The 44,119-nt window shown below is 69.8% G+C and carries 36 protein-coding genes; 29 read left to right on the forward strand and 7 right to left on the reverse strand.

Annotated features, from left to right (window positions below):
* Window positions 1–115: 115 nt before the first annotated feature.
* Window positions 116–880, reverse strand: a complete 765-nt coding sequence (locus AB0C78_RS43050) for an SDR family NAD(P)-dependent oxidoreductase (protein ID WP_360759880.1) — start codon at window positions 878–880, stop codon at window positions 116–118.
* A 534-nt stretch (window positions 881–1,414) separates the two neighbouring features.
* Here AB0C78_RS43050 and AB0C78_RS43055 point away from each other — a divergent pair.
* A complete protein-coding gene (locus tag AB0C78_RS43055) occupies window positions 1,415–2,176 on the forward strand; it encodes an SDR family oxidoreductase (RefSeq protein ID WP_360759883.1) in 762 nt (253 codons plus the stop codon).
* Between the two features lie 298 nt (window positions 2,177–2,474).
* On the opposite strand, the gene AB0C78_RS43060 is transcribed toward AB0C78_RS43055, so the two are convergent.
* A complete protein-coding gene (locus tag AB0C78_RS43060; RefSeq protein WP_360759886.1) occupies window positions 2,475–3,110 on the reverse strand; it encodes a TetR/AcrR family transcriptional regulator in 636 nt (211 codons plus the stop codon).
* A 253-nt stretch (window positions 3,111–3,363) separates the two neighbouring features.
* On the opposite strand from AB0C78_RS43060, the gene AB0C78_RS43065 reads away from it, so the two are divergent.
* A complete protein-coding gene (locus AB0C78_RS43065) occupies window positions 3,364–4,743 on the forward strand; it encodes a carboxypeptidase regulatory-like domain-containing protein (RefSeq protein ID WP_360759889.1) in 1,380 nt (459 codons plus the stop codon).
* A 287-nt stretch (window positions 4,744–5,030) separates the two neighbouring features.
* Here AB0C78_RS43065 and AB0C78_RS43070 read toward each other — a convergent pair whose 3' ends face one another.
* Both AB0C78_RS43070 and AB0C78_RS43075 read right to left on the reverse strand, forming a co-directional pair.
* Window positions 5,031–5,795 carry a crotonase/enoyl-CoA hydratase family protein gene (locus AB0C78_RS43070; protein ID WP_360759892.1) on the reverse strand — a complete coding sequence of 255 codons (765 nt, stop codon included), beginning with the start codon at window positions 5,793–5,795 and terminating at the stop codon, window positions 5,031–5,033.
* A 203-nt stretch (window positions 5,796–5,998) separates the two neighbouring features.
* Entirely contained in the window at window positions 5,999–6,358 is a 360-nt protein-coding gene (locus AB0C78_RS43075; protein WP_360759895.1) for a helix-turn-helix domain-containing protein, read from the reverse strand.
* Window positions 6,359–6,446: 88 nt separating this feature from the next.
* On the opposite strand from AB0C78_RS43075, the gene AB0C78_RS43080 reads away from it, so the two are divergent.
* The 5 genes from AB0C78_RS43080 (at window position 6,447) to AB0C78_RS43100 (ending at window position 12,572) form a co-directional block, all read left to right on the forward strand.
* Window positions 6,447–7,541: an acyl-CoA dehydrogenase family protein gene (locus AB0C78_RS43080; RefSeq protein ID WP_360759898.1), complete on the forward strand. Its 1,095-nt coding sequence runs from the start codon at window positions 6,447–6,449 to the stop codon at window positions 7,539–7,541.
* A 373-nt stretch (window positions 7,542–7,914) separates the two neighbouring features.
* Window positions 7,915–9,114: an ABC transporter substrate-binding protein gene (locus tag AB0C78_RS43085; protein WP_360759902.1), complete on the forward strand. Its 1,200-nt coding sequence runs from the start codon at window positions 7,915–7,917 to the stop codon at window positions 9,112–9,114.
* Window positions 9,111–11,099 (forward strand): ABC transporter permease, encoded by a 1,989-nt coding sequence (locus tag AB0C78_RS43090; protein WP_360759905.1) that lies wholly within the window; start codon window positions 9,111–9,113, stop codon window positions 11,097–11,099. Before AB0C78_RS43085 ends, AB0C78_RS43090 begins: the two co-directional genes overlap by 4 nt.
* Window positions 11,077–11,844, forward strand: coding sequence for an ATP-binding cassette domain-containing protein (locus AB0C78_RS43095; RefSeq protein ID WP_360759908.1), 768 nt, complete (start codon window positions 11,077–11,079; stop codon window positions 11,842–11,844). Before AB0C78_RS43090 ends, AB0C78_RS43095 begins: the two co-directional genes overlap by 23 nt.
* Window positions 11,841–12,572 carry an ABC transporter ATP-binding protein gene (locus AB0C78_RS43100; protein ID WP_360759911.1) on the forward strand — a complete coding sequence of 244 codons (732 nt, stop codon included), beginning with the start codon at window positions 11,841–11,843 and terminating at the stop codon, window positions 12,570–12,572. Before AB0C78_RS43095 ends, AB0C78_RS43100 begins: the two co-directional genes overlap by 4 nt.
* On the opposite strand, the gene AB0C78_RS43105 is transcribed toward AB0C78_RS43100, so the two are convergent.
* Entirely contained in the window at window positions 12,569–13,384 is an 816-nt protein-coding gene (locus AB0C78_RS43105) for an FCD domain-containing protein (protein ID WP_360759914.1), read from the reverse strand. The genes AB0C78_RS43100 and AB0C78_RS43105 overlap by 4 nt on opposite strands.
* Window positions 13,385–13,489: 105 nt before the next feature.
* Window positions 13,490–14,446, reverse strand: coding sequence for an LLM class flavin-dependent oxidoreductase (locus tag AB0C78_RS43110; protein ID WP_360759917.1), 957 nt, complete (start codon window positions 14,444–14,446; stop codon window positions 13,490–13,492).
* A gap of 138 nt (window positions 14,447–14,584) precedes the next feature.
* On the opposite strand from AB0C78_RS43110, the gene AB0C78_RS43115 reads away from it, so the two are divergent.
* From AB0C78_RS43115 to AB0C78_RS43155, 9 genes are all read left to right on the forward strand, one after another.
* A complete protein-coding gene (locus tag AB0C78_RS43115; protein WP_360759920.1) occupies window positions 14,585–15,799 on the forward strand; it encodes an acyl-CoA dehydrogenase family protein in 1,215 nt (404 codons plus the stop codon).
* Window positions 15,796–16,920, forward strand: a complete 1,125-nt coding sequence (locus AB0C78_RS43120) for an acyl-CoA dehydrogenase family protein (protein WP_360759923.1) — start codon at window positions 15,796–15,798, stop codon at window positions 16,918–16,920. Before AB0C78_RS43115 ends, AB0C78_RS43120 begins: the two co-directional genes overlap by 4 nt.
* A complete protein-coding gene (locus AB0C78_RS43125) occupies window positions 16,913–18,058 on the forward strand; it encodes a thiolase family protein (protein WP_360759927.1) in 1,146 nt (381 codons plus the stop codon). The genes AB0C78_RS43120 and AB0C78_RS43125 overlap by 8 nt, the downstream gene beginning before the upstream one ends.
* An 11-nt stretch (window positions 18,059–18,069) precedes the next feature.
* Entirely contained in the window at window positions 18,070–19,581 is a 1,512-nt protein-coding gene (locus AB0C78_RS43130) for a fatty acid--CoA ligase family protein (RefSeq protein WP_360759930.1), read from the forward strand.
* A 5-nt stretch (window positions 19,582–19,586) separates the two neighbouring features.
* On the forward strand, window positions 19,587–20,729 hold the full coding sequence (locus AB0C78_RS43135; RefSeq protein ID WP_360759933.1) for an acyl-CoA dehydrogenase family protein: 1,143 nt from the start codon (window positions 19,587–19,589) through the stop codon (window positions 20,727–20,729).
* Between the two features lie 90 nt (window positions 20,730–20,819).
* Window positions 20,820–22,010, forward strand: coding sequence for an acyl-CoA dehydrogenase family protein (locus tag AB0C78_RS43140; protein WP_360759936.1), 1,191 nt, complete (start codon window positions 20,820–20,822; stop codon window positions 22,008–22,010).
* 12 nt (window positions 22,011–22,022) lie between these two features.
* Window positions 22,023–23,555 (forward strand): AMP-binding protein, encoded by a 1,533-nt coding sequence (locus tag AB0C78_RS43145; RefSeq protein WP_360759939.1) that lies wholly within the window; start codon window positions 22,023–22,025, stop codon window positions 23,553–23,555.
* Entirely contained in the window at window positions 23,552–24,580 is a 1,029-nt protein-coding gene (locus AB0C78_RS43150; RefSeq protein WP_360759942.1) for an LLM class F420-dependent oxidoreductase, read from the forward strand. The genes AB0C78_RS43145 and AB0C78_RS43150 overlap by 4 nt, the downstream gene beginning before the upstream one ends.
* Window positions 24,571–25,101: a DoxX family protein gene (locus AB0C78_RS43155; protein WP_360759945.1), complete on the forward strand. Its 531-nt coding sequence runs from the start codon at window positions 24,571–24,573 to the stop codon at window positions 25,099–25,101. Before AB0C78_RS43150 ends, AB0C78_RS43155 begins: the two co-directional genes overlap by 10 nt.
* A 47-nt stretch (window positions 25,102–25,148) precedes the next feature.
* Here the strand turns inward: AB0C78_RS43155 and AB0C78_RS43160 are convergent, their stop codons facing one another.
* On the reverse strand, window positions 25,149–26,588 hold the full coding sequence (locus tag AB0C78_RS43160; protein ID WP_360759948.1) for an FCD domain-containing protein: 1,440 nt from the start codon (window positions 26,586–26,588) through the stop codon (window positions 25,149–25,151).
* Window positions 26,589–26,819: 231 nt separating this feature from the next.
* Here AB0C78_RS43160 and AB0C78_RS43165 point away from each other — a divergent pair, with 231 nt between their 5' ends.
* The 13 genes from AB0C78_RS43165 (at window position 26,820) to AB0C78_RS43225 (ending at window position 44,012) form a co-directional block, all read left to right on the forward strand.
* A complete protein-coding gene (locus AB0C78_RS43165; RefSeq protein ID WP_360759951.1) occupies window positions 26,820–27,647 on the forward strand; it encodes an enoyl-CoA hydratase-related protein in 828 nt (275 codons plus the stop codon).
* Window positions 27,648–27,720: 73 nt separating this feature from the next.
* Window positions 27,721–29,835 (forward strand): acetate--CoA ligase family protein, encoded by a 2,115-nt coding sequence (locus AB0C78_RS43170; RefSeq protein ID WP_360759954.1) that lies wholly within the window; start codon window positions 27,721–27,723, stop codon window positions 29,833–29,835.
* Complete coding sequence (locus AB0C78_RS43175; RefSeq protein WP_360759957.1) at window positions 29,829–30,773, forward strand: ABC transporter permease; 945 nt, start codon at window positions 29,829–29,831, stop codon at window positions 30,771–30,773. The genes AB0C78_RS43170 and AB0C78_RS43175 overlap by 7 nt, the downstream gene beginning before the upstream one ends.
* Window positions 30,770–32,776 (forward strand): dipeptide/oligopeptide/nickel ABC transporter permease/ATP-binding protein, encoded by a 2,007-nt coding sequence (locus AB0C78_RS43180; protein WP_360759960.1) that lies wholly within the window; start codon window positions 30,770–30,772, stop codon window positions 32,774–32,776. The genes AB0C78_RS43175 and AB0C78_RS43180 overlap by 4 nt, the downstream gene beginning before the upstream one ends.
* The gene (locus AB0C78_RS43185) at window positions 32,773–33,810 is read left to right on the forward strand and encodes an oligopeptide/dipeptide ABC transporter ATP-binding protein (RefSeq protein ID WP_360759963.1); all 1,038 of its coding nucleotides are present in this window, start codon (window positions 32,773–32,775) and stop codon (window positions 33,808–33,810) included. Before AB0C78_RS43180 ends, AB0C78_RS43185 begins: the two co-directional genes overlap by 4 nt.
* Window positions 33,811–33,998: 188 nt before the next feature.
* Window positions 33,999–35,399 (forward strand): ABC transporter substrate-binding protein, encoded by a 1,401-nt coding sequence (locus AB0C78_RS43190; protein WP_360759985.1) that lies wholly within the window; start codon window positions 33,999–34,001, stop codon window positions 35,397–35,399.
* Window positions 35,400–35,437: 38 nt separating this feature from the next.
* Window positions 35,438–37,387 (forward strand): AMP-binding protein, encoded by a 1,950-nt coding sequence (locus tag AB0C78_RS43195; RefSeq protein ID WP_360759966.1) that lies wholly within the window; start codon window positions 35,438–35,440, stop codon window positions 37,385–37,387.
* Complete coding sequence (locus AB0C78_RS43200; RefSeq protein ID WP_360759968.1) at window positions 37,387–38,667, forward strand: MaoC family dehydratase N-terminal domain-containing protein; 1,281 nt, start codon at window positions 37,387–37,389, stop codon at window positions 38,665–38,667. The genes AB0C78_RS43195 and AB0C78_RS43200 overlap by 1 nt, the downstream gene beginning before the upstream one ends.
* The gene (locus AB0C78_RS43205; protein ID WP_360759971.1) at window positions 38,667–39,473 is read left to right on the forward strand and encodes an enoyl-CoA hydratase-related protein; all 807 of its coding nucleotides are present in this window, start codon (window positions 38,667–38,669) and stop codon (window positions 39,471–39,473) included. The genes AB0C78_RS43200 and AB0C78_RS43205 overlap by 1 nt, the downstream gene beginning before the upstream one ends.
* Before the next feature lie 14 nt (window positions 39,474–39,487).
* The gene (locus tag AB0C78_RS43210; RefSeq protein ID WP_360759974.1) at window positions 39,488–40,621 is read left to right on the forward strand and encodes an acyl-CoA dehydrogenase family protein; all 1,134 of its coding nucleotides are present in this window, start codon (window positions 39,488–39,490) and stop codon (window positions 40,619–40,621) included.
* Window positions 40,614–41,774 (forward strand): acyl-CoA dehydrogenase family protein, encoded by a 1,161-nt coding sequence (locus tag AB0C78_RS43215; RefSeq protein ID WP_360759977.1) that lies wholly within the window; start codon window positions 40,614–40,616, stop codon window positions 41,772–41,774. The genes AB0C78_RS43210 and AB0C78_RS43215 overlap by 8 nt, the downstream gene beginning before the upstream one ends.
* A gap of 70 nt (window positions 41,775–41,844) precedes the next feature.
* Window positions 41,845–43,089 carry a MaoC family dehydratase N-terminal domain-containing protein gene (locus AB0C78_RS43220; RefSeq protein ID WP_360759980.1) on the forward strand — a complete coding sequence of 415 codons (1,245 nt, stop codon included), beginning with the start codon at window positions 41,845–41,847 and terminating at the stop codon, window positions 43,087–43,089.
* Window positions 43,086–44,012 (forward strand): LLM class F420-dependent oxidoreductase, encoded by a 927-nt coding sequence (locus AB0C78_RS43225; protein ID WP_360759983.1) that lies wholly within the window; start codon window positions 43,086–43,088, stop codon window positions 44,010–44,012. The genes AB0C78_RS43220 and AB0C78_RS43225 overlap by 4 nt, the downstream gene beginning before the upstream one ends.
* Window positions 44,013–44,119: the final 107 nt, after the last annotated feature.

Consider the following 44,119-nt stretch of genomic DNA (forward strand, 5'->3'; position numbering starts at 1 on the left):
CACTCCCGGGCGTGTTGCTGCGGGCCCCTCCGGGCTTGGGGGGGCCCGCCCGGGCGGGTTGGCGCCGGGCCGTGGACGCACATCGGTGCGTCCAGGGCACGTCCTTCCAGCCGCGTCAGCGCGGGGCCATCCGGATGGCCCCGTCGAGGCGGATGGTCTCGCCGTTGACGTAGGCGTTCTCGATGAGGAACTGCGCGGTCTGGGCGTACTCGTCGGTGGTCCCGAACCGCTGCGGGTTCGGAATGGATGCCGCCAGCGACTGCTTGACGTCGTCGCGCAGCGAGTCGAACAGGGGCGTGTCCATCAGGCCGGGTGCGATGGTGTTGACCCGGATGTGCTTGGAGGCCAGGTCGCGAGCCGCCACGATGGTCATGCCGACGACGCCGGCCTTGGAGGCGGTGTAGGCGATCTGGCCGATCTGGCCCTCGAACGCGGCCACCGACGCGGTCAGCACGATCACGCCGCGTTCGCCGTCCACCGCCTCCCCGGCCGCCATGGCAGCGGCGCCTAGGCGCAGGGCGTTGTAGGAACCGATCAGGTTGACCTGTACGACCTGCTCGAACGCCGGCAGGTCACCCGGCTCGCCGTCGCGTCCCACGACGCGGATGGCGTGGCCGATGCCGGCGCAGTGCACCAGGGCACGGAGCGGGCCGGCCTCTCGGGCCGCTTCTATGGCGGCGCGCAGCTGCTGCTCGGACGTAACGTCCGTGGGCACGAACCGTACGTTGTCCCCGAGTTCGTCCGCGACCTGCGCGCCGCGTGAACGGGGCAGGTCGGCGATGACCACGCGGGCGCCGGCCTTGGCCAGCCGGGTGGCCGTACCGAGGCCGAGGCCGGACGCCCCGCCCGTGACCAGTGTGCTGATGCCCTCGACGCGCATGTAGTGCCTCCTGGATGCGAATACCTCACGTGGGTTACATAGTATACTTCGTAAGCTATGTTCACCTCGGAGGAGGGTGATGCGGCCGGAGATCTACTGGTGGATGGACTCGGCGCTGAGTGTCCCACCTGGACGGCGGGCTGCGACGGAACCCGACGGCCTCGCTGATCGGCGGTAGCCGCTCCAATACGTCCCACCGGCTCGCGGACGAGGAGCGTATGTGGGTGAGGTCGAGCGGTACGCCGCCCGATGCGGAATCGACCGGCCCGAGACCGACTGGCACGCAATCTTCGCCGACTTCCCGGTCACCGTGATCCTGTGAGGGCTTTCGGGCCCACCACACTGGCGGCGCGACGGTCGGCCAGGGCTTCGACGGCATCGCCGCGATGGCCGGGCCGCTGCTGCATCGCGTGCTCGACATCACCGTCGAGTCTTACGACCACTACGCCGCTAGACGAGTCAGGGGGCGCTTACGTCTCCGCCGCGAGCGAACCGGATGGTGTTCGCCGCACATGTCCTGATGAAGGAGTGTTCATGAGTTCTCTCGCCGGCCGTACGGCCCTGGTCACCGGGGGCAGCCGGGGGATCGGCCGCGCCATCGCGCTGGCCCTCGCCGCCGACGGCGCCCGGGTCGCGATCGCCTACCGGCGCGACGAGGAGGCCGCTCGCAAGACCGTCGCCGACATCGAGGCCGCCGGGTCGCGCGGCCACGCCTTCCAGGCGTCCGTCGACTCCCTCGACGCCTGCCGGGCCCTCGCCGCCGCGGTCGAGGAGGAGCTCGGCGAGCTGGACATCCTCGTGCACAGCGCCGGGATCGCCAGCCGCGGCAACAGCGTGGCCGACACCGACCCGGCCGAGCTGGAGCGGGTGCTGCGCGTGCACGCCTTCGGGCCGCACCACCTCAGCCAGGCGCTGATCCCGCTGCTGAGGCGCGCCGACCGCAGCGACATCGTGTTCGTGTCCAGCGTGGCCACCGACCTCTTGGACGCCTTCAGCGGGCCCTATTCGATGGGGAAGGCGGCTCAGGAGGCCCTCGCCCAGGTTCTGGCCAAAGAAGAGCGCGGCAACGGCATGCACGTCAACGTGGTCGCGCCCGGAGTGGTGGACACCGACATGGGGCGGCGGCTGGTGCGCGCCACGATGGGCGTCGCGGACATTCGCCAGCGGGATGCCGTGTCCCCCTATGGGCACGTCTGCACGCCGGAGGAGGTCGCCGACGTCGTCCGGTTCCTGGTGTCGGACGGCGCGTCCTACCTGACCGGGCAGCGCATCGTCATCGACGGCGGCACCTTCTAGGGCATGTCCGATGAAGCACTCGCCGCCGGCGGAACACGAGCCCGGCAGCGTTGGGGCACTGCTGGGGCGGGCTGTGGCCCGCTGCCGGGACGGTCGAAACTGACGGTTGGCCCTGTTCGACGCTGAGGCGGCTCGATCCGTCGGACAGGCCCTAGTCCAGGATGCACGCCGAGTGTCACAGCGGCAGGAGCGGGCGTCCAGCGGGACAGTGCGAAGTCTGTGATCTCGCCGACGCGGCCAGAATCCGCTTCGACGAGTGGGCCCCTTGGGGCCGTAGCGGCGAGCGGGAAGGCCCCGGTCAGGATTCCGGGCCGAGGAGTTCGGTGAGCAGCTGCTGGTGGGTCCGGCTCTGCTGCCCCACATCGTCAGTGACCGGCATCGCCCGGCGCAGGCTCACGTGGCCGTGAAGGGCCGTCCACAGCAGGATGGCCAGTTGCCGGGCGTCCAGGCGCGGATGCGGATGGTCCTCTAGGAGGCGACTGACCGCGGCTTCCCACGTGTCGAGGATCTCGCCGACGGGGTGCCCGGCGAGCCGCTCCATGGGAACGGCGGACTGCTCGAGGTCGAACATCAGGCGATAGTGACGCGGTCGATCGGCGGCGAACTGGCAGTAGGCGTCGGCCATCGCGGCGAGCTTCTCCCGAGGGGAGCCGCCTGCGGAACGCTCCGCCTCCCGCATCACCGCGGCGAGTTCGCCGTAAGCGCCTGCCAGCACTTCCCAGACGATCTCGGTCTTGTCGCGGAAATGGCGGTAGATGCTGGGAGCGGCGATGCCCGTCTCCCGGGCGATCGCTCGCAGCGACAGGCTGTCCTCGCTGCCGCCTTGGGCGAGCAGGCGCCCGGCGGCCCGCAGGATCTCGGTGCGCAGCCGCTCACCCTGCCCCCAGCGGTTCGGGACACGGGTACGGGCAGGGCCCTCCTGTGTCGGCGCCATGGGCTTGCCTCCTCCTCGCGTCCGTCGTGAAACGATACTGCCCAGTGAATCGGGTAACAGTCGTTAGCCAACTTGACTTACAGATGTTAGCCTCTTGGGGGCGCCTTGGTCCGGTGCCCCGAACCACTGGCGGTGCCGCTCCTGGGCGGTCTCGATGACCGGTAGCCGAGTCCGGCTGTCACGGAGTCTGCGCGCCCCGTCCACCCCCCAGCGCATGTCCGCACCGCAACCTTCGTCCAGAGAGGCACCGCGCGTGAGCGATGAGCAAACCGAGCAGGAGGACAAGCCGCAGCTGGCTCGTACGCTGGCTGGGAGCCTGTGGTTCCCGCTGCTGTTCTTCTTCGGTTTCCTGTTCTGCTACATGCTCCCCTTCCACTCGCCGTCGCCGCATGACGTGAAGGTCGCGGTATCGGGGCCGGTGGCGGCCGCGCAGTTGAGCGCCGGACTCGACCAGCAGGCGCCGGGAGCGTTCGACATCATGCCGGTCAACGACGCGGCCGCCGCCAAGGACAAGGTCACCGGCCGCGACGCCGTCGCCGCCTACAGCGTCGAGGGGAAGAAGGCCGTCCTCTACGTCGCCAAGGCGGACGGCACCTACCTCGAACAGGCCGCCACCACTACGTTCACCGGTATCGCCAAGCAGGGCGGCCAGAAGCTCACGATCGTCGAAGTGGCGCCTACGGCCAAGGGGGACCTCACCGGCACCGGTCTGTTCTACATGGCGATGGTCTGGAACATCGTGCCCTACATCTCGGTGATGATGCTCATGCGGGCGGTCACCGTGAGCCGCCGCGTCAAGCTGCTCACCCTCGCCGGAATCGGCGCATTCACCAGCGTTGTCGGCTATCTGGTCGGGCTGTCCATGGACATCGTCCCGAACCAGCCGCTCGCCATCCTCTACGCCTTCATGATCACGCAGGCGGTGGCGTGGGTCACCTACGGCTTGGTCCCGTTCGTCCGCCAGTTCATCCCAGGTGTCGCCATCACCCTCTTCGTGCTGCTGTCCATACCGTCCAGCGGCGGCGCCATCCCATACCAACTCGTGCCCGGCTTCTTTCGCGCGCTGCACCCGGTCATGCCGCTGGGCAACCTGATCGACGCCCTGCACGGCATCTTCTACTTCGGCAAGCAGGACCTTCTTCGTCCCACGCTGGTGCTCTGCGCCTGGCTCGCCGCCGGAGCCGCCCTGATCGGAGCGGGCTTCCTCCTCGAGCGCCGCAAGGCCGCCCATGCCGGAGAAACCCCCAGCGCCATAGCCGAGGTGCAGATCGAGGAGCCCGTCGAGGATCCCACCTTCGAGGCACCCGCACCGCACGCAGCCGATCCGGACCGCCACCAGCGCTTCGGAGGCCAGCCGCCCATGCTCGTCGGCGCCGTGCGTACCTCCGATGGCACTCCCGTCGCCCAGGCCGGTGTGACGATCCTGGGCCCGAACGGCCACCAGCTTCTGCGCACCGTTACCGATCACGAGGGCCGCTACGCCGCCACCGGGCTGCCGCAGGACTTCGTCACCGTCCTGCTCCTCACCAACGACTACACCCCCGGCGTCGCCCGCCTCCTGCTCACCGATGGTCATACCTTCCGCCAGGACTTCGTCCTCGACGGTCGGGTTCACCGACCCATCCACGCCTGACGGCAATCGAAGCGGCGCGTCCCCGAGACAGCCAGCCGGGGGCGTTTCTTCGCAGCCCCGCAATCTGCGGCTTGCGCGGGGGAGGATCTCAGAGAACGACCGTGACCGGCCAGCGTCCGATGCGCACAAGCCGTACCGCCACGGAGCCGATCAGCCGATGTCCGGCCTGGGCGGATGCGCCGCCCACGGCGAACCCGCGGCGTCAAGGTCTGGCGGGCTGCCGGGATGACGAGTTGGGGGGAGCGCGGTCGGACGCCCGGGGGCGGAGCATCCGACCGCGCTTGCCTTTACTCGCCGCGCCAGACGGGCGGGCGCTTCTCGGCGAAGGCGGTGGCGCCTTCACGGGCGTCGTACGAGGTGAAGATCGGCCGGATCAGTTCCTCCTGCCGCTCGAACGCCTCGTCCGAGGACCAGTCGGCGGAGGCGACGATGACCTCCTTGGTCGTGGCGACCGCGAGGGGCGCGTTCGCCGCGATGCGGGCAGCCAGGTCTCGGGCGGCGTCCAATGCCTTGCCGTTCCGGGTCACCTCGACGACCAGGCCATACTTTTCTGCATCCGCGGCTGAGAGGAAGTCACCGGTGAGGGCCAGCTTCATGGCGACGGCGTAAGGAAGACGCCGGGGCAGCCGGATCAGGCCGCCTGCGCCGGCCACCAGGCCTCGCTTGACCTCGGGAATGCCGAATTTGGCGTCCTCGGCCGCGATGATCAGGTCGCAGGCGAGCGCCACTTCGCAGCCGCCCGCAAGGGCGTATCCCTCCACGGCGGCGATCACCGGCTTGCGCGGGGGGCGCAGGGTGATGCCCGCGAGGCCGCGGCCGGGGACCGTGACGTTCTCCCCGGCGACGAAGGCCTTGAGGTCCATACCGGAGCAGAATGTGCCGCCGGCGCCGGTGATCACGGCCGCGGTGAGGTCCTTGCGTGATTCGAATTCGTCCAGCGCGGCGGCGATTCCGTCGCTGACGGACCGGTTCACGGCGTTGCGTGCCTGGGGCCGGTTGATGGTGATCACGGTGACGCCGTCGGCGTGTTCCACCAGCACTTCGTCTGACATGGCATTCCTCTCCTGATCTGGATGATCGTTAAGTTAGGTGGGGTCGGAATCGCCGCGGAGGGGGCGCGCCGAGCGGGGAGTCGGTGTTCCGATCGCACTCGACGACGGCAGCGCGGGATGAACCTGCTGGTCGATGACCGGTTTCAGGGTCGAGTGCCCAGCGGGGGCGTACCACCGGGCGATCGCATGACAGGACCCCCCGATCATGCGCTGAGCCTCGGAACCGCCAAAGCCGGGTGGGAGAAGAGTGCCCTGCATCCGGTGCTCGACGAGGTGAGCGACGGCTGCGCCGACAAGGGCGGCGAGCCGGTCGCCGGGCCGACGCAGGCATGATCGAGGGCCTTCTCGCGGGAGTGGATGGAGCCGTCCGAAGCCTCGGCGAGGCCGGCCTCCAGCAACTCCTCCTTGCCAGCGTGGTGGTAGTAGAGGGCGGCATTGCTGACGCCCGCGCGCTGGGCGATGTCGCGAACCGACGCGCCGCGAATGCGGCGTTCGACGAGGACCTCGCAGGCCGCGGCGTGCAGGACCGCCGCGCCAGAGCGGCGTCGTACGGGGTCGGTCATGGCGCCGGGCTCCCTGGTGGACATCCGGGCGGCCCGTGGATGGGACGCCAGGTCATACTGACATAGGATACTTCGTAAACTATGTCGAATGGGAAGGGAGTGGGGCATGGAACTCGTCATCACCGAAGAGCAGGAGGCCCTCGTCGAGGCGGTGCGTCAGTGGCTGGACGCCACATCGGCCCTGGAGGGCGCCCGTTCAGGGGACCCCGGCCGTAGCCGGATCCGCCGAGAAGGCCTCGGTGCCGCGGCGGCCATGGGTCTGCTCTCGCTACTGCGCTCCGGCGAGGGCGGAACCCACGCCGATCTGGCGCTGGTCGTGGAAGAGGTCGGGCGCGCGGCGACGCCGCTGCCGATCGGGCAGTCCGCGCTGGTGTGCCGGGCGCTGGACGACGTGGGCATCGCCGCGGACACGACCGCGGGAATCGCCGAGGGCAAGGTCATCGCCGTACCCGCGCAGCCGGAACCGGGCGAGGAACGCGTCGCCGGGCTGGAGCAGGCCGACGGCACGCTGTCCCTGAGCGGTCGTGTGCCCCTGGTCCTCGGCGGCCTGGCTGCAGAGTTGTTCCTGGTGCCCGCTGTGGCGGCGGACGGCTCGCACATGCTCGCCCTGGTCCCGGCCGGCGCCGACGGGGTGTCCCGTACGGCGCGGACGACCCTCGACCTCACCCGCGACTTCGCATCTGTCGTCCTCGACGGTGTGCGGGTTCCGTCCGGCTCCTGGGCGAAGACGGCAGAGGACGTCGTCGAGGCCATCGCCGACGCTGTCGCCCTGCACCATGCGGCGGACGCCGTCGGCGCGGCGGACCGCCTCCTGGAGATGACCGTCCAGTACGTCCAGGAGCGGCAGCAGTTCGGGCGCGCGATCGGGAGCTTCCAGGCGGTCAAGCACCACTGCGCGACCATGGCGCTGGATGTGGAATGCGCCCGCATCACCGTCAGAGTCGCCGCACAGACCCTCGATTCGGCCGACCGGGTCGCTCGCCGAACCCAGGTGTCGTCGGCGACGTCCTTCGCTGGCGAGGCATGCTCGCGCGTCGCCGGTACGGCGCTGCAGCTCCACGGTGGAATGGGCTTCACCTGGGAACACGATCTGCACCTGCTGCTGCGGCGCGTGAAGACAGGAGAACTGCTCGGCGGATCTCCCCGCCATCACCGCGCACGGCTCTTCGACCTAGTCGCCTGAGACCACCGCGGCTTAGCGCGTCCTGAACAGGACGTCTTCCAAAAACAACCTTCCCTGAGGCCCGCCACTCGTGGCGGGCCTCACGTGTGTTCAGGGTGCGCGGTCGGGGTTGCGGCATTCCTGCAGCTAGCTCGGGTTGTCGCGCCGACCCGGCGGTCAAGGGGGCAGCGTCAGGCACAGCCGCGTCCGACGCCACCGGTGCCCTGGCGTGCGCGTATACCGCGAAAAGTGGTCTCTGTCACCCTCTTGTTCTCTTGGGGCGTCCGTCGCATACTCCTTCCAATCCAAGTTGACCTAGTTAACGGAGTTGCTCATGTCTCGAGTCTTCGGCGCCCCACCCCGGCCGTCGACCGGCAGGGTCGCCGCCGCGGCCTTGGCCGTCGCCGCGCTGGCGCTGACCGCCGCCTGCGGCGACAACGGCGGCAAGAGCGGCTCGTCCGGCTCCGGTGACGACGCGACGATCGCACTGCCGACGAACAAGGCGACCGGCGCCCCGATCACGGTCGGTCTGATCAATGACGACACCAGTCCCCTGGGCAGCTATGCCGAGATCAGCAAGGCCGCGCGTGCCGCCGTCTCGTACGTCAACGACAGCCTCGGCGGCGTGAAGGGCCGCCCGCTCAAGCTGGCGGTCTGCACACCCAACGGCTCCGCCGCGGCCTCGGCCAACTGCGCTGCCGAACTGCTGCGGCAGAAGCCCGCCGCGGTGATCGGGGGTCTCGATCTCGGTGCGGACGGGTCCGTCCCGGCGCTTGCCAAGGCCGGGATACCGTACGTGCCGTCCAGCCCGATCGGTGCGGTCGAGTTCACCTCCCCGAACTCCTACTCGATGCTGGCCGGCGCGCCCGGATCGGTGAGCGCGGGCTCGGTGTACGTCGCCGACAAGCTGAAGCCGAAGAAGGTCGCGGTGATGTTCAACGACAATCCGCAGGCCCGGCTCGCGGCACAGGGGTACGTCCAGAAGGTCCTCCAGGGCAAGGGGGTCACGAACATCGCCATGGTCGCCTTCGGCAACAACGAAACCGACCTGACCGGCCCCGTCAGCCAGGCCATCAAGGGCGGCACGGACGTGGTGATCGGCATCATGCAGGGCAGCGGCTGCGCCAACGTCATTAAGGCCAAGCAGTCGCTCGGCAGCACTGCCAAGTTCCTGTTCCCGGGCTCGTGCGCGGACCCGCAGGTGCTCAAGGCGGCCGGGCCGGGGGCCGAGGGCACCTACTATGCCGTCCAGCAGCTCCTGCCGCGGTCGGGTGACTCGGAGGTCAAGGCGTTCGAGGCGGCGCTCGCCAAGTACGACAAGTCCATCCCCGAGTCCGGTTTCGCGCAGGGAGCGTTCGGGACGGTCGTGACGTTGTCCAAGGTTATGGCCACCGCCTCCGCGCCGGACCAGCCCAAGGCGGTCACGGAAGCGCTGAAGAAGACCGCGAACCTGAAGTCCTTCATGGGGCCGACGGTCACCTGTGACGGCAAGCAGCTCGCGGGTCTCACCGCGTTCTGCACCAAGCAGGCGCGCATCGCTCAGTACAAGAACGGCAAGCTGGTCGACACCGGCGGCGAATGGTTCTCCGCATGATGGGGGATTTCCTGCAGTTCGCCATCCTGGGCCTGGGCGCCGGTACCGTCTACGCGGCGCTCGGGACCGGGGTGGTGCTCACCTACCAGGCGGCCGGCGTGGTCAACGTCGCGCTCGGCGCTCTGGCCATGTACGTGACGTTCACCTACGCGTTCCTCGAGAACGAGGGGCGGCTCGTCCTTCCGGTCGGCAGCATCCGGATGGCCGGCCTGCCCATCGTGGTGGAGATCCTGCTCGCCCTGGCCGTCGCCGCCGCCATCGGCCTGCTCGCCTACGCGCTGGTGTTCCGTCCGCTGCGGACGGCGTCCGGCCTGCTGAAGCTGGTCGCCACGGTCGGCGTGACGGTGCTGCTCCAGGCACTCGCGGTCCTGCGGTTCTCGACCAGCGCGAGCACCGTGCCGACGATCCTGGCGGACGAGCCGGTTCAGGTCGCCGGTGCGACCATCCCGCGCGACCGGCTCTACCTGGCGGCGATCGTCATCGTGGTGGCGGCGCTGCTCTGGGCGTTCACGCGGTTCACCCGGACCGGTTTGGCGATGCGCGCCGTCGCCGAGGACGAGCGGGCGGCGACGTTGCTGGGGCATTCGCCGGAACGGCTCTCGGCCCTGGCCTGGATCTGCGCATGCGTCGTCGCCGGCCTGTTCGGAATCCTCGCCGGCCCCGTCACCGGGCTCGACCCGGTCACGAACAGCCTGTTCGTGGTGCCGGCTCTGGCGGTCGCGCTCGTCGGGCGGCTCCGGTCGTTCGGTGCCACGGTCACCGCCGGCATCGTGCTGGGGATGCTCCAGAGCGTTCTGCTGAAACTTCAGCAGGACTGGTCGTGGCTCCCTCAGGTCGGACTGCGCGAGGCGCTGCCCTTCGTGGTGATCGTGGTCGCCCTGGTCGTCCTCGGCGCGCGCCTGCCTTCGCGTGGTACCGCCGAGGAGGCCCGGCTGCCGAAAGTGCCGCGCACCCCGCCGCGCCCTCTGTCGGTCAGCGCGACCGTCGTGGTCGCCGTGATCCTGACGATCGTGCTCACCGGCCCGTATCGGACGGCGCTGACCACGTCGATCGTCGCGACGCTCGTGTGTCTGAGCATCGTCGTTCTCACCGGGATGCTCGGGCAGATCTCGCTGGCCCAGATGACCTTCGCGGGCGCGGCGGGGTTCGTGCTCAGCAATCTCACCACGCGCGCGAACATCCCCTTCCCTCTTGCGCCGCTGCTCGCCATCGCCGTGGCGGTGGCCGTCGGCGTCCTGGTCGCGATCCCGGCCCTGCGCATTCGCGGCGTCACCCTGGGCGTGGTGACGCTGGGGCTCGGTATGGCGGTCAACGAGTTCGTCTTCAAGAACCCGGATTGGACGGGCGGCCTCGGTGGCAGCAGGGTGCCCGAGGCGTCCCTGTTCGGAGTCGGGCTCGGAGGCTCCGGCGATCTCAGCTTCGCGCTGTTCGCGCTCGCCGTCGTCACCGTCTTGGTGCTCGCCGTGCTCTGGCTGCGGCAGACGCGCCTCGGAGGACAGATGCTCGTCGTGCGCGCCAACGAGCGCGCGGCCGCCGCGGCGGGTGTGAACGTCGCCGGCGTCAAGCTCGCGGGGTTCGGGATCGCGGCCGGTCTGGCCGGCACGGCCGGGACGCTCCTGGGGTACCAGCAGCAGAGCCTGTCGTTCCAGGACTTCGATGTGTTCGTGTCGCTCACCTACGTCGCCGTCGTCTACCTCGCGGGCATCAGCCGCGTTTCCGGAGCGGTCATCGCGGGTGTCCTCGCTCCCGGCGGCCTGCTGTTCTACGCGCTGGACAAGTGGATCCACCTCGGCAAGTACAGCGCCCTGGTCAGTGCCATCGGCTTGATAGCGGCGCTCGTCACCACACCGGGCGGGGTCGCCGGCCGGCTGGAGGAGCAGGCGCAGTGGCTCGGGAAACGGCTGCGGAGCGGTGGGGTGCGGCCGGGAGCTGCCTCCGGGAACGGGAGCGAGGAGGGGACGCATGTCGTCGCTGGAAGTTCGTGAGCTGAGCGTCTCCTTCGGTGGCGTTCGCGCCGTCGACACCGTCACCCTCAAGGCCGAAGCAGGAAAGCTGACCGGCCTGATCGGGCCCAACGGCGCCGGAAAGACCACTCTCCTGGACGCCTGCACCGGCTTCGTGCCCTCAGCCGGCGAAGTCCGACTGGCCGGCGAGCGCATCGACCGGTCGCCCGCCTACCGGCGCGCCCGCCGGCGGCTCATCCGGACGTTCCAGACCCTTGACTTGTTCGACGATCTGACAGTGGGGGACAACGTCGCCGCCGGAACACCACCGGAGGGACGCCGCCGCTGGTGGCATCAACTGCGCTCCATGCCGAGTGCCACCTCGCCCGCCGTCCGCGAGGCGCTGGGGGCCGTCGGCCTGGACGACTGCGCTGCCTTGTTCCCCGGGCAGCTCAGCCAAGGCCAGCGGAGTCTGGTCTCCTTGGCCCGCGCCCTGATCGCGCAACCCGATGTCCTGCTGCTGGACGAACCCGCCGCCGGCCTCGACTCGCACGAGAGCGATGAACTCGGCGAACGACTGGCCGCGATCCGCGACAACGGCACCACCATCCTGCTCGTCGAGCACGATATGGGTCTCGTCCTGGGGCACTGCGATCACGTTCACGTCCTGGACGGCGGCCGGATGCTCGCATCGGGCACTCCCGGCCAGATCCGGGACGATCCGGCTGTGCGGGCGGCCTACCTGGGCGAAGTCACCGAGGCGGCGGAGAGAGGGATCGCCCAGTGAAGATCTTGGAAACCCGCGGTCTCAGCGTCGGCCACGGTGCCACGACCGTCGCACGCGATCTCGACCTCGAGGTGGCACCGGGGGAGATCGTCGGGATCTTCGGACCCAACGGGGCAGGGAAGACCACCACCCTGCTCACCCTGGCAGGCTGCCTGCCCTCCCACGGGGGCACGGTCACGGCCCTTGGCTCCTCCATCGGACGGTCGGCGGACGCCCGCGCTCTGGCGCGCAGCGGTGTCAGGCTCGTTCCAGAGGACCGGGGGCTGTTCCGCCAGCTCACGGTGCGGGAGAATCTCATCCTCGGCCTACCCGGCCGGCGTGCCGGAAAGAGCGCGTTGGACGAGGCGCTCGACGCGTTGCCGAAGCTGCGAACGCTGCTGTCACGGCGTGCCGGTCTGCTGTCGGGCGGCGAACAGCAGCAACTCGCACTCGCGCGCGCCCTCCTGGGCCGCCCGAAGTTGCTGCTCGTCGACGAGATGTCGCAGGGACTAGCGCCCACCATCGCGCTGGGCCTGCTGAGGATGCTCAAGGACAGGGCGGCCGAGCACGGGACGTCCGTCCTTCTCGTGGAGCAACACGTCCCGATGGCCTTGGAGGTCGTCGATCGTGCCTACGTGTTCGGCCATGGGCGCGTCATGTTCGCCGGTACGGCCGCAGAGCTGGCCGGTTCACCGGACGTCCTCGCGGCCGTCTATCTCGGCGCCGGGCCGGAGCCGGAGGGGCGCTAGTCGAGAACGTCGATCACGCGGGTGGCCTGGTGGCCGGCGAGTACGAGCTCGTCGGCCACTTCGAGGTGCCGGCGCCAGAACCGTTCAGCTTCGTCGGCTTCGCCCGCGCGCACCAGTTCGATCAACTTCTCGTAGGCGCGGACCGCGCGCCGGTAGTTGGCGCGCGGGTCACCATGGGCGCCGCCACCCGGCGTCTCGGCCTCGGCCTCGCGGGTGCGGACGGAACTCTGTGTCTGGCGAAGGATGATCTCGTGCACCATCCCAGCCATCAGCGCGAGCGTCTGGTTGCCGGACAGCTCGACGAGCCGCAGGTGGAACCGCGCAGTGGCGACGGCGAACCGCTCGGCGTCCTCAAGGCTGGCGCGCACCTCCTCTAGCGCCTCTTCCAGCCCGCCGTGGTCGGCATCGGAGTTCAGGGCGAGGAGGCGTGCGGCCGTCGGCTCGATCGCGCTGCGGGCGACGTAGACGTCCGCGAGTGTCGCCCTGCCCAGTTGGAGTTGGAGCGCCGCGGGACGGGCGACCACCTCCGGACCGGGGACGGTCACCCGCGCGCCCGTGCGCGACCCGCGACGCAACTCGATCAGGCCCTCGGCTTCGAGCACGCGGACGGCCTCTCGAAGCGTCGGCCGGGAGACACCGAAGTGCTCGAGCAGGGTCGACTCGTGCGGGAGGAAGTCGCCGTCCTTCAGCTCCCCGTCGACGATCATGCGCCGGAGCCGCCGTGCGACGAGTTCTCCCATTTTCGGCGGCCGGACGTCGGCGGGGGGCATCGCAAGGGTCCCGCCTCGCCGTCCGGAGTCCGGCTCTGCCATCGCTGCGTCATCCTCCTCAGGCGGCCGTGACGGCCACCGACCACGATCTCTGCGTCCCTCAGAATAGCTACCGGCCGGTCGCCCGCGGGCCGTGCGACCGCGTGTTCACACGGCCATGAGCCGGATCGACTCGGTCGCGTACGCGGCGCGGCGCCGCTCGCCGACCATGAAGGCCGGAGTGGACAGGAACGCCAGGTCCGGCAGTACCTTGCGTGCCGCGAGCTGGTCGCGGGCCTCGGCTCGCGTTCCACAGAGCGCGATCGCATGCAGGATCTCGTCGGTCACGGCGGCGGCCATCGCGTCGATGTCGCCGCGCCGGAAGGCTTCGCGGATCTCCGCCGTCTCCTTCTGCCAGCCGTGGAGGTCGACGAGGGTGTCATAGGTCTTGACGGTGAGATAGAAGGCGATCTGGAGCCGCGCGTCGCGGCGGGCGCGGTCGGGGTCGTCCTCGTTGATCGCGGTGATCAGCCAGCCCCAGCGGCGCGGCTCGGTGGCGTTGCGGTCGGCCGCCGCGGCGCCCTCCGCCAGCCCGGGGTTCACCACCTCCGACCACCACCGGTCGGTGAACAGGCCGTGCCCCAGGACGCCGTCCGCGACCTGCCCTGCCGCGTGGATCATCCGCCGGTTGAACGCACCGAGCAGGATGGGGATGTCGAGCCGACCGAGGACGGGCGCCTTGATGGCGGCATTGATCGGGTAGAACTCGCCCTCGTTGACGACTCGCTCCCCGTTCTCGGCGTGCAGGTAGGCGCGGACGGCGGCGACGAGGTCGGCCATGCGGCGCACGGGCTCGCTCGCCTGCGCCGCGAACCAGTCCGTGTTCATCCGGCGGGTGCCCGATCCGAGACCGAGGAACAGCCGCCCTGGCGCCTGCTTGGAGAGCTGGCGGAGAGCGGAGGCGTGCACGAACGGGGATCGCGCGAAGGCATACGCGATCCCAGGTCCCACCATGGCGCGCTCGGTGGCACCGACCATCTCACCGGTCGTCAGGTAGGCGTTGTGGTCGGCGAACTCGCCGGCGCAGAACGCCGAGGCTCCCGCCTTCTCTGCCTGCGCCGCCACCTCTGCTCCGGGCCAGGGAAGTCCCCACTCCATCACTAAGCCTCCTCGTCAGCTGGTTTCATCTGGTAGATAACCTAGTAAACCATGTATGCTTCGTTTGAGTAGAACCAAGTTCGAATCAACACGCGAGGGGGATGGATGTCCACCGTCCAGACCGGAGTCCCGGGGTCGGCCCCCGACGCCGCGTCCGACACCGGATCCGACTGGCGCGCGCGGTTGGGCGACTTCCTCACGGCTCACCAGGGGCGGCCGCCGCGAGACAGGGAGGCCCGCCTCCAGTGGGCCAGGGCCTTCCATGCGGATCTCGAAGAGGCCGGACTCGCGGCACCCGGCTGGCCGGTCGACGCCGGCGGCATGGCGCTCGGTCTCGCCGACCAGATCGCCTACCACCGGCTGATGACCAAGGCGCGAGCCCCGAAGCACCCGTGCGGCCTGTCGTTCATCGTCGCGCCCACACTCATCAAGCACGGAACGTCCGAGCAGAAGGCGCGTTTCCTGCGGCCGCTGCTGCGCGCCGACGAGTTCTGGTGCCAGGGCTTCTCCGAACCCGGGGCGGGCAGCGACCTGACCGCCCTGTCGACTCGCGCGGTGCGCGACGGCAACGACTATCTGGTCACCGGCCAGAAGATCTGGACGTCGATGGCGGACAAGGCCGACTGGATGTTCGCACTCGTCCGTACCGGTCCGCCTGAACCCGGCCCCGCGGGCATCAGCTATCTGCTCATTCCGATGGACGCGCACGGCATCACCGTCCGGCCGCTGCGCGATATCAGCGGCGGGACGCATTTCGCCGAGGTGTTCCTCGACGAGGTCCGTGTTCCGGCGGCGAACCTGGTGGGTGAGGAAGGCGGCGGCTGGGCCATCGCCCGCACGAGCCTCGGCCATGAGCGCGCGACCGCCTTCCTCTCCGACGAGTTCCGCTACCGCCGGATCGTGGACGAGCTGTTCACCCTGTCCACGAGAACGGGTGAGGCCGATGACCCCGTGGTTCGCCAGGCGCTCGCCGGCCTTGAGGCCGCAGTGCGCGTGCTGGCCTCCAACAGCCGCAGGGCCTTGGAGGCCGTGCTTCGCGGGGACGACCCGGGGGCGGCCGCTTCCGTGAACCGGCTCGTCAAGGCCGAGTTCGACCAGCGGCTGCACGAAGTGGCGCTGCGTGTGCTCGGTCCGGCCGCGGTTCTAGGCAACCAGGAGCCGTCCGCGCCCGAACGGGGACGGTGGACGTACGGATACCTGATGAGTCGCTCGTCGACGATCGGCGCCGGCACGGCCGAGATCCAGCGCAACACGATCGCGGAGAAGGTGCTCGGGCTGCCCTCCCATCGCGGTGATCTGCAGAGCGGAGGCGGCCGATGAGCGAGGCCGAGATCGAGATGGAGCTGCGCAGCTCGATCGCCCGGTTGTTGCGCGATCGCTGCGCCATAGAGACCGTCGCCGCTCTGGCCGACGGCCCGGACCACTGGGACGAGGGTCTCTGGAGCGCGCTCACCGAGGTGGGCGTGCCCGGGCTGGCCGTAGGTGAGGAGCACGGCGGCGGGGGAGCGGGATTCGCGCTCGCCGCCGCCGTGCAGGAGGAACTGGGCCGCCGGCTGGCGCCTGTCCCGACCGTCGGGCAAGTCGCCGTGCAGGCGGCACTGATGGCGGCCGGGTCTGATACGGCGGAACGATGGCTGCCGCGGCTGGCGTCCGGCGAAGTCGTCGCCGGAGTCGCTGTCGGCAGGACTGCGGACGGTTGGGGCGTCGCCGACGACGTCCATGCGAGCCGGGGGAGCGACGGCTGGTCGCTTCACGGCCACGTGCCGATCGTCGCCGACGCGGCCGCCGCCAGACTGCTACTCGTTGCGTCCATTACCGATGACGGGGACCCGAGCCTCTTCCTTACCGAGATCGACCCGTCGACCGCAGTGCACGCACTGGAGGCTCTGGACGCGACCCGATCCCTTGGCGCCGTCACATTGGACGGGCCGGCCGAGTGCGTCACCGGGCCGTTCAAGTACGACGCCGTACTGGCCGCTGCGGAGAACGCCGCACTGGTGATTCTGGCCGCCGACGTGGTGGGCGTCGGTGCCGAGGCGACCGACCTCGCCGTCGAATATGCCAAGACCCGCCACCAGTTCGGCCGTGCCATCGGCTCGTTCCAGGCGATCTCGCATCGAGCCGCCGACATGTTCGTGGCCGTCGAGTCGGCCCGCGCGCTGGTCGCCGCCGCGGCGGGCGCACTCGATGAGGACCCCGGTTCCAGCGAGACCCGGATCGCCGTCCGGCTCGCCGCTGCGCATGCCCTCGACGCGGCGGTCGCCGCGACCCAAGGCTGCGTCCAGATCCACGGCGGGATGGGCTTCACCTGGGAGCATCCCGCCCACCGTTACTTGCGCCGAGCCAAGGGCGCCGAGGCGCTGATCGCCCTTCCCGACCGCCTGCGCGAGCAGGCCGTGACCGCTGTGCTCCACAGCCGAAAAGAGGACTCCCATGCGTGACGCAGTGATCGTCGATGCGGTCCGTACCCCGGTCGGCCGCCGCAACGGCGCGCTGTCCGGCGTTCACCCGGTCGACCTGTCCGCGACCGTACTGACCGCGCTGGCGGAGCGCACCGGTGTCGATCCGTCCCTCGTCGACGACGTCATCTGGGGCTGCGTCCAGCAGGTCGCCGACCAGGCGAACAACATCGCGCGCAACGCGGTGCTGTCGGCGGGCTGGCCCGAGTCGGTGCCCGGCACCTCCGTGGACCGTCAGTGCGGATCGTCGCAGCAGACCGTGCACTTCGCCGCCGCCGGACTGATCTCCGGACAGTACGACGTGGTCGTCGCGGGCGGCGTGGAGAGCATGTCCCGCGTGCCCATGGGCACCTCCGTGCTCGACGGGAAGCCGATGGGGCCGGGCTTCGAGAAGCGATACGGCATCGCGATGGCCAACCAGGGCATCGGCGCCGAGATGATCGTCGAGCGGTGGGGGATGTGCCGCCGGCGGCTGGACGAGTTCTCCCTCGCATCGCACGCCAAGGCCGCCGCCGCGATCGACGCCGGCCGGTTCCAGGGCCAGATCGTCCCGGTCACCCTGGACGACGGCACCCGTGTCGACACCGACGAGGGCGTCCGCCGCGGCGGGACCCTGGAGTCGCTCGCCAAGCTCAAGCCCGCCTTCAAGGAGGGCGGGACGATCCACGCGGGCAACAGCTCGCAGATCAGCGACGGTGCCGCGGGTCTGCTGATGACCACCTCGGAGAAGGCCGCCGAGCTGGGGCTGACGCCGATCGCCCGTGTGCACACCGCCGTGATCGCCGCCGACGACCCGGTGATCATGCTGACGGCGCCGATCCCCGCCACCCGCAAGGCACTCGAACGCAGCGGCCTGTCGCTCGACCAGATCGGCGTGTTCGAGGTGAACGAGGCGTTCGCCCCCGTGCCGCTCGCCTGGCTGCACGACCTCGGCGGCGACGAGAAGGCCCTCAATGTCAACGGCGGCGCCATCGCGCTGGGTCATCCGCTCGGCGGCAGCGGGGCCCGGCTCATGACCACCCTCGTCCACCAGATGCGCGACTCCGGCACCACCTACGGGCTGCAGACGATGTGCGAGGGCGGCGGCATGGCCAACGCCACCATCCTCGAACTGCTGTGAAGGAGACCTCGGTGATCACCTCCACGCTCGCCGGGCGGTTGCGGGCATTGACGGAGGTCGGCGACGACGTCCCGGCCGTCGAGTTCGGCGGCGCCTGGGTCGCCTGGGGCGACCTGCAACGTCTCGCCCGACGGGCATCTGCGGAGCTGGACGCGCTCGGCCTGGGCGAAGGCGCGCGGGTCGGGGTCGTCCTGGAGAACCGGCCGGAGTCGATCGCGCTGGTCTGGCTCGCCCTGACGACCAGCCGGTGCCTGACCGTCTTCAATCCGCTCCAGCCGATGGAGCGGCTGACCGCCGACATCGCACGCGGCGCCCCGCCGGTGCTGTTCGCAACTTCGCGGTTCTGGAACGACCAGGCGTTCACGTTCGCGGTTGTGAAGACGGGAGCCGCCGGGTTCGTCATGGACGGTCCCGACGCGCGTCCCGCCGAGCTCCCGTCCGTCCTCCAGCCGGCGACCCCGGCGCGCACCGCGCCGGGAATCGCCGTCGAACTGTCGACCTCCGGGACGACGGGTCCGCCCAAACGGATCCCGCTGTCGTACCGCCAGATCGAAGCGGCGCTCGGCTCGGTCAACGGCCACATGGCACCCGGGCAGCGCCAACGTGCGCCGTTCACCGGCGGCGTCAGCCTCGTCACCACGCCGATGGTCCACATCGGAGGGCTCTGGGGCGTGCTGCAAGGGCTGGCGGAGACCCGTCGGCTCGTCCTGCTGGAACGCTTCACCGTGGACGCCTGGCGCGACGCCGTACGCCGGCACCGCCCGCGGATCGCGGGACTGCCGCCGGCCGCCATCCGCAGCGTGCTCGATGCGGACGTCCCGGCCGAGGACCTGGAGAGTCTGCGGGCCATCACCGCGGGCGCCGCGCCGACTCCGCCGGAGCTGGCCGACGCGTTCCTCGACCGGTACGGCATACCTGTGCTGGTGGTGTACGGAGCGACGGAATTCTCCGGCGCCGTGGCGGGCTGGTCGCTGCGCGACCACGGCAAGTGGTGGGTGCGCAAGCGCGGCAGCGTCGGCCGCCCGTTCCCTGGCGTCGAACTGCGCGTGATCGGCGAGGACGGCGAACCGCTCGCCGCCGGCAAGGTCGGCGTGCTCGAGATCCGCACTCCGCAGGCCGGCGGTGACGGCGACTGGATCCGCACCAGCGACCTTGCCCGTGTGGACGATGACGGGTTCCTGTGGCTGCGCGGCCGCGCCGACGACGTGATCATCCGGGGCGGGTTCAAAGTGCTGCCGTCGACCGTTGTGGGCGCACTCGAGCGTCATCCCGCGATCGCGGAGGCGGCGGTGGCGGGGGTACCGGATCAGCGGCTCGGACAGGTGCCCGTCGCCGCGTTCGAGTTGGCCCCCGGCTACGACGCGCCCACCGACGAGGAGCTGCGCGCCTTCTGCCGCAAGGAACTGCTGCCCTATGAGGTCCCGGTCCGGTTCCTGCCTGTCGATGCCTTGCCGCGCGGCGTCTCCCAGAAGGTCAGCCGCACCGATCTGCTCACCCTCTTTGCCGAAACCGAAGGGAAGTAACCGCCATGGAACGCGACGTATTCGAGGCCGATCACCGGGCGTTCCGCGAGGTCGTCCGAGACTTCGTCACCCGCGAGATGGCGCCTCACATGGAGCGCTGGGAGAAGGCGGGGATCGCCGACCGGGAGATCTTCGCCGCGGCGGCGAAGGTCGGGCTGGTGGGGTTCAACGTGCCCGAGGAGTTCGGCGGGGGAGGCGTGGACGACTTCCGTTTCAACGCCATCGTCGCCGAGGAACTCGCCGCCTCGGACGTCCACGGGCCCGGGTTCACCCTGCACAACGACGTCGTCGCGCCGTATCTGCTGAAGATGGCGAACGATGAGCAGAAGGCCCGCTGGCTGCCGCCGTTCGCCTCCGGCGAGGAGATCTGGGCGATCGCGATGACCGAGCCCGGCACGGGCAGCGACCTGAAGGGCATCGCCACGACGGCGGTGCGCGACGGTGACGACTGGATCATCAACGGTGCGAAGACCTTCATCTCGAACGGCATCAACTCCGACCGGGTCATCGTCGTCGCCAAGACCGACCCCGCGGGCGGCAGCAAGGCCTTCACCCTCTTCGTCGTCGAGCGGGGTATGGACGGGTTCACCCGTGGCCGCAACCTGGACAAGATGGGCCTGCACGCGCAGGACACCGCGGAGCTGAACTTCGACAACGTGCGCGTCCCCGCCGCGAACCTGCTCGGCGAGGAGGGCAGGGGCTTCTACCAGCTCATGACCAACCTCCCCGAGGAGCGGATGTCCATCGCCGTGTCGGCGGTCGCCGCCTCCCGCTCGATCCTGGACCAGACGATCGAGTACGCCAAGACGCGCACCGCGTTCGGGCAGCCGATCGGCTCCTTCCAGAACAGCCGCTTCCTGCTCGCCGAGCTTGACACCGAGGTCGACATCGCCCAGGTGTTCGTCGACCGCTGTCTGCGCGCCCTGTCGGCCAAGGAGCTGACTCACGTCGAGGCGGCCAAGGCCAAGTGGTGGACGACCGAGCTGCAGCAGCGCGTCGTCGACCGCTGCGTGCAGTTGCATGGTGGATACGGGTACATGAACGAGTATCCGGTCGCGAAGGCGTTCGTGAACGCCCGTATCCAGACCATCTACGGCGGCACCACCGAAATTATGAAGGAGATCGTGGGCCGCGCCCTAGGTGTCTGAGACCCGCCCCGCCGGCCGCACGCCGGCATCGCAGGACCGCAGCCGGACCGCCGCCACGGCGGTCCGGCTCAGCCGAGGAGGAGAACGACCGTGGAGTTCGGTGCCGGTACACCGCTGGAGGACTTCCGCCGGGAAGTGCGGGAATTCGTCGCCGCGCACGCGCCCCGCTTCAAGGTGCGCGCGGGGGTGCGAAGCCCGGAAGACGAAGGTGAGCTGAAGGCGTCCCTGCGGTGGACGGCCGAACTGTACGCCGCCGGATACCTGGGCGCCGACTGGCCCGAGCGGTTCGGCGGTGTCCCGGATCACGACCCGCTCCGCGATGTGGTCGTCCGGGAGGAGATCGCGAGAGCCCGCGCGCCGATGCCCGGCTCCGGCAGCGACCTCGCCGCGCACGCGCTGATCGGCTTCGGCAGGGAAGCGCAGAGGCAGACGTACCTGCCGGCCATCCGGGCGGGTGAGCAGCTGTGGTGCCAGCTGTTCAGCGAGCCCGACGCGGGCAGCGACCTGGCCTCCCTGCGCACTTCGGCCGTCAAGGACGGCGACGACTGGGTGATCAATGGCCAGAAGGTGTGGACGACCAACGGGCATTGGGCCGACCTCGGCTACCTGCTCGCCCGTACGGATCCCGACGCTCCCAAGCACAAGGGCATCAGCGCCTTTGTTCTCGACATGCGGGCCCCCGGCGTCCAGGTGAGGCCGCTGCGCGAGCTGACCGGGACCTCCGACTTCAACGAGGTCTTCTTCGACCAGGTGCGCGTCCCCGCCGAGGCGATGATCGGCAAGCCCGGGCAGGGCTGGGCCATCGCCAACACCTCGCTCGCGCAGGAACGGCATGGTGTCGGTGCCTCGGTCGTCTCGGTGGAGATGGCCTGGGAGGACCTCGTCGAGACCGCCCGCGCTCTGAAGATCGACGGGCGGCCCGCGATCGACCTCGAGGACGTCCGGCAGCAACTCGCCGCCTTCCGCGCCGAGGTCGACGCCGTCGCGACCCTCGCGCACGCGTCGCTGATGCGCTGGAGTGCGGGCAAGGACCGCATCACCGACGCGCCGATGGCCAAGCTCGGCTTCAGCGAGCTGAACCTGCGCCTCGCCGAGTACGCGGTATCCCTGCTCGGCGAGCGCGGCGTGCTGACCGAGGGCGACGACGAGGCCGTCGACGAGGGCCGCTGGCAGGACGCCTACCTGTACGCCCGCGCCTACACGATCGCGGGCGGCAGCTCCGAGGTCATGCGCAACATCATCGCCGAACGAGGCCTCGGCCTGCCCAGAGAGCCCCGCTGAGGAGGGACGACGGTGCACCTGTCGGAACTGGCCCGCCGGCACCCGAACAAGCCTGCCGTCATCACCGCGGCCACCGGCGCGGTCGTCACCTACCGGGAGCTGGACGACGCGTCCGTCCGGCTGGCCCGGCTTCTGAACCGGCACGGCATCGGCTACGGCGACCACGTCGCGCTGCTGTTCGACAACACCGACGGCTACTTCCCCGCGGCGTGGGCGTGCCAGCGGTCAGGCATCCTCTGGACACCGGTCAACCATCACCTGACTCCGGACGAGGCCGCCTACATCGTCCGGGACTGCGGTGCCCGCGCCCTCATCGCCTCCGCAGGCCTCGGTGACCTTCCCAAGCAGGTCGCTGACGCCTCGCCTGGTGTCGAACTGCGGCTGATGTCGGGCGGACCGGGTGGCGGCGGGTTCACCGATATCGCCGAGGCCACCGCATCAATGCCGTTGGGGGAGCGTGACGGTGAGCGCGAGGGTTACTACATGTTCTATTCGTCCGGGACGACCGGACGACCCAAGGGCATCCTTCCCTCTCTGCAGGGCGACCCGTTCGGGACGGGCCTGCGCATCGACCACACCATGCCGCGGCTCTTCGGTTTCGACGACCGGTCCGTCTACCTGTGCCCGGCGCCGCTCTACCACGCCGCACCGACCGGCTGGACGCTCGGCACCATACGCAACGGGGGAACGGTCGTGATCATGGACCGCTTCGATCCCGGGCGCACGCTCGCCTTCATCGAGAAGTACCAGGTGACGCACGCGCAGTTCGTCCCGACGATGCTCGTCCGGATGTTGAAGCTGCCCGATGAGATCCGTGCGAGATACGACCTGTCGAGCCTGCGGATGGTCGTGCACGCGGCGGCGCCATGCCCTGTCGAAGTCAAACGGCGGATCATCGAGCGGCTCGGCCCGATCGTCCACGAGTACTACTCGGGCAGCGAGGGCAACTGCTTCTTCCTCATCGACTCCCATGACTGGCTCGCCCACCCGGGTTCGGTCGGCCGGGCCACCTTCGGCAAGGTGCATGTGCTCGACGACGCCCACCGCGAACTCCCCGCAGGCGAGGTCGGCACCATCTGGTTCGAGGGGGCGCCGGAGTTCAGCTACCACAACGATCCGGGCAAGACCGCCGACGCCTTCGACGAGCGGGGCTGGAGCACGCTCGGCGACGTCGGGCGGGTCGACGCCGACGGCTACCTGTACCTGGTCGACCGCCGCACGGACCTCATCATCACCGGCGGTGTCAACATCTACCCGCAGGAGATCGAGGACGTCCTGCTCCCGCATCCGGCGGTCGCCGACGTCGCGGTCATCGGCGTCCCCGACGCCGAACTCGGACGGCGCGTGCACGCCCTCGTCCAGCCCGCGGACCCGTCCGCCGCCGGCCCGGAACTGGAGGCGGTGCTCGTCGCGCACTGCCGCGAGCACCTCGCGCTCTACAAGACGCCGCGTTCCCTCGAATTCGTCACAGAACTTCCTCGCACCCCCACCGGCAAGCTGCTGCGCCGCGTTCTGGTCGCCGCAGCCGAAGAGAGGCAGACATGAAGCTGAGCATGACCCTGAAGTACGCCGGCGACCCCGTGGAGACCATCGAGCAGGCCGCCGCCATGGAGCGCGTGGGCGTGGACGTTCTCTGGGTCGCCGAGGCCTACGGGTTCGACGCCCCGACCCTCATGGGGTACCTCGCCGCCCGAACCGACCGCGTCCAGATCGGCTCTGGCATCCTTAACGTCTACTCTCGCACCCCCGCGTTGATGGCGCAGACCGCGGCCGGCCTGGACGCGATCTCCGGCGGCCGCGGAATTCTCGGCCTCGGCGCCTCGGGTCCCCAGGTCATCGAGGGATTCCACGGCGTGCCCTATGAGCGGCCGCTCGCCCGTACCCGCGACGTCATCGAGATCGTCCGGCAGGGGCTGCGGCGCGAGCCGCTGCGCTACGAGGGCCGCACCACGACCGTCCCCCTCCCCGCCGACCAGGGAACCGGGCTCGGGAAGCCGCTGAAGATGCTGACCAAGCCCCTTCGCGACTCCATCCCGATCTACCTGGCGGCGCTGGGTGCGAAGAACGTCGAACTGGCGGCGGAGCTCGCCGAGGGCTGGCTTCCGCTGTTCTACCTACCCGAGCGGGCGAAGGAGACGTGGGGCGAGGCCGTCGCCGCCGGGCAAGCGCGTCGCGCACCCGAGCGCGGCGCGCTGCAGGTCGTCGCGGGCGGCATTCTCGCCATCGGGGAGAACCGCGACGAACTGCGCGACCTGGCGCGCCCACACCTCGCGCTCTACGTGGGAGGGATGGGGGCCAAGGGGCGCAACTTCTACAACGACCTGGTCCGCCGCTACGGCTTCGAAAAGGAGGCCGAGCAGATCCAAGAGCTCTACCTTTCGGGTCGTAAGGCCGAGGCCATCGCGGCCGTCCCGGACGAGCTGGTCGACTTGACGAACCTGATCGGCCCGGAGTCCTTCGTCCAGGAGCGCATCGCCGCCTACCGTGAGTCGGGCGTCACGATGCTCAACCTCGACCCGGCTGGAGCGGACCCGGTGGCCGCGATGGAGAAGGTGCGCGGATGGCTGTAGACGCCGCAGGCGCCGACATCGCCTCGCTGGTGCTGCGGATATCGGTCGGTGGCACCCTCATCGCCCACGGCTGGAACCACGCCTTCGGCGGGGGCAAGATCGAGGGCACCGCGGGCTGGTTCGAGTCCATGGGGCTGCGTCCGGGGCGCCTGCACGCCCTGATGGCGACGGGCACCGAACTGGGCGCCGGGCTGCTACTGATCCTCGGCCTGCTGACGCCCGTCGCCGCGGCAGGCGCGGTCGGGACGATGGCCGTCGCCCTCATCACCGCCCACCTGCGCAACGGCTTCTTCATCTTCCGGCCCGGCCAGGGCTACGAGTACGTGGTCATGATCATTCTTGTGGCCTGCGGCCTCGGAGCCCTGGGCGGCGGCACGGTGTCCCTCGACCGGGCTCTGACCATGTCGGACGACCTGTCCGGCTGGACCGGTCTGATCATCGCGGCTGGAACAGGAATCCTGGGCGCCGCCCTCCTCCTGGCGGCCTTCTGGCGTCCCGGTCGCCTCGCAGAGCAGCGCTGAGCGCTCGGGGCGTGCCGGTTACGCGGCACGCCCCAAGTTAAAGCGCATCACAGGGAGTCTTGAAGCCAGGCCGACAGGGCGTCCAGATGGCGCGCCAGGCGGTGCCGGGCCAAGCTCGCATCGCCGGCGAGGACCGCGTCGGCGATCTTCTGGTGAGTCGCCGCCGAGCGTTCTCGGTACTCGTCGTTCCCGGGCAGCCTTAGCGGAGTCGTGGCGGCCAGCACGGCGGTGAAGAGCGTCAGCAGGCGGTTGCCGCTCAACCGCGCCAGCGCCACGTGCAGGTCCGCATGGGCACGGTGGCGTACCTCGGCGACTCGTTCGTGGTCGAGGGCCGCCACCACCTCCAGCCGCTGTGCCGCAGCAGCCGGATCTGCGGCACAGGCCGCCGCCAGTTCGATCGCCTTCAGCTCAACGGCCGTTCGCACCTCGAACAGGTCGGTGGCCTTCACCTTCAGATAGCGCAGGTACAGGGCGAGAGCCTCGACGACCCTGGCCGGGTCTGGCGCGAGCACCAGGAGCCCGCCGCCCGGTCCCTGCCGCATCCGCGCGACCCCGTTGTGCTCGAGAATGCGCACCGCCTCGCGGAAGACGGCCCTACTCACGCCCAACTCCTCGCACAGCGTCGGCTCGTTTCCGAGGACCTCCCCGGTGGGCCAGCCGAGCCGGTGTATCTCCTGCCGGACGATCAGCGCCACCTTCTCGGGCAGTTTTGCGGAGGTCGAGTCCGCGCCCGCCTGGGCGAGCTGCTCGCGGAGTGGTAGTGCCAGCGCGACACCATGACCGGCGGCTCGCGGTTCGCGAACTCTGAGGAGCCAGGTGCGCTCGCCCTGAAGATGGCTGCGGACGCGCCGTTCGGCTTTGACCTCGTCGCCGGACACGATCGCCTCGGCTATGGCGCGCAGCGCTCTGCTCCGTTCGGCGGAACTGCTCTCTCCGAGTTCGTAGTCATCGGTTGGAGGACCGGCGAGGACACCGGTCACTCTGGTCAGCGTCGGGATGAAGATCGACAGCACCGGGTTGGCACTGGCCCGCGCGATCGCGACGCTGAGCGGTCGGGCCACGGTGTCGGTGGCGGCAACGTCGCGCAGGTGCGCGATGTCGTCCTCACCGATACGGCGGGCCGCCAGCCGTGCGGCCAGCACTTCCAGCGTGATGCGGGCCTCGTACAGTTCCTCGACGGACACGTCCGCGAAGTGGAAGAAGGCGGCCACCGACTCGGCGACCGCGGCGCCCGCCGGCGCCCGCACCACCAGACCGCCGCCTCTTCCGCGTCGCATCGCCGCGACCTGTTTGTACTCCAGGATGCTGATCGCCTCACGGACGGCCGCACGCGATACCCCGTAGCGCTCGATCAGTTCCGCCTCGGCGCCGAGCACCTCGCCTACGGGCCAGCCGCGATCGATGATGTCGTCCTCGATGCGCCGGGCCACCTGCTCGGCGAGTTTGCGTCGTGGCTCCGTGGGGGCCGCCTCCTCGCGCACCGTCACTTCGGGACCCCCAGTCGCTGTCTCCCGGTCGGGGGAAATCGTAGCGAGCATCTTGGCGGGATGGATCAAACATGCTACTAATTTTGCCAAGAGAGACCTGCATCACGAGATGACCGTCGCCATGCCCGGTCGCCGCAGTGGTGCGTGAACCTGTCCGCCGACCAGCTCCATGCCGTTGAGCAGTACTGCTCGAGTGCGCCTGCCGCTGACTCTGCGGGGAGAGGTGGCCTGATGGGGCCGATAACGGACCATGCGTCGAAAGACTTGGACGCCCAGCCGATCCTCTGTAAAATAGTGAACCAAATAGCGTTGATCACGCTCAACCGACCAAGCCGTCTCAATGCCCTCACGCCCGCGATGCGTGAGGCCTATCTGGAGACGCTCGACCGCGCCGACCGCGACGCGGACGTCCGGGCCATCGTGGTCACGGGCGCCGGGCGGGCCTTCTGCGCCGGTGCCGACTTCACCGCGTTGGAGGGGCTGGACGCCGCGAAGATGCGGTCGCGCATGCAGAACCAGAAGGTTCCGTTCGACCGGGCGCTGCGGCTCGGCAAGCCGCTCATCGCCGCTGTCAACGGCGCCGTCGCCGGGATCGGCATGGCTCACGTGCTCATGGCCGACATCCGGTTCGCCGCGCCCGAGGCCAGGTTCACCACCGCGTTCGCCCGGCTCGGGCTGACCGCCGAGGGCGGTACGGCCTGGCTGCTGACCCGCCTGGTCGGCACGGCAAGGGCCATGGACATGCTCTGCTCGTCCCGCGTGGTCGGGGCGGAGGAGGCCGAACGCATCGGCCTCGTCCAGTGGATCGTTCCTGCCGACGAGCTGCTCGATCGGGCGCTGGCCTACGCCGTCGCCCTCGCCGGGAACTCCGCGTACTCCCTGGCCCGTATGCGCGAACAGGTCTACTCCGCCTGGGAACAGGACTGGCCGTCCGCTTACGAGCACTCCCAGCAGTTGGTCTACGAGAGCCTCGACCGGCCCGAGTTCACCGAGCTCGCCGCGCGCCGCAAGGCCGAGCGCGCGAGCCGTGCGGCATCTGCCGGCATGGCATCCGCTTGAGCGTTCCTCGGCCGAGCCTTCCACGCCTCCCGCGGCGTCTTCCATCCCAGCAGCGCATGAAGGAGTTGCAACCGTGACCCAAACGGCGACCGAGACGTCGGCCCGTCCGGCGACGCTCACTCCGCTCGTCTCGCCGCGTTCGATCGCGGTGGTCGGCGCGTCCGACCAGCCGGCCCGCATCGGCGGACGTATCCTCGCCCGCCTCAAGGAGACCTACGGCGGCGGAATCTTCCCGGTGAACAGCTCCCGCACGACCGTGCAGGCCCTGCAGGCCTTTCCCGACATCTCCGCGGTGCCCGAGCCGGTCGACCTCGCCATCGTCGCCGCGCCGGGCCCTGCGGTCCCGCAGATCGCCCGGGACGCCGCCGCGAAGGGCGTCGGTGCCCTGCTCGTCCTGTCGGCGGGCTTCGGCGAGGTCGGTGAGGAGGGACGCCGCGCTCAGGACGAGCTCGTTGCGATCGGCAGGGGGTCGGGGATGCGGATCTGCGGTCCGAACTGCATCGGCATCATGAACCTGACGATCGGGCTCCGCGCGGTCTTCTCCACCATCACCGGCGTCCCGCAGGAGACGGGAAACGTCGGCATCGTCAGCCAGAGCGGCGGCTTCGGCATGGGGATGTTCGAGACGGCCCAGCAGTCCGGGCTGGGCGTCTCCTACATGCTCGCCACAGGCAATGAGGCGGACGTGACCTGCGGTGAGATGGTCGCACACCTGGTCGAACAGCCCGATGTGCAGGTCGTCGCCCTCTTCATGGAGGGGGTGCGCAAGCCCGGCACGCTCATGGCCGCGGCACACCGCGCGCTCGAACTCGGCAAGCCGATCCTCGCCGTCCGCACGGGCCGGTCGAGGGTCGGCGCCCGGGCCGCCGCCAGCCACACCGGCGCGTTGTCCTCCGCCGACGACGTGGTTTCGGCCGCGTTCGAGGCGGCGGGCATCATCCGGGTGGACGGGCCGGCCGAACTAGTGGAGTTCGCCCGTGTCTTCTCGGCCGGACGCCGACCGAGCGGCAGGCGGCTCGCGGTCGTCACCTCCAGTGGTGGCGCGGGCGTGTTGATGGCCGACGCCGCGGAAAGCGCCGGACTGGAGATGCCGAGTCCGGCAGGGGCCCTGGAGGGCGAACTTGCGTCGCTGGTGCCCTCATTCGGGTCGATCGCCAATCCCATCGACCCGACCGCACAGATCGTCAACGACCAGTCGATGCTCCGGGAGCTGTTCACCAAGGTGGCCGCGGCTCCGGACTACGACATGGTCGTCGTCGCCGGAGCTGCGCGGGGCCTGGGCTCCCAGCTCCGCGACACGATGCAGGCGGCGAACGATGCCACTACCAAGCCGTTCGCGGTGTGGGCGAGCCAGCCGGACGTTGCGCGCGACCTCATGGGACGCGGCGTGACGGCTTGCCATGACCCCAATCTGCTGATCCGTGCCATGGGGGAACTGGCCCGGTACCAGGAGAACTGCGAGCGCCTGCTGAAGGAACCCGCTCGCATGCAGGGCGGTGTCCCGGCCCCAGACGCGCCTTCGCGCCCGCTCGCCGAGCACGTCTCCCGGCGTTATCTGACCGAGGCCGGCATCCCGGTGCCCCCTGAGCGGATGGTGGCCGGCGCCGCGGAAGCGGAGGCCGCGGCGGCCGAGCTCGGCGGCCGGGTCGTGATGAAGCTCAGCGCCGGGTGGCTCACGCACAAGAGCGAGCACGGTGCCGTTCATGTCGGGCTGTCGGACCCCGTCGAGATCCGAGCGGCGTTCGAGCGGCTCACCGGTGTGGCGGAGACGTTGCGACCCGATGGCGCGCCCGCCGCCGAGGTCCTGGTGCAGCGGATGGCCGAGCCGGGCCTGGAGTTGGTCTGCGGCCTGTTCACCGATCCGACTTTCGGGCCGGTGGTCACGGTGGGACTCGGCGGAACGCTCGTCGAGATCACCAGGGACAGGAGGCTGGGACTCGCTCCGGTCGGCCAGGCAGAGGCTGAGCGGCTGGTCGGCGAGCTCTCCGGAGGACGCCTCGTCGGCGCGGCTCGCGGACTCACCCGCGAGCAGGCCACGGGCGTGGCCGGCGTGCTCGTCGCCCTCGGGGAGATCGCCCGACGCCATCCCGAGGTCCGCGAACTCGAACTGAACCCGCTGATCGTCGGCCCGTCGGGCGCCGTCGCGGTGGACGCCCTCGCGGTGGTGGCGGGAGACGGGCCATGCTGAGGACGGTCGTCATCCGGCTGCTCGCGATGATCCCGCTGGTCTTCCTCGTGGCGACGGGCGTCTTCTTTCTCAGCCAGCTGTCCGATGTCGACCCCGCCGAGAACATCGTCGGGCCGGACGCGTCCGCCGCCCAGGTCGCGGCGGTCCGCACGGAACTGGGCTTGGACCGTCCCGTGCTGGAGCAGTACACCGACTGGCTTTCCGGAGCCGTCCACGGTGATCTCGGCCAGTCGCTCTACACCAAGGCCGATGTGGCGACCTCGCTGATGCAGGCGCTCCCGGTCACGCTCTCGCTGACCCTCGGCGGGCTTCTGGTCGGGGTGCTGCTCGGCGTGCCGTCAGGGATATGGAGCGCGCTGCGCGCGGGCCGCGCCGGAGACAAGGCGATCAGCCTGGTCGCCACGGTCGGGCAGGCGGTGCCCGGCTTCTGGCTGGGACTCCTGCTGATCTTCGCGTTCGCGATCCGGATGCCCTGGTTCCCGTCCATCGGGTACGTCCCGATCGACCAGGACCCCGCCGGCTGGCTGCGAAGCCTGACACTGCCCTCGATCTCGCTCGGTCTGATCGCCGCTGCCGCGATCTCCCGGCAGACGAGGTCCAGCATGATCGGCGTCCTGCAGCAGGAGTACGTGCGGACCGCGCTGAGCAAGGGCCTGTCCAAGCGCCGTGTCGTCGTCAAGCACGCGCTGAAGAACGCGGCCGTGCCGATCGTTACGGTCCTCTCGTTCCAGGTGACGACCCTGCTCGGCGGCTCGATCGTCATCGAGCGGCTGTTCGCCATGCCCGGCCTCGGGCAGCTGGCGATCAACGCGGTGCTGCGCCGCGACCCCGACGTCATCCAAGGGATCGTCGTGCTCACCGTCATCGTGGTCGTCCTCGTCAACGTGCTGCTCGACCTGTCGTATGCATGGCTCAATCCCAAGGTGCGTGCGGTATGACCGAGGCGCTCGCGACCGAGACGACCGGCGCGTCCGTGGACACGGAGCGTTCCCAAGCGCGGCTGACCGCCCGCTTGGTGCATTCGAAGGCGATGTTGTTCTGGGCTGCCGTGGTCCTGCTGGTCGCGATCTGCGCGGTGCTCGCCCCGCTGATCGCCCCGTACGACCCGCTCAAGGGCGACATCCGTGACGGGCTGCTCGACCCGTCTGCCCACCACTGGCTGGGCACCGACAAACTCGGCAGGGACGTGCTGTCCCGTCTGCTTTACGGGGCACGGACAGCGCTTCTGTCGGCCATCGAAGCGGTCGGGATCGCCGCGGCGATCGGTATCCCGCTCGGTCTGCTGTCGGGCTACCTCGGCGGCTGGACCGACCGGATCCTGATGCGGATCGTCGAGGGCGTCATGTCGGTGCCGTTCCTGGTGCTCGCCATCGCGCTGATCTCCGTGCTCGGGCCCGGCCTGTGGAAGTCCATGGCGGTCGTCGGCGTCGTCTACGCGATGACCCTGGTGCGGCTGGTCCGCGGTGAGGCGCTGGCCGCCCGCGAGGAGCTCTACGTCGACGGGGTCCGGGTGGCCGGCGCCGGGAGCGGAAGGATCGTGTTCCGGCACATCCTGCCCAATATCACCCCGCCGCTGATCGTGCAGATCACTCTGATGATCGCCGGAGCGATCATCGCGGAGGCCACGCTCTCCTTCCTGGGGCTCGGCGCACAGGCCGGCGACGCCAGCTGGGGCTCGATGCTGTCGGACGCGCAGGCGAGCATCCGCGAGAGCTTCTTCCTGGCACTGCCGCCGGGGTTCGCGATCCTTTTCACGGTCCTGGCGTTCAACCAGGTCGGGGACGGGGTCCGCGACCTGTTCGCGCGCGAGGCCAAGGCCGGCTCGCTGGGCGTGAATCCGGTGCTGAGAGCCGGCGGCCACGGGGAGGCTCCACCGGCGGGAGCCACCGTAGACGACCCGGTCCTGAGCGTCCGCGACCTCACGGTCTCGTTCCCGCAGCCGGGGGCGGGGCGGGTCACGGTGGTGCAGGGAGTCTCCCTGGACGTCGGCAAGGGCGAGATCGTCGGCCTGGTCGGCGAGTCCGGCAGCGGGAAGAGCGTCACGGCCATGTCGCTGCTCGGCCTCGTTCCCGATCCGGGACGGGTGCGGGCGACGTCCATCCGCCTGGACGATCGGGACCTGGCCGGGTTGACGTTCGACGAGCTGCGCAAGGTGCGCGGCGGCGAGATCGGCGTGGTCTTCCAGGAACCGATCGCCAGTCTGAATCCCGCCTACACGGTGGGGGACCAAGTCGCCGAGGTGCTCCGCGAGCATGAGGGGCTGAGCCGGGCGAAAGCACGTGAGCGCGTGGTGGACCTGTTCGACCAGGTGCACATATCGGACCCGGCCGGGCGACTCGGCGACTACCCGCACCAGTTCTCGGGTGGCATGGCGCAGCGCGTGATGATCGCGATGGCGCTGGCCTGCGGGCCCCGCCTGCTGGTCGCGGACGAACCGACCACCGCCCTGGACGTCACCGTGCAGGGGCAGGTTCTCGACCTGCTGCTGGAACTGCGTGAGCAGACCGGCATGTCCATCTTGCTGATCACCCACGACCTGGGTGTGGTCGCCGACGTCGCGGACCGCGTCGCCGTGATGTACGCCGGGCAGCTCGTCGAGTGCGGGCCCACCGAGGAGGTCTTCCGCCGGCCGTCGCATCCGTACACCGAAGGCCTGTTGACCTCATTGCCGCGCAATGTGCGCCGCACAGGCCGGTTGCCGTCGATTCCGGGCGTGGTCCCGCCACCGAGCGCGTGGCCCGAGGGCTGCCACTTCGCGCCGCGATGTGCGCACGCTCGGCCGGAATGCTCGGCCGGGCCGATCGAGCTGGCGGCCGGCGGACGGGACCGCGCGGTCCGCTGCGTCCGTTCCAGAGAGCTCACCCTGACCGGCGTCCGCGCTCTCGACGTCGCACAATCCGCCGCGCCTTCGGCGTCCGTCCGGATCGAGAAGAAGCCATGACGATCACGAAGGGAAACGCCGTCGCGGCCGGCGCCGACTTGCTGCGGGTGAGGAATCTGACCGTCACGTTCGCTGGACGCCGCAGCGCTCCGTGGCGGCGGCCCGGCACGATGGTCGCTGTCAACGACCTGGACCTCGACCTCGCGCCCGGGGAGACGCTCGGACTGGTCGGTGAGTCGGGATCCGGAAAATCCACCACGGCACGGGCGATTCTCCGGCTGCTGCGACCGTCCGGCGGGACCATCGAGGCCGCGGGCTTCGCGGTCGGCGCGTTCGGCCGACGCGTGCCGCTGGAGTACCGCCGTGCCGTGCAGGCGGTGTTCCAGGACCCGCTGGGCTCCCTCGACCCGACCAAGGTGGTCGGTGACATCCTGGCCGAGCCCCTGGCCGTCCATTTCGGCCTGCGGGGAGCGGAACGGGACCGGCGTGTGACCACGCTCCTGGACCAGGTCGGGCTTGCCGGTCATCACCTTCGCCGCTACCCCTACGAGCTGTCGGGCGGGCAGCGGCAGCGGGTCTCGATCGCTCGCGCGCTGGCGGTCGAGCCGAAGCTGATCATTCTGGATGAGCCGGTGAGCGCACTGGACGTGTCGGTGCAGAGCCAGGTCGTCAACCTCCTGGAGGACGTTCAGGAACGCACCGGCGTGGCGTACCTGTTCGTCGCGCACGACCTCGCCGTCGTGCGACACGCCTGCGACCGGATCGCCGTGATGTACCGCAGCCGCATCGTGGAGGAGGGCCCGGCCGACCGGATCTGCGAGGCCCCTGCGCACCCCTATACCGAGGCCCTGCTCGCGGCCGTCCCGGATCCCGACCCGGCCCGCCAGCGCGTCCAGCGGACCCGGCGACGAGAACTGCGCGCGACCGCTCCTACCGGCGCCGTCCCGGCGACCGGGTGCCCATTCGCCTCCCGATGCCCCCACCGGATGCCGGTGTGCACCGAATCCTTTCCCGCCTGGACCCCTGTCAGGGGCGGTGGCCGAGTGGCCTGCCACCTGCACGACGGTTCCACTACCACCCCGGAGGAGACATGACGATCCGGAACTCGGCCACCTGTCGGGCGCTCACGGCGGCCGCCGCGCTCGCGACAGCCCTGGCACTGACGGCCTGCGGCGGCGGTGCGACCGGAGGCGGGGCCGCGGGCTCGCTGGTCGACACCACCGGTGCGCCCGCCTCGCCCACCGGCACGCTGCGCTTCGCCGCGTGGCAGGAGACGCCATCGATGGATCCGGCGCGCACCACCACACAGAACGGCGCGCTGATCTTCCCTGAGTACGACACGCTCACGATCGTCGACGACAAGTTCGACCCGAAGCCGTGGCTGGCGACCTCCTGGTCGCAGCCGGATCCGCGGACCTGGGAGTTCAAGCTCCGCACGGACGTGACGTTCCACGACGGCTCTAAGTTCGACGCCGAGACCGTCAAACTCAACCTCGACCGGGCCAGGAAGATCACCGGGGGCCCGTACACCAACATCTACGCACCGATCGCGTCGGTGAAGGTCGTGGACCCTGCGACGGTGGACGTGGCGTTCTCCGAACCGCAGCCCGACTTCCCCTACAGCATGTCCACGGTCGCCGGAGCGATGATCAGCCCGAAGGCGGTCAAGGACGGCACGGATCTGACCCGCACGGCGGCCGGCAGCGGCGGCTGGATCTGGCAGAAGGACGCCCACAAGGAGGGTGCCGAGCACGTCTACAAGGCGAACCCGAACTACTGGAACAAGGCCGCCGTCCGGGCGCAGACGATCGACGTGAAGATCATTCAGGAGGACAACGCCCGGCTGAACGCCGTGCAGACCGGCCAGATCGACGTCATGGGAACGCTGCAGCCGGGTCAGATGCAGCCGGCCCAGTCCGCCGGCCTCAGGGTGCTGTCCGACTTCACGTTCACCGGCACGTTCCTGATCATGGACCGGGGCGGGAAGAAGGTGCCGGCCTTCGCCAAGCCCCAGGTCAGGCAGGCCATCGGCCTGCTGCTGGACCGCGACGCGTACAACAAGGCGCTGCTGTCGGGCAAGGGCGACTCTAAGGGCGGCGGCTTCGCGGCGCCAGGCTCGCGCTGGTACGACGCCTCGCTCGACGGGCTGAACAGGCCGGACACTGCGAAGGCCAAGCAGTTGCTCGCCCAGGCCGGCTATCCGAACGGTTTCTCCTTCGAGGTCGGCAACGCCCCGGTCATCCGGCAGATCAACGAGACCATCGCGCAGCTGCTGAAAGAGGGCGGCATCACGATGAAGATCACCGATGTCGCCGACGGCCAGTACACGGCGGAGGTCCGCAAGGGGCGCTTTCCGGCGGGCTACTTCGTGCCGACCTCCATCGACCCGTACCAGTGGTGGAGCCGGACCATCTCCAACAACGGTATCTACAACTCCTTCGGGCTGAAGGATCTCGCCGACCTGGAGGGCGTCTACGACAAGGCCCGCGCGATGAGCGGCGACGACGCTCGAAAGCCGCTGATCAGCCGGTTGCAGAAGGAGACCGTCGAGCGCGGTGTCGCGTTCCCGCTGAGCCAGAACCCGCGGGCGGCCGCCCTCACGGCCTCTGTGCACGCCTCGCAGCAGCCGATCTTCGCGCCGGAGGACATAGCCCCGCGCCCATACTTCCTCTGGACAAAGTAATCTATGTTCACGAAGTCATCTAAGTGGATGTGGGCTGAGTGGACGAACTGACTCCGACGGCATGGCTGTTCGACGTGGACGGCACCCTCCTGGACTCCGTGACCGGGACGTCCTTGCGCCCGCTGGCCAGGGAACTGCTCAGCGGTCTGGCCGAGCGGGGCGTGCCCGTGCTGCTCTGGAGCGCGGGTGGCGCCGACTATGCGCGCCGCCGCGCTGACGGAGCGGGCATCGCCGGATACGTCGCGGCCGTGCATGAGAAGGAACGGCGGGACGGGGACGGTCGCTGGGTCCTGCCCGACCTGCCGCCAGAGCACACCCCCGCCGTCCTCGTTGACGACCAGCCGGACGAGCTACCCCCGGCCGGGGAGGTACTGGGGGTCTCGCCGTACGTCGGCCCGAATCCGCGCGACACCGGACTCGCCTCCCTGCTGGCAAGGCTTGTGCGCCCCAGCGGGCCGGTCCGAGTGCTCGAACGAAGGGAACCCATGAACGACGTCGGCCCCGAATGCGGGCGGCCTCTGTCAGCGCGGCTGCGCCGGATGATCGCCATCGATCCTTCGGCGACCGCCCTCACGTTCGGTGATCGGACCTACCCGTGGTCTTTCCACCGCGAGGCGATCGAGGATCTAGAGCATCTGCTGGACGGGACGGGCGCAAGGCGCATCGGCATCGTGCTGCGCAACCGTCCCGCCCACGTGGCGGCGCTGATCGCCGTGCTGGCGACGGGCCGCGAGGTCATCACGCTCAGCCCGTTCCACGGGGACTCCGGGCTGGCCGAGGACATCGCAGGACTCGCTCCGCAGGCCGTCATCGCGGATCCGGAGGACTGGGCGAGGGAGGGTGTCGCCGCGGCGGCGCGTCGGGTAGGGGCGGTCGCGATCGAGACCGGCGATGCCCGCGCTCTCATCCGGCACACGACCGACTGGACTCCGGATCCACGCCCGGCCGAGGTCTCCGATGCGGCGATCCTGATGCTCACCAGCGGGACCACTGGCAAGCCCAAGCGGGTCGAGTTGACCTACGACCGGTTCACCGCAGCGTTCAACGCCGCCGGCACGGGTGCCGCGATGGACGCAGAGGCGCGCCTGCGCCCCGGGACCGGCATCCTGTGGGCGTCCCTCGTGCACATCGGCGGATTCTATTTCGCTGTGAGCGCCGTCCTGGAGGGACGGGCCACGGCGCTGATGGAGCGGTTCGACGTCGAGACCTGGACCGCCCTCGTCCGCCAGCACCGTCCCAAAATCATCGGCCTGCCGCCGGCGGCCATGCGCATGGTCATGGACGCCGACGTTCCGCCCGACGTGTTCGACGGTGTGCGCGGGGTCCTGTCCGGGACCGCGCCGCTGGACCCCTCCGAGGCCGACCGCTTCGAGGCCCGCTATGGCGTTCCCGTGCTGACCAACTACGGCGCCACGGAGTTCGCCGGTGCCATCGCCGGCTGGCATCTGAGAATGCGCCGCGAATGGGGCCATTTGAAGAAGGGGAGCGTCGGGCGTCCCCACCCGGGCATCGAGCTGCGCATCGTCGACCGCGAGAGCGGAACGCCGCTGGACACCGGCGAGATCGGAGTCCTGGAGGCGCGCGGAGGTCAGCTTCCGGGCGCCGGCTGGACGCGCACCACCGACCTGGCCTCCTTGGACGCGGACGGTTTCCTGTTCATTCACGGCCGTGCTGACGACGCCATCAACCGGGGCGGTTTCAAGATCGTTCCGAGCGTCATCGAGGACGCGCTCAAAGCGCATCCGGCGGTCACCGATGCCTGCGCCGTCGGACTGCCCGACGAGCGGCTCGGCGAGGTTCCGGTCGCCGCGGTCAGCCTCCAGTCCCCGGCCGAGGCCGCGGAACTCCGCGAGTGGCTGGCAGGCCGGCTCGCCCGCTACCACCTGCCCGCCGACATCAAGATCGTGGACGAGCTGCCGCGCACCCCGTCCATGAAGATCAGCCGCCCGGACGTCCGGGCCCTCTTCGCCACCGAAAGGACCGCCTGATGAACGAGACGACCGATGAGCGCACAAAGGAGGAGTTCGAGCAGGCGACCTCCGCCGAACTGAACGACGCCGACATCGACAAGGACCGCGCGATCGTCGGCCGCGACTGGGCGAGCCGGTCGCAGGAGTTCCTCGGCACCGCGACGCCGGAGGCCATCCGCAACTTCGCCAACGGCTACGGGGACGACAACCCGCTGTTCACCGACCCGGAGTACGGGCGGGGCACCCGCTGGGGCGGGCAGATCGCCCCGCCGATCATGGCGGCGATCCTGAACGCCCCGCTGCGCGGCGAGCGGCCGTCCAAGCAGGAGCGGGGCGGCAGCTACCGCGGCATCCACGCTTTCGTGTCGGGCGGCACGTGGGACTGGTACCGGCCGATCCGGCCCGGTGACACCCTCTACAGCTTCGGAGGCCTGGAGTCGGTCGAGGTCAAGCGCTCGGAGTTCGCCGGACGGTCGGTCGTCAAGGTGAACCGCGAGGTCAAGATGAACGGGAACGCCGAGATCGTCGGCGTCTACCGCACCCTGGTCATCTACACCGAGCGTAAGAAGGCCCGCGAGCGCGGCAAGTACAAGAACATCGAGGAGCCGAACTACACCGACGAGGACCTCGCCAAGATCGACGAGATCTATGCAGCGGAGAAGCCCCGCGGCCGCGAGCCGCGCTACTACGAGGACATCAAGATCGGTGAGGCGCTCCCGCCGATGGTGAAGGGCCCGCTGACCACCACCGACATGGTCGTCTTCCATGCCGGCGGCTACGGCTTCGTCCCCTACGGGCTGAAGACCGGCCGGCTCGCCTACCAGAACCGGCAGCGGATCGCCCCTTTCTACATCAAGAACGACTACGGGGTGCCGGACGTCGCGCAGCGCGTCCACTGGGACTCCGCCTGGGCGCAGGCCATCGGAAACCCCCGTGCCTACGACTACGGCGTGCTCCGCGAGTGCTGGGCGCACCACTACCTGACGGACTGGGCCGGCGACGACGCCTGGGTGGTCGCGCAGCACGACGAGATCCGCAAGTTCAACTACCAGGGCGACACCCAGTTCCTGTCGGGCGAGGTCACGGCGAAGGATGATCGGGACGGCCGGTGCTTGGTCGACATCTCGTTCAAGGCCACCAACCAGCGCGGCGAGGACACGATGAAGGGCACCGCGACCGTCGCCGTGCCGAGCCGCGAGCAGGGCCCGGCACTGCTGCCGCAGGTTCCGGCCGACCTGCAGCGCAAGGCGATCGAGATGATGGCCCGGCACGGCGAACTGCTGCGCGAGGGCCGGTAATGAGCGCCGAAGGCGACGGCGGCGTCCGCTCTGCTCTCACCGGGGGCGTCATGCGGATCACCCTGGCACGCCCGGGAAAGGCGAACGCCTTGCGCCGCGAGGACATGACCGCTCTGCTCGACGTCCTCGAGCAGTCCGCGGCGACCGGCGACGTCCGAGCCGTGCTCATCGACGCGGAGGGACGGAACTTCTGTGCCGGCGCGGACCTAGTGACCGCCAATGCTCCGGGGGATGGTAAGCCGCCGCTCGGCTCGATGATCCGTTCACTGGCCGCGACTGCGCACCGCCTGATCCAGACGCTGTGGGACTTCCCGGCGCCGACCGTCGCGGCGGTCCAGGGCCGGGCGGCCGCGCTCGGGTTGAACATCGCGCTGGCGACCGATTTCGTGGTGGCCGCCGACACGGCCTCGTTCGCCCACCCGTTCGCGCAGCGGGGATTCACCGCCGACAGCGGCGCCACCTACCTGCTCCCGCGGCTCATCGGAGTGGCACGCGCGAAACGGATGCTGATCCGCGGGACGGTCGTCCCGGCGCCGCAGGCCCTGGAGTGGGGACTGATCGGGGACGTGGTCCGAGCAGAGGAACTGCCGGGGGTGGCGGAGGGCCTCGCGGTCGAGCTGGCGAGCGGGCCCACGCTCGTCCATGCCCTCACCAAGGCACTGGTGTCGGACCATCTGACCTCCGACCTGCCGCGCGCCCTGGCGGCGGAGGCCCGCACGGTCGAGCTCAGCCTGCGCGGTGACGACTTCAAGGAGGGTGTACGCGCCTTCCTCGGACGCCGCGCCCCGGTCTTCACCGGACGCTGACCAGGAGGAACATCGTGGACATCGGATTCACCTCCGAGCAGGAGGAGCTGCGCGCCGTGCTGCGCGCCTTCCTGGACGAACATGCCGACAGGCGCGTCCTGATCGACACCGAGAACCGGCACGACCCGAAGCTGTGGCGGCGTATGGCCACGGAGATCGGCGTGCAGGGGCTCACGGTTCCCGAGGAGTACGGCGGCGCGGGGTTCGGGGCGGCTGAAATGTGCGTGGCGTTCGAGGAGCTGGGCCGGGCGCTCGTCGGCGGACCGATGCTGGCGACCATCGGCTTGGCCGTGCCGGCGCTGCTGGCCTGTGAGGATGAGGACGCAAGGGGCGAGTTCCTGCCCGGTATCGCGGACGGCTCCACGGTCGCGACGCTGGCGTTCGTCGAGGCCGAGGGCACCTGGGAGACCGGCGCCGTTCACACCCGCGCGAAGCGGACCGGCGACGGCCACATCATCGATGGCACCAAGTACTTCGTGCTGGACGGAGCGATCGCCGACCTCGTCCTCGTCACCGCCTGCACCGATGACGGGACGGCGCTCTTCTCGGTCTCCGGCGATGCCGCCGGGCTGTCCCGTCGTGCGCACGAAGCCGTCGACCTGACAAGGGGGATGGCTCGGTTGGACTTCGCGTCCGTGCCCGCCCGCCTGCTGTCGTCCGATCCGTCCGCGGTCGAGACCGCGCTGGACCGGGCCCGGATCGCCCTCGCGGCGGAGCAGGCCGGGGGAGCGCAGTGGTGCCTGGACACGGCCGTCGCCTACGCCAAGACCCGTCACCAGTTCGGACGTCCCATCGGGAGCTTCCAGGCGGTGAAGCACCGCTGCGCCGACATGATGGTCGCGGTCGAAGCGGCGCGTTCCGCTGCTTACCTCGCTGCGCTTACGGCACATGGTGCCCTTCAGGATCTGGCCGTCGCCGCCACGAGCGCCCAGGTCTGCTGTTCGCGTGCCTATACGGAGGTCGCCGCAGGCGCCATCCAGGTCCACGGCGGCATCGGCTTCACCTGGGAGCACGACGCGCACCTGTTCTACAAGCGTGCCAAGACGGACGAGTTGCTCTTCGGTACGGCCGACTGGCACCGCGAGCGGCTCGCGCGGCTCACCGGAATCGGGACGGCCGAGACCACGGAAGGAGCCGTGAATGTCTGACGACACAGAGTTTCGCGAGTCATTGCGCGCGTTCCTGAAGGAGCACGCGCCGGGCAGGGCGCCGAAGGGCGCGGCCGAACGCCTGGCCTTCGCAAAGGCATGGGCGGCGACCAAGTACGACCACGGCTTCGCCGGGCCCGCCTGGCCTCGCGACGCGGGCGGCATGGGCCTGCCGTTCGAGCAGCAGGTCATCTACCACGAGGAGATGGCCAGGTACCGGCTGCCGGCGATGCCGGGGACCGGCTGGGAGATGGTCGGTCCGACGATCATCAAGTACGGGACGCCCGAGCAGAAAGAGAGGTATCTGCGCGCGACGCTGCGCGCCGACATCGTGTGGGCACAGGGTTTCTCGGAGCCGGAGGCCGGCTCCGACCTTCCCGGTCTGCGCACGACCGCCCGTCGCGACGGCGACCACTATGTGGTGAACGGCCAGAAGGTGTGGAACACCAACGCCGAGAAGGCCGACATGCTGTTCGTCCTCGTCCGGACCGGCGCGCAGGAGGCACGGCAGAAGGGCATCAGCTACCTGCTGATCGACGCGCACGCGCCCGGCGTGACCGTCCGCCCGATCCGCGACATCACCGGCGGCGAGCACTTCTGCGAGATCTTCTTCGACGAGGTCAGGGTGCCTGTGTCACAGCGGGTGGGAGAGGAGAACGAGGGCTGGCGCATCGCTCGGACGACCCTCGGACACGAGCGTTCGGCGGGAGCGCTGAACCAGGCCGCGTTCTACCGCCGGATCGTAGACGAATTGATCGCGCTGGCCCGCGAGCGCGGCGCCGTCGCGGACACCGGCATCCGCCGCAGACTCGCCGACTTCGATGTGCGCGTCCGTGTGATGAACGCGCACGCGGCCCGGACGATCGCCTCGATCGTCGCCACGGGCGAACCCGGCCCCACGTCCTCGGTGTCCCGCCTGTACAACAGCGTGTTCGAGCAGGAACTGCATGAGTTCGCAGTCGAACTGCTCGGTCCGTTCGGGCTTCTCGGACGCGGTGACCCTGACACGGTGCAGCGCGGCCGGTGGACGGGCGGATGGCTGGCCACCCGCGCCTCGACCATCGGGGCGGGCACCGCCGAGATCCAGCGCAACACCATCGCCGAGCAGCTACTCGGCCTGCCTCGCGACCCGGCCATGCCGCCTCGCTCGTGACCTTGATCTGAAATAAGGATACTCTTTCGATATGACCACGACGGATTCTGTTCAGAAGGTGCCATCTGAGGTGCAGTTCGGGATACTGACTGACGATGCCATCGAGCACTCGCGAAAGCGCCTCGGTGTCCCGCAGCCCCAGCACAACCCGCCTCACAACTACGAGGTGACGTGGGACGGCGTCCGGCACTTCGCGTTCGGATACGGCGATGACAACCCCCTGTACTGCGACCCCGGGTACGCGGCGGCCTCCCGGTGGGGCAAGCTGATCGCACCGCCCACGTTCCTGTACACGATGGGCGAGGATGCGGCTCCCAAGCCGTCTCCGGACACGAAGGCGCTGCTGAAGGGCGATCCTTTCGCCGGGCTCGGCTCCTATCAGGCGGTCATGGAGTTCGAGTGGTGGCGTCCCCTGGAGCAGGGCGATCGCTGCCGGGTCCTGCAGGCGCAGGTGGGCGTCCAGCCGAAGCCGAGCAGGTTCGGCAAGCGGACCGTCCACATCACTCACGATTACATCTACACCAACGGTGCCGGCGATCTGCATGCGGTCAGGCGCGGCACCTGGATCAACGCCGAGCGGCACACCTCCAAGAAGGTGGCCAAGGAGAAGCTCGTCCAGGAGCCCTACACGCCGGAGCAGTTGGCCGAGATCGACGCCGCCTACGCGGCCGAAAGCCGCCGGGGCGCCGAGCCGCGCTACTTCGAGGACGTCCAGATCGGCGACGATCTGCAGCCGCGGGTCAAAGGCCCCCTGACCACCACCGACGTCGTCGTCTGGCATCTCGGCTGGGGCATGCAGCTCACCCCGCCGGGGTCGTTCCGCCTGGCCCACCGCATCCGCCGGAAGGCGCCCGGCCTTTACCCGCCGAACGACCTCAACATCCCCGACACCGTGCAGCGGCTGCACTGGGAGCCGAAGCGCGCCCGGGAACTCGGCCTCCCGAGTTCCTACGACTACGGAGGCATGCGCGAGACGTGGCTCTGCCACATCATCACCGACTGGATGGGCGACGACGGCTGGCTGTGGAAGCTGCGCTGCGAGCACCGGAAGTTCAACTACATCGGTGACGTGACGTGGGTGCGCGGAAAGGTCGTGGACAAGGTCCAGCAGGACGGCCGGAACGAGGTGCACCTCGAGGTCTGGTGCGAGAACCAGCGCGGTGAGACCACCACTCCCGGCACCGCGGTCGTCCTCCTGCCGTCCCGCGGCGCCCCCAGGGTCGAGTTGCCCGCGCCCCCCGCCACTGATCTGGACGGAATGGTCCGGCACGAACTCGTCCGTTACGGCGTCGGCGACCAGGAAGCCACCGAATGACCCGAAGGATCCGTGTCACCGTCGACTATCCGGTCAGTGTCCGAGGCTACGATCCGAGCCTGCTCGCACCCGACGGCATGCGCCGGGTCGTCACGGCCGCCGAGGCCGCGGGGCTGGACGCCATCGCATTCACCGAGCACCCGGCTCCGTCCAAGCGGTGGCTGGACGCGGGCGGCCACGAGGCACTCGACGTCACCGCGGCGCTCTCATTCTGCGCTGCGGTGACCGAGCGGCTGCGGCTCCACTCGTACCTGCTCGTCCTGCCGTACCGAAATCCATTCCTGACGGCCAAGAGTGTCGCCACCGTGGATGTGCTGTCGGGCGGGCGTATGACGCTCGTGGCGGGCGCCGGTTACATGAAGTCGGAGTTCAAGGCACTCGGTGTCCCGTTCGAGAGCCGCAACGACCTGTTCGATGAGGCCTTGGAGGTGCTGAGGGGCGCCTGGACGCAGACGCCCTACACCTTCCAGGGTGGTGGCTTCGAGGCCGACGCGATCGCCCCGCTTCCTCGGCCCGTCCAGAAGCCGGACGGGCCGCCGATCTGGATCGGCGGCAACAGTTCGCGGGCCCGCCGGCGTGCAGCGGAACACCAGGGATGGAGTCCGCTGCTCATCGATGAGACGCTCTCCCGCACTACACGCACCCGGGCGTTGAGCAGCGTTAAGGAGCTGGCCGAAGCCGTCTCGTCCGTCCGCGACATGGCTGCCGGCATACGAGGGAAGGACGCTCACCTGGACGTCCAGGTCCAGACTCCCCAGAGCGGCTGGCTCCGAACCGGCGGCTCAGTGGAGGAGCACCGGGAGCACCTGGGACGCCTGGCGGAGGCCGGGGTCACCTGGTTCGTCATCCAACCTCCAGGGGACAGTGTCAGCGCGACGGCCGAAGCACTGGCACGATACGGCGAGGTTCTTTCCGCCTTCTAGGCCCTTCTGCCTTGCTGTCGCGGGCCGGGATGCGCGCCGTCGGCGGGACCGTCGGCGCCGGCATCATCCTGCCGCTCGCCCAGGGCACCTGCCCGCTCGGCGAGGTC

Origin of the sequence: Actinomadura sp. NPDC048394, assembly GCF_040651755.1 — a bacterium.
Classification (GTDB): domain Bacteria; phylum Actinomycetota; class Actinomycetes; order Streptosporangiales; family Streptosporangiaceae; genus Spirillospora; species Spirillospora montaniterrae.

What these genes read in the sequence shown, in the direction of transcription:
- AB0C78_RS43125 (WP_360759927.1), top strand. Translation starts at nt 16,913, where the DNA reads ATGCGTGACGCAGTGATCGTCGATGCGGTCCGTACCCCGGTCGGCCGC.
- AB0C78_RS43155 (WP_360759945.1), top strand. Translation starts at nt 24,571, where the DNA reads ATGGCTGTAGACGCCGCAGGCGCCGACATCGCCTCGCTGGTGCTGCGG.
- AB0C78_RS43055 (WP_360759883.1), top strand. Translation starts at nt 1,415, where the DNA reads ATGAGTTCTCTCGCCGGCCGTACGGCCCTGGTCACCGGGGGCAGCCGG.
- AB0C78_RS43075 (WP_360759895.1), bottom strand. Translation starts at nt 6,358, where the DNA reads ATGACCGACCCCGTACGACGCCGCTCTGGCGCGGCGGTCCTGCACGCC.
- AB0C78_RS43175 (WP_360759957.1), top strand. Translation starts at nt 29,829, where the DNA reads ATGCTGAGGACGGTCGTCATCCGGCTGCTCGCGATGATCCCGCTGGTC.
- AB0C78_RS43070 (WP_360759892.1), bottom strand. Translation starts at nt 5,795, where the DNA reads ATGTCAGACGAAGTGCTGGTGGAACACGCCGACGGCGTCACCGTGATC.
- AB0C78_RS43105 (WP_360759914.1), bottom strand. Translation starts at nt 13,384, where the DNA reads ATGGCAGAGCCGGACTCCGGACGGCGAGGCGGGACCCTTGCGATGCCC.
- AB0C78_RS43185 (WP_360759963.1), top strand. Translation starts at nt 32,773, where the DNA reads ATGACGATCACGAAGGGAAACGCCGTCGCGGCCGGCGCCGACTTGCTG.
- AB0C78_RS43215 (WP_360759977.1), top strand. Translation starts at nt 40,614, where the DNA reads ATGTCTGACGACACAGAGTTTCGCGAGTCATTGCGCGCGTTCCTGAAG.
- AB0C78_RS43150 (WP_360759942.1), top strand. Translation starts at nt 23,552, where the DNA reads ATGAAGCTGAGCATGACCCTGAAGTACGCCGGCGACCCCGTGGAGACC.
- AB0C78_RS43060 (WP_360759886.1), bottom strand. Translation starts at nt 3,110, where the DNA reads ATGGCGCCGACACAGGAGGGCCCTGCCCGTACCCGTGTCCCGAACCGC.
- AB0C78_RS43115 (WP_360759920.1), top strand. Translation starts at nt 14,585, where the DNA reads ATGTCCACCGTCCAGACCGGAGTCCCGGGGTCGGCCCCCGACGCCGCG.
- AB0C78_RS43165 (WP_360759951.1), top strand. Translation starts at nt 26,820, where the DNA reads ATGGGGCCGATAACGGACCATGCGTCGAAAGACTTGGACGCCCAGCCG.
- AB0C78_RS43090 (WP_360759905.1), top strand. Translation starts at nt 9,111, where the DNA reads ATGATGGGGGATTTCCTGCAGTTCGCCATCCTGGGCCTGGGCGCCGGT.
- AB0C78_RS43120 (WP_360759923.1), top strand. Translation starts at nt 15,796, where the DNA reads ATGAGCGAGGCCGAGATCGAGATGGAGCTGCGCAGCTCGATCGCCCGG.
- AB0C78_RS43050 (WP_360759880.1), bottom strand. Translation starts at nt 880, where the DNA reads ATGCGCGTCGAGGGCATCAGCACACTGGTCACGGGCGGGGCGTCCGGC.
- AB0C78_RS43080 (WP_360759898.1), top strand. Translation starts at nt 6,447, where the DNA reads ATGGGAAGGGAGTGGGGCATGGAACTCGTCATCACCGAAGAGCAGGAG.
- AB0C78_RS43225 (WP_360759983.1), top strand. Translation starts at nt 43,086, where the DNA reads ATGACCCGAAGGATCCGTGTCACCGTCGACTATCCGGTCAGTGTCCGA.
- AB0C78_RS43135 (WP_360759933.1), top strand. Translation starts at nt 19,587, where the DNA reads ATGGAACGCGACGTATTCGAGGCCGATCACCGGGCGTTCCGCGAGGTC.
- AB0C78_RS43095 (WP_360759908.1), top strand. Translation starts at nt 11,077, where the DNA reads ATGTCGTCGCTGGAAGTTCGTGAGCTGAGCGTCTCCTTCGGTGGCGTT.
- AB0C78_RS43190 (WP_360759985.1), top strand. Translation starts at nt 33,999, where the DNA reads ATGGATCCGGCGCGCACCACCACACAGAACGGCGCGCTGATCTTCCCT.
- AB0C78_RS43200 (WP_360759968.1), top strand. Translation starts at nt 37,387, where the DNA reads ATGAACGAGACGACCGATGAGCGCACAAAGGAGGAGTTCGAGCAGGCG.
- AB0C78_RS43205 (WP_360759971.1), top strand. Translation starts at nt 38,667, where the DNA reads ATGAGCGCCGAAGGCGACGGCGGCGTCCGCTCTGCTCTCACCGGGGGC.
- AB0C78_RS43180 (WP_360759960.1), top strand. Translation starts at nt 30,770, where the DNA reads ATGACCGAGGCGCTCGCGACCGAGACGACCGGCGCGTCCGTGGACACG.